Below are 57671 nucleotides of genomic sequence, written 5' to 3'. Positions count from 1 at the left end.
AAGGTATCACTGTTTTTGACAGTACAGGCATCTCTCTTCAAGATCTATTGACAGCGAGCTATGTTCTAGAACAGGCAGAAGAAAAACAAATTGGGATGTCGACAAAGCTGTAACTGATCGATAGCCTTTTAAATCAGCAGATCTTAGAAAGTATTCTTTACCAAAAGACTACGTATCAAAAAAATAAGATCATACTTACAGAGGAGTTAATCGGATGAATATTAAAACATTTGCTGTAGAACATTGGATGAATTTATACGAGCAAGAGGCCGTTTATAATATCGCGGAAACATGTGTTGAATCTTTCACTGTAAATGAGTTGATTGGAATCGACGGCTCAAATCCGGCAGATTTTTTCAATGAAGTCGGAAAGAAAAAATTAACATACGGACATATTGAAGGATCTCCAGAGTTTAAAAGCTTAGTATCTGGCCTGTATGAGACAGTTGAAGCTGATAATGTACTTGTCATGAATGGAGCAATTGGTGCAAACTTCTTAGTGCTCTATTCTCTTATTGAGCCAGGAGATCATGTAATTGCTGTACACCCAACATACCAGCAGTTATATGATGTGCCTGCTTCATTTGGCGCGAATGTAGATCTGCTGCCATTGAGACCAGAAAATAACTTCCTGCCGGATCTAAACGAATTAAAGTCTCTGATTAACGAAAAAACAAAATTGATTATTATCAACAATCCGAATAATCCTTCAGGTGCTATTATTGAGAGAGAAATGCTTGAAGAAATTGTAGAAATTGCACGCTCAAGTGATGCTTACTTGCTGTGCGACGAAGTATACAGAAACCTATTACAGGAAGATAACCTTGTTGTGCCATCTGTTGCTGATTTATATGAAAAAGGAATCAGTACATCAAGTATGTCAAAAGTATTTTCATTAGCCGGATTGCGCCTTGGCTGGATTGCAGGTCCAAGTGATGTGATCGCTGAATGCATAAAACACCCTGATTACACAACAATCAGCTGTGGTGTGCTTGACGATATGTTAGCCGTTCATGCTCTTAAAAACTACGACAAAGTCCTAGGGAGGAGCCGCAAAATTATCAAAGATAATCTGGCTATTTTAGATGAGTGGGTTCAAAACGAACCTTCAATCTCCTACGTAAAGCCACGTGCAGGCACAACATCTATGCTGAAATACGATTACCCTGTTTCATCAGAAGAATTTTGCGTTGACCTATTTAAAACGAATGGCACATTCTTAACGCCAGGTTCTTGCTTTGATATGGAAGGTTACGTTCGTATCGGTTACGCATGTTCAACAGATGTATTAAAAGCAGGTCTTGAGAAATTCTCTGAATATTTGCGTACCCTTAAAGTAAATAGCTGATTAACAACCATTAAGATAGATATTTGGAATATCTGATCGTACAAAAAACCGAACTGCCAATAATGGTTAGTTCGGTTTTTTTTTGTAAAGTTAAAAGATATTTAAAAACCTCATCTTGTCAGATTATCTCACATCATTAATTTCAATAGTTACCATAAATAAGTTAAAATTTTCAGTTAATTATTTTCGTGTTATTCTACACCTGCAACAGAGGAAAGGTAGAGGTGTAAAAAGCTTAAGGGGGGAGATTTTATGAGCAACAACTGGAGTTCCTTAGTTGAGAACATGAGTGATTATTTAGCACCTAGCATGGCCAAAGATCATCCAAACTTACCTGTGGTAAAAGAAGAAGGTTGTTATTACTACGGGCTGGATGGGAAAACCTATTTAGATTTTACTTCCGGGATTGCAGTAGCTAATACAGGACATCGCCATCCTAAAATCGTACAAAGTATCAAGGATGCAGCAGATCAATTAACTCATGGCCCTTCGGGAGTCATTATGTATGAATCTATTTTAAAGCTGGCCAAATCTCTAGGTGAAATTCTGCCAGGAGATTTAAATTGTTTTTTCTTTGCCAATAGTGGCGCTGAAGCAATTGAGGGAGCTTTAAAATTGGCTAAATATGCAACAAAGAGACCTTATGCTATTTCTTTTACGGGGTGCTTTCATGGCCGTTCTTTAGGTGCTTTAAGCGTATCAACATCAAAAAGTAAATATAGAAAATATATAAATCCGTCTCACCTGACTTATCATCTGCCTTACGCTAATATGCAGGCATGCCCCGAAGGTAAAGACCCAGAAACTTTCTGCATTAACGAATTAGAAAAACATTTTGAAGAATTATTTAAACACCAAGTGACACCTGAAGAAGTAGCCTGCGTCATATTAGAACCTGTATTGGGAGAAGGCGGCTACATCATCCCTCCTAAAGGGTGGCTGAAAAAGATCCGCGAAATATGCGATCAGCATGGTATACTGCTTATTTTTGATGAAGTACAAACTGGCTTTGGACGCACAGGAGAGTGGTTTGCTGCTCAGACATTTGAAGTCACCCCAGACATTATGGCTATCGCTAAAGGAATAGCTTCTGGTCTACCTTTAAGTGCCACAGTAGCTTCAAAAGAACTGATGAGCAAATGGCCTGCTGGAAGTCATGGAACAACGTTCGGTGGAAATCCAATTGCCTGTTCGGTAGCGTTGACCACTCTTGAAATAATGAAAGAAGAAAGATTACTAGATAATGCAAAAGTGGTTGGTCAATATGCTGCTGAAAAACTAAAACAAATGAAAAAAAATCACCCGGTCATTGGAGAGATACGCTCGGTAGGCTTAATGATTGGAATTGAAATGATAAACCCAAAAACAAAAAAACCCGATGGAAGCGCCGTCATGAAGATTTTAGATTATTCCCTTGAGCAGGGAGTTCTCTTTTACTTATGCGGTAACGAAGGAGAAGTGATTAGAATGATCCCTCCTCTGACCGTCACAAAAGAACAGATTGACGATGGGCTTTCAAAATTAGAAAAGGCATTGCACCAATTTGAGAAAGAATTTTAAGTAGAAGCCGTTTCGAGTATTCACCGCTATTCTATGTACGACTCTTTTTTTCATATTTAATGATATCATTATTTGATGAAAGACTAATTTATTGAAAAAAAGCACTGCGGCGCTATGTCCTCAGTGCTTTTCATTTCTCTTATGATACTTGCTGTTCTACCTTCACTCGTTTAATGAAGAAAGCAATAATCAATCCAATGACGGTCATGATCACGGCAAAGATAAATGCATGCTGGACACCATTTGTAAAGGCGAGCAGCTGATTCACCGGATTTGCGGGATCAGATACATTTTCCATAAAGCTGCGAGCTCCTGATGAAAGGATCGAGATACCGATCGCAGTACCAATGGCTCCTGACACTTGCTGCAAGGTATTCATAATCGCTGTACCATGCGGATATAGCTCTGGCGGAAGCTGATTTAATCCATTGGTTTGAGCAGGCATCATGATCATCGCGATTCCGATCATTAAGGTAATATGAAGAGTTACAATGAATCCAATCGACGTATTCACACTTAGATTCGTAAAGCCAAACATCGTCGCTGCGACAATGACAAGACCTGGAATGACAAGCCATTTTGGACCAAATTTATCAAATAGACCACCCATGATTGGAGATAGCAGTCCGTTGATAATTCCACCTGGCAATAGCATTAAACCTGCTGTAAATGTAGAAAGCGCCAAGGACGTTTGCAGATACAATGGCAAAATCATCATAGCAGACAGCATTACCATCATACACACTAAAATCAGAAGTAACCCAATGACAAACATCGGATATTTAAACGGGCTTAAGTTCAGCATTGGTTCTTTCATGTTTAGCTGTCTTAAAGAGAACACGAGAATCCCTATGACACCAACTACAATTGCAACGATGACATGCATACTGCTCCAGCCGCCGCCTTCACCGGCACTGCTAAATCCATATACAATTCCTCCGAAACCAATGGTTGAAAGCACAATCGATAGAATGTCGATTTTCGGTCTTGTTGGTTCTGTAATATTTTGCATAAAGATAAAACCAAAAACAAGTGCAGCCATTAATAAAGGAAGTGAAATCCAGAAAATCCAATGCCAAGTCAACGATTTCAAAATAAGACCAGAGACTGTCGGGCCGACAGCTGGTGCAAACATAATCACAAGACCAATAATCCCCATTGATCGGCCTCGTTTATGAGGCGGGATGATGACCAAAATCGTATTAAACATCAATGGCAGAAGCAATGCTGTACCGACTGCCTGCACGACACGTGCTACCATTAAAATACTAAAGACCGGTGCAACCGCCGCAATAAATGTTCCGATGATCGAAAAGACGAGCGACGTAATGAAAAGCTGCCTTGTCGTAAACCATTGAAGAATGAGTCCTGAAATCGGCACGAGAATACCAAGTGTTAATAAATATCCTGTTGTCAGCCACTGAGCAGTCGTCGCTTCAATTCCAAAGTCTAACGTTAAACTTCTCAGCGCCATGTTTAATGCCGTTTCACTGAACAGGCCAATAAATCCAGCTGTGATAAAAGAAATAATAATGGGCAGCGTTCGAATTTCAGAAGCTGCTGCTTGCTGTTTGTTCATATTAAGTTGGCTCCTTTTCTTTTTCAATTTAGATGAACCTTAGGAAGTCAGGGTGGTCAGAAATGAGCCACTTTCATGTCTATTGAAAGACGGATAAAATCTGTTTTTCTGCAGCAAATCGAGCAATTTTGTCGATCGAATAGCCAGATTCATGTATATAAAACATGAGCTCAGGCGTCATTGGAGAAGACATACATAACGTTGTCAGTTCTATATCCTGTATATTCGCTTCTCCCTTTTCTCTCGCTTCTTCAAGCAATTCACGAATGATTTGTCTGAGTGATTGACTGTAATGACTATCATACACTTTACTTGTCTGCTCTAAATTCCCAGAGATTGTGAGCATCCGAATCCAGTCTAAATGGTGACCGACGATCAGATGAATTTCTTCGAGAACATAGCGTAAACGTTCACGAACCGGCTGATCACTTATTTTGCTCAAGTAAAGATGCAAAGCTGGGATCAGCTGTTCAAATCTCTCCCCAAGGATAGAAAGGCATAGATCACTTTTATTGGCGTAGCGGCGGTATAGAGTGCCCTGTCCAACACCAGCTGTTTTCGCAATTTTATGCATGCTGACATTTTCTACACCAAATTCTTGAAACAAGGAGAATGCGATCTCTTCAATTTCCTCACCAATATCCTTTTCCACCATACACACCTTCTTTACCTTCATCCACATGACACTCATCTCTATGTGTTAAATCAAAACACTTTAGGTTTTTCTTAGGACAATTGTCCCGATATTATCTTACGGACAACTGTCCGCATTGTCAATCATTATTTTTTACTTATGATCCTTCTTTCAATTCTATTAAATGATGCACACAGTTTATCATTATTTAGACCGATTTTCCCTTTTGAAAGAATCATGTATGATCAATTAAGAAAGCGCTTCCATAAAAGGAGAGGAGAATGCGAATATGTACCGTATGAAACGAATGTTGATGCTGGTTGTCACTGGATTAGTCTTGAGTTTGTCCACATTTACTGTGGGTGCCTCGGCACAAACGGGTGGATCGTTTTATGAAACTTTTAATAACTATAATACGGGGTTATGGCAAAAAGCCGATGGATACTCGAATGGAAACATGTTTAACTGTACGTGGCGTGCAAATAATGTGTCTATGACCTCAGCAGGTGAAATGCGTTTATCGCTCACAAGTCCCTCCTATAACAAGTTTGACTGCGGAGAAAACCGCTCCGTTCAAACGTACGGCTATGGGCTATATGAAGTCAACATGAAGCCAGCTAAAAATGTTGGGATCGTCTCTTCTTTCTTCACTTATACGGGACCGACTGATGGCACGCCTTGGGATGAGATTGACATTGAATTTCTAGGAAAAGATACGACAAAGGTACAGTTTAACTACTATACCAATGGTGTAGGAAATCATGAAAAGATTGTCAACCTTGGTTTCGATGCAGCGAACTCTTATCACACGTATGCATTTGACTGGCAGCCAAACTCCATCAAATGGTATGTCGATGGACAATTAAAGCATACCGCCACCACACAAATTCCTCAAACACCAGGGAAAATTATGATGAACCTGTGGAATGGTGCAGGTGTCGATGAATGGCTCGGCTCCTACAACGGTGTTACCCCGCTCCACGCACATTATAACTGGGTTCGTTACACAAAAAGATAACTCTATCAAAAAAACCTGTGACTTGTCACAGGTTTTTCTTCGTTTAATTTGAACTAGTTTTCAGCTGATGAGCGAGTTTTTTCTCATGATTGTGGATAATATCTTCATAACTTTCTATTTTGAAATCCAATCGTTTAATGGTCTCTTCGATTTCCTTTTGTTTTTGGACAAGTCTTTCTCGTTCATTGACCAAAATGTTTTTTCGCGAAGATAACGTATGATCATCATCCTCAAAAAATAAGGCTGTATATTCTCTAAGCGCATCAATCGAGAGCCCAGCATTTCTCATACACTTGATAAATTCAATCCATTGAAGATCATCCTCTGTATAATCACGAATCCCATGATCGTCACGTTTGATTTCCTTAATCAAACCAATATTTTCGTAATACCTAAGTGTCGCAGTGGATAAAGCGAGCTGTTTTGCTGCTTGTGCTATTTTCATTGTGCCCTCCCTCTTTCTCTTACATTCCGATCTCCCTTTCCTCATCATCTCCATTTTGAAAAAGAAAGCAAGATGCTTTTGGCTCAATTCTCGATTCAAGAATGTTGAATTCGTTATTACAGAAGGTTTTCTGTTGACTTATAGTTCACTTTAAGAAGTACAGTATAGAAGAAAGAATCGAATCTTATTTTTGAAAGGATGATCAAGAATGTGTCAGACGCACCAATCAAATGTTTTAAGTGTTTCACACGCAAAAGCGAATTTTGAACGGACGACCATTGAACGAAGAGCGCTTCGTCCACATGATATTTTAATTGATATTCAATTTAGCGGGATCTGTCATTCAGATATCCACAGCGCTTTTGATGAATGGGGCGGCGGTATTTTCCCAATGGTTCCTGGTCATGAGATTACTGGGGTCGTTGCAGCTGTAGGGGATGATGTGACGAAGTTTCAGATCGGTGACCGTGTAGGTGTTGGCTGCTTTGTGGATTCCTGCGGCACCTGTGAATATTGTCAAAATGGAGACGAGCAGTATTGCACAAAAGGGGTCGTCCAAACATATAACAGCCGTGACTATGACGGGGAACCGACTTATGGCGGCTACAGTCAAAAAATTGTCGTGACTGAACGATTTGTCGTCAGCATTCCTGATCAACTGCCTCTTGATGCCGCAAGCCCTCTTCTCTGTGCTGGCATTACAACTTATTCTCCATTAAAGCACTGGAAGGCAGGCCCTGGCAAAAAGGTTGCTATCGTCGGAATGGGTGGACTCGGCCATGTCGCCATTCAATTCGCGAGTGCTCTGGGCGCTGATGTGACGGTATTGAGCCGCTCTTTAAATAAAAAAGAAGAAGCACTATCATTTGGCGCAAAAGACTATTTTGCTACAAGTGATCCTGAAACGTTTCAGACACTAGCCGGTCAGTATGACCTCATTCTCAATACGGTTTCTGCCAACATTAATGTGGATGCCTATCTGTCCTTACTCCGTGTAGATGGAACCTTGGTAAACGTCGGTGCACCGCCTAAGCCGGATCAATTCCACGTCTTTTCATTAATTTCCGGCCGTCGCAGCATTGCTGGTTCACTCGTTGGCGGCATCCAAGAAACACAAGAAATGCTCGATTTCGCAGCGGCTCACAACATCGCACCACAAATTGAAGTGATTAACGCGAATCAAGTTGATGAAGCGTATGAACGTGTGCTGAAAAGTGATGTGCGTTACCGGTTTGTGATTGATATTGCTACGTTGTGATTGCTATTTGTTTTAAGAGACTAGCCTGATTGGCTGGTCTTTTGTTATGTTTCAACCTTTTCCTTTTACACAGGTGTATGCAATGGACATTTCACAGCAAAAATCCTCTGAAATTCGCACAAAAAATATTGACATAAAAATAAAAAACATGTTATTATTAAAAATTTGGTTATTACACCTTCATTTGTGATACCCTTATAGTAGATACAATTTATGGAGGTGGATGAAATGTTTCAAATTGGTGATAACATTGTTTATCCAATGCACGGAACAGGCATAATTGAAGCCATAGAAGAAAAGAAATTTTCTGCCGAGACAGAAGAGTATTATGTCATTAAGATGTCCGTCAGCCAGATGAAAGTGATGATTCCAACAAAGAAAATGTCAGGGTCAAATATAAGAGCAGTTACGAATATACTTGCCATCAAGAACATTATCCACATTTTTCAGAATGGAACCTCAGATACATTATTGTCCTGGAAAGAAAGGTATAAAATCAATACAAACAAAATCAAAACAGGCGATATCCAAGAAGGCGCTGAAGTTGTACGTGACCTCTTGCGAATGAAAAAAGAAAAACCACTCAATTCAAGCGAAAAGAAAATGCTGGATGATGCTTATGAGTATTTGATTAGTGAACTGGAAGTCATCGAAGGAATTACCGAAAAACAGATTAAGAGCTTTTCTTAAAAATTTATACCACTTTTTTACTCCCACCTTCTCCCTCATTTGTTGAACATTCTCTACGAATAGCTCCACGCCCTGTCACTTTGAAAAGAAAAAGAAATTATTTAGGAAAATTCCGCATATTGTCAATCCAGTATGTTATACTAAACTAACCTTTGAAGCATGAAATTTTTACGAATACCTTGTACCATCTCCCTACTTGTACGTTGAGTAGGGTTTTTTCATGCAAAAAAACAGGCTCTCCGTAGAGAACCTGTTTTAAAAGAATGAAGATTAAGCAATTTTTTGAACGTTAGCAGCTTGAGCTCCACGAGAACCTTGCTCTACGTCAAATGATACTTTTTGACCTTCGTCTAAAGATTTGAATCCGTCGCCTTGGATAGCTGAGAAATGTACGAATACATCGTCGCCTTCTTCACGTTCGATAAATCCAAAACCTTTTTCTGCGTTAAACCATTTTACTGTACCTTGTTCCATGATTGTTGCCTCCTCGTGCGTTTACCACACAATGTATTATACTATCCTTGCCCAAAGTACCCTCAAGACGAAAAGTCAATCTTCATACTATCCTTTACGCCGAACAAAAATAATTACTTTTCATTATAGCATGAATCGGTAATAATTGCAATTTGTTGATTAGAAGAAACATAAGTACATCATTAGACAGGGGGATGATGGTAAAAGGTATAGACATGTTAATCATAAAGCTTGAATTCTATAATAAGTTGTACCTTACTAAAGACTTTCCAACTCAAGTCTATTTAACCAATTATCGACTAATGAGTTAAATACATCGGGTTGTTCAATTTGTAGGTTGTGACCAGCCATATCAAGCACCGCAAAAGTGGCTCTTGGATAATCTTCGATGAGCCGCCATGCATCGTGGTATCCGACTACATTGTCCTGGCGCCCTGTGATAATGAGCGTTGGATACTTAAGATCAGTTGAAATATCGAAGGTAAAACCATATCCATTTTGATGAATGTTGTTGATGAAATCATGATTTGTTTGTTTAGAAGGAAGTAAAATTTCATCTCGAAACCTCTCCCATTCCGTTTTTCCTTGCACAACTATCATAGAGCAAAATTCATCTACCTCCTCTGAAGACAATTGTGATATGAAGCTGCTGTCACTTTTTAAAACCGCCGCCTCTGGTACGACTCTTTCATTGAATTCTGGTATAGTCATGGGCGCCACAAGCAGTAATCCACGAACGGTTTCCTGACGTGAACGAACGATACCTCTGGCGATGTACCCTCCATATGAATAACCACAAACAATAAACTGTTCATCAGGGATAATCTCGTCCAAAAGACACAATATCGCTTCTAGCACATCATCAGAGTTCTGAATAGACGGATGTGGCTTTGAACGTCCCATACCTGGTAAATCTATGTATATTCTCTTCCAACCGCTTCGTTTTTCGAATACCGGTTCCAATGCGTGTAACATTACCTGATGGTCAAGAGTCCAACCATGCAATATCACGATCGGATACCCTTCTCCAATGACTTTATGGTAAATTGACATGTTTTTATTTCCCCTTTCCTACTCTTCAATATTTTATCACAATTTTAGAAAAATTCTTTTTTCACTAAACTTGTTATCATCGTAAACTATCATATATAACTGTTCAAACTAATTAGAAAGCACAAAAAAACCAAAGGTCTACAACCTTTGGTTTCTTAGATGCGGCCGAGAGGACTTGAACCTCCACGGGTTATTCACCCACTAGGCCCTCAACCTAGCGCGTCTGCCATTCCGCCACGACCGCGTGTATGATGTGCTCATATATTCATAAGTGCACTGTTTGAAAAAACAATGCGGGTGAAGGGACTTGAACCCCCACGTCATAAAGACACTAGATCCTAAGTCTAGCGCGTCTGCCAATTCCGCCACACCCGCGTGACAATGGTGAGCCATGAAGGACTCGAACCTTCGACCCTCTGATTAAAAGTCAGATGCTCTACCAACTGAGCTAATGGCTCATCTGCTATGCAGAAAAACATATATAAAAAATGGCTGGGCTAGCTGGATTCGAACCAACGCATGACGGAGTCAAAGTCCGTTGCCTTACCGCTTGGCTATAGCCCAACGAATCAAAAAACAAAACATGACCCGTACGGGATTCGAACCCGTGTTACCGCCGTGAAAGGGCGGTGTCTTAACCGCTTGACCAACGGGCCATACAATAATGGCGGAGAAGGAGGGATTTGAACCCTCGCGCCGCTCGCGCGACCTACACCCTTAGCAGGGGCGCCTCTTCAGCCACTTGAGTACTTCTCCATTATGGCTCCGCAGGTAGGACTCGAACCTACGACCGATCGGTTAACAGCCGATAGCTCTACCACTGAGCTACTGCGGAATAATAAGACATGTTTCATTATATCTATGCCAGAAAAATGTGTCAAGAATTTTTAAGTGTTTCATTCCTGTCTCATTAGCGACGGCTTTTATAATTTAACATATACTAATATAACAGTCAAGCCTTTCTTCCTTCCTTTTTGTTTTCTGTTTAGACATGACAGAAAGACCCCGACCTCTAACTGAAAGACCAAGGCCTTCTTGCTGCTGTGATCCCTATGAGTTTATGACAGCTTATACTTCCGCATCCACTTGTAAAAGGTGCTTCTTGGCACCCCTGCTGACTTCGCTGCTTCTGACACATGACCTTTTGTTTTGTGCAGTGCTTCTATCACCGTTTGCTTTTGAATGCGTTCCCTTAGCGTGAGTTCTTTTGGATTCTCGGTATATTCTGGTAGATGCAACTTCTGCTTTTTCTGATCCATCGCCTCTAAAACCGCCGCATATTGCGATTCACCAATCCTTCCTCCTTTAGGAAATAGTACCCTTATATGTTCAAACAGATTAAAAAGCTCTCGTATGTTTCCTGGCCAGTGGTACGCTTCTAGCTTACGAAAAAAAGATTCAGGAAATGTCGCATTCCATTGGTGTTTCCTTTGGTAATAACGATATAAATCAACAATGTCTTCTTTTCTTTCTCTAAGCGGCGGAATGTTGATTGGATAGACATGAAGACGGTAATACAAATCTTCACGTATTTTTCCTTCCTTCAGCAGTACGTTCATATTACGGTGTGTCGCTGTTATGATTCTAATATCCAAAGGGATTTCGTGTGTCCCGCCGAGCGGTACGACTTTTCTTTCTTCAATGACCCTAAGAAGCGCCACTTGCATCGCATAAGGGATTTCGCCAATTTCGTCTAAAAAGAGAGTTCCTTTCTGCGCCTGTTCAAATTTCCCCTTTGCTCCATGACGTTTTGCCCCTGTAAAAGCTCCTTCAGCATAACCAAATAGTTCGCTTTCTAACAGGCTTTCTGGTATGGCTCCACAATTAACGGCAATAAACGGTCCTTTATGTCTTTCACTAGCTAAGTGAATCGCTCGAGCGGCCAGTTCTTTCCCTGTACCTGTTTCTCCCCAAATATATACATTTACATCTGTTTGTGCCGCTCGTTTCAATTCGCTGAGCGTCTGCTGAAATACTGTACTTGTTCCAGATTCCCCGGGAAATTGAGCAAAAGAAACGGTGATATTGCTCTTCTCTGCTTCTTCAAGAGAAAAAGACATCCCAAGCAGCTCTCCGTCTTGTTCTGACTGAATGAGACGCTTGTCTCGTGTAACAAATGTATCAGCCATGAGCAGTTCAACATCCATTCCGTACCAGTCTGAAAACCGATCTCTAATCGGTTTGCTTGCCGAAACAATCTGCTTTTTCTCATTACAGACAACATACGGCTCGTCCGCTTCTACCTGCTGGAGACAATGACTGACCAGCTCCATCTCTTTCCTTTTTTGCTGGACCTGAATTTCTCTCTCTATGGCATATGCAACTGTTGAAGCCATGCCAAGCATAAAAGGATGCCTTTGATTCGCCATACAGGAGATATCAATGACTCCTATGATCGTGCCGTCTGCGTCACGAATAGGGGCCGCTGAACAACTCCAATGGTGGGAAGCGACTGAAAAATGCTCAGTTCCGTTGATCGCTACAGCTTCCCCAATGACCAGTGCCGTTCCAATAGCGTTCGTCCCCACATCGGCTTCGGTCCAGCGCGCGCCCTCCATAAAATTTATTTTTTTCGCTTCTACCAGTGTCCTTTGGCTTCCTGTCAGACTTAGCACATAGCCATCTGCATCGATGAGTAAGGCCATCATGTCCGATTCTTTTAATTGCTGACTAATTTTATTTAAGTAAGGAAGAGCGGCATTTAGGAATAGTGAGTACTTCTTTTTTTGTATACTGAATAATTCCTTTTCTAACAACGACTGTCCTTTATCTAAATACGGGTTCACATTTGCCTGTTTACATCTGTGCCATGACTCCATCACTCTCTTATCCAGACGAGACCTATCAAGTAAACCTTCACGAACAAAACGTTTCCAAGTATTTAAATAACAAGGCGTCGGATTCATTCCATCCTCTCCTCTGGGGGCTTTTTATCCATTATAGATAATTATAAAAGCGCTTTCAATTATTGACTGACCCAGGAATTCATTCGGATAAAATGTTTCTCTATTAGCAGTGCACCGCTCGTCCAGTTGTTTGCAGCAAGGCTTCGTGTATCGCCTCAGAGAGTGTCGGATGTGCCGCAATAAACTGCTCTAATGTATCAGCTGTCAACTCTGTATGCATCATCACTGCCGCTTGTCCAATTAGTTCTGTGGCATTTGGCCCGATAATGGATACACCTAAAATTTCTTGATATTCCGGTTCGACAATGACCTTCACTTGACCAGCTGGCTGATTTAAAATGAGTGCTTTTCCATTTGCAGAAAATGCGAATTTCCCTAGCCGAATCTCCCCATATTGTTTTCTAGCACTCTCTTCATTTAAACCGACACTCGCGATTTCTGGAGACGTGTAGATGCACCTTGGAATCACTTGTTCATTGACCTTTACATCTTCACCTGATGCATGTGATGCCGCAATCGTTCCTTCATGAAAAGCAGCATGAGCAAGCTGAACACCGCCTGTCACATCACCGCACGCATAGATATGCGGGAGATTGGTTTGCATATGCTCATTGACGCAGATGCCGTTTCTGTCAAATTCTATGCCGACCTGCTCAAGATTCAGCTCTCCCAGCCTCGGCTTTCTGCCAATGGCGACTAAACAATGATTGGCCTTGATGTCACAGCGCTCTCCATGTTCCTTCTCAACCACCACTTTTTTTGAGATGGCATCAAGCTGTTTGACTGCTGCTGATGTCAAAATCTCCACACCAGCTTTTTGAAGCTGATCGTGAAGACAGTTAGCGGTATCGTGATCTTCTTCAGGTAAAATGTGTGCTGCCTGTTCAACCATGACAACCTTTGATCCCATTCTGCTAAAGATGCTTGCAAACTCACAGCCGATCACTCCTCCGCCAATGATACAAAGCGAATCTGGTATTGAAGGGAGCGTCATCGCATCCTTACTATCAATGATCCACTCTCTATCAAATGGGGCGAAAGGTAAAGCAGCAGGTTCTGATCCTGAAGCAATAATGATTTGTCTTGCTTGAATGATGTCTGATTTCCCTTCACTTTCTATCAATAGCTCATGTGCCGAAAGAAATGATGCTTTCCCATTTAACACGGTGATTTTGTTTTTATTCATCAAATAACGAACGCCATCAGTCAGCTGCTTGACGACTGACCGCTTCCGCTTTTGAACAGCTTCCCAATGAATGATAGGCTCCTTTTCTGAAAGCTCAATTCCAAAATGTTCTGCTGATTTCACATGCTCGTACATATCGGCGCTTTGCAAAAGAGCTTTCGTTGGAATACAGCCTTCATTCAGGCAGGTACCTCCTAACAGGCCTTGGTCGATTAGTACAACCTCTCTGTCAAAACGGGCGGCTGTTATTGCCGCCACATATCCTGCTGGCCCGCCTCCTATAATGACTAGCGTCATGGTCATTTCACCTTCTTCCTATAAAAGAATGGATACTGGTTTTTCTAAATAGGCTTTAACAGTTGATAAAAATTGTGATGCCGGCGCCCCGTCCAGCACGCGATGGTCAAATGTCAGACTGAGTGGCAGGATCGTCCCTTTACATAATTCATTCCCCTGATAAACAGGCATGTGATCCGCTTTTCCAACGCCAAGAATACCTGCTTCCGGCGGATTCAAAATCGGGGTAAAATGTTCCACACCATAGGCACCTAGGTTAGTGATTGTAAAGGTAGAGCCTTCAATTTCATCGTGGAGAAGTTTGCCTTCACGTGCTTTTTTGCCATACGATTTGATACTCTTCGCCAGTTCAATAAGTGAAAGCTTTTCCGCATGCCGAATAACAGGTACTGCCAGCCCGTGATCTAAAGCAGCAGCGATTCCAAGATGTACATGCTCAAAAGTTTCGACTCTATCATGTTGATATTGACTGTTCATTGCAGGGTGCTCTAGCAGGGAAAGAATCACTGCTTTGGCTACAAAATCGGTTATGGTTAATTTAGTGCCGTGTTGTGCTGCGGCCGTTTCGTTCAGCTGAGACTGCAATTCTGTAAGTTTCGTTACATCCGCTTTCATCGTAATTGTTAATTGTGCGCTTGTTTGCAGGCTTTCCATCATTCGTGAGGCAATGGTTTTCCGCATCATGCTGACTGGCTGATGCTTTGGTTCATTGTGTTGTTTCTCTTTTTCATCAGGAAGTGCCCGAAGCACATCCGCTTTCGTGATTCTCCCATCTGGTCCTGTTCCCACAAGTGTATGAATGTCCAGATTTGCGCTTTGAGCAATTTTACGTGCAACAGGGGATATTTTCTTTCTCTCTTTCTTTGGTTTTGGCTGCATGTTTTTTTCTTTCTTTTCCTCCACCTGTTCGTTTCCTTCACCGATATAGCAGATGACCGTGCCAGGCGGTACACCTTCCCCCTCAGACACTTTTATATCCAATATCGTCCCTTCAGCAGGTGATTCGATCTCCATTTCTATTTTTTCAGAGTTGATGCTTGCTATGCTTTCTCCTTTATTCACGGTCTCTCCGATCTCTTTATTCCAGACAGATACCGTTCCTTCTTTCATTGACATGCCCAATTTCGGCATCACAACCTCGACAGCCATCTCCCTCTCTCCTTTCTTTAGTTCAAGATCTTGTCATGACTTTTTCCAACCATCTCTAAGACAGTGTTCACAACCTTATCAGGTGTCGGCAAATAGATATCTTCAAGCGGTGGTGAAAATGGGACCGGTGTATGAGGAGCCGTCACTTTTTTGATTGGTGCGTCGAGTAAATCGAATCCTTTATCCGCAACCAGAGAAGAAATATCTGCGGCAATTCCGCATCTTGGATTTGCTTCATCCACAATGACAAGCCGATTTGTTTTCTCTACTGAAGTCAGAATGGCCTCTTCATCGAGCGGCGACAAGCTTCTAGGATCAATCACCTCTGCTTCAATTCCTTGCGCAGCTAATTGCTCTGCTGCTTCGAGTGCTGTATGAACTTGTTTGCCTACTGCAAAAATGGTCACATCTGATCCTTCTCTTTTCACATCTGCTTTACCAAGCGGCAACGTGTAATATCGCTCCGGAACATCTCCTGTGATATTGTAAAGCGTTTTGTCTTCAAAAAAGATGACAGGGTCCTGATCCTCGATGGCTGCCAGCAGCAATCCTTTGGCATCGTATGGTGAAGAAGGCACCACCACTTTCAATCCAGGGATGCTTGTAAATAACGCATACAAGCTTTGCGAATGCTGAGCAGCTGCTCTAAAACCCGCTCCATGTGTCGTTCTGATTGTGATTGGCACCTCTGCTTTTCCGCCAAACATGTATCGAAATTTAGCCCCTTGATTCAGCACTTGGTCCAGACAGGTCCCGATAAAATCATTAAACATGAGCTCCGCAATTGGCCTTAGCCCTGTGGAAGCAGCTGCCATGGCCGCACCTACATAGCCAGCTTCACTAATCGGTGTGTCAAGGACTCGCTCACGTCCAAACTCCTGAACGATTCCTTTCGTTACACCGAGCACGCCGCCCCATGCTTCATCATCTTGTAAGTGATCTACATGAGCGCCTCCAGCAACATCTTCCCCCATTAAAATGACATCCTCGTCTCTTCTCATGGCAAGCTTAATCGCTTCATTCAATGCACTAGACATGCTGATTTCTCTTGTCATTTTCCTCTCCTCCTTCTGATTTATTGATACGAAACATACACGTCGGTCAATAATTCGGTCTGATCTGGATATTCACTTTCTTCACTGAATTGAACGGCTTCATCTATCGCTTCAGTTACTGCCGCTTCAATATTTGATAGCTCTCCATTCGTCAGCAGCTGCTGCTTGATCAATTCATTTTTAAAAAGAGTGATCGCATCCCTCTCTTCTTGATGTTCTGTTTTTTCTTGATTGGTTTTGTAACGCTGGGCGTCTCCTTCGAAATGGCCATAATTCCGATATGTCATGCATTCAATCAATGTCGGACCTTCTCCATTTTTCGCTCGTTCAATTGCTTGTTCTGCGGCTTGATAAACGGCCATCACATCTTTTCCATCTACCTGAATCCCGGGAATGTCATAACCGGCGGCTCGATCTACGATTGATTTGCAGCTTGAAGCATAGGAAAATGGTGTCGCTTCTCCGTACCCATTGTTTTCTGCGATGAAAATGACGGGCAGTTTCCAGATGGCCGCGAGATTGATTCCTTCGTGGAAAGTCCCTTGATTGTTTGCACCATCTCCAAAAAAGCAAACGCTTACATTTTCTGTCTTTTTATATTTGGCTGTGAGGGCTGCCCCGCACGCAAGAGGAAAGCCGCCTCCAACAATTCCGTTGGCACCAAGCATTCCTTTATCAAAATCTGCAATGTGCATGGATCCGCCTTTGCCTTTACAAAGACCTGTGGCTTTTCCATAGATTTCTGCCATCATTCCTTTTAGATCACAGCCCTTCGCTATACAATGGCCGTGGCCGCGGTGGGTACTTGTAATGCTGTCTTTTTCATTCAGATGTGCACAGACTCCTACGGCAACAGCTTCTTCGCCAGCATAAAGATGGACAAACCCCGGCAAGATTCCTTTTGTAAAAAGCGCGTGTACTCGATCTTCAAATTGGCGGATTTCCTGCATTTTTTGATACATCCATACGGCTTTTTCTTTAGACAATGCCATTTCCATTTGGTAAAACCTCCTATCCTTTTTTGCTTGCACTTCTATACAAGCAAAAATCGTGCCAACATGAAGATACATGAACACTTTGGCTTTGACCGAATCACACCGATGAAAAAAGAGACAAAATGAGACATGCGTCTCTTTTTGTCTCCATATGTCCACACATCTAATGGAACAAAAAAAGCATCCCCATAGAGGAATGCTTATCACAATGAATCGGTTGTACGCTGCCACTTTAATTTCCCTTTGCAGACGCCGCATACATAACGAGAGGTATCAAACCGTCTTTTCCTGATAAAAGACCGGCCGCATCCTGTGCAAATGTATTCATGGCGTTTCCCCGCACGCCGCTTCTTTTGTACAGTCTTAAGCGGTGTACAAAAACGCGGGGCTTCTACTTGTTTTAATAACGCTTTAAAATCACGGTCGCGATGCTGATAGCCCTTTCCCTCAAGATGCAGATGATAATGACACAGCTCATGCTTGATGATCCCGATTAATTCTTCTCGTCCATGCTCCTCTAGGTATCGGCGGTTCAGTTCGATATTGTGTGTACCAAGTAAATATCGCCCGCCTGTCGTTTTTAACCGGTCATTAAAAACAGCCTGATGGCGGAATGTCTTGCCAAAGAACTGCTGGGAAATGTGCTCTGTTAACTGCTGTAACTCTCTCTCGTTCAATCAAAATCGTTCCTTTCTATAAAAACCTCGAACGGGACAATTTCCCCTATGCATACATTGAAGATACACCCACTGTTTCGATCAAAGGAGGAATGGGCGATGCCCAACTGGCTGAAAAATCAGATGCAGAAGGCATTTTTTGAGAAAAATCATTATCAAATCAAATTGCTGAATCAATGCTGGTACTTTTATAGAAAAAAACATTCAGTCACATCAAGGCACACCCCATCCTAAGGTGCGCCTCGTTTTTTGTTTACTCTGGTTTCAGCATGGAGAGGGCAACGCGGCCTTTTGCCTGGTCAACCGAGTCCACCCAGACGGTCACAATGTCACCAACCGATACAACGTCAAGCGGATGCTTCACAAAACGATTGCTTAGTTTGGAAATATGCACAAGCCCATCCTGCTTTACGCCAATATCAACGAATGCGCCGAAGTCTACGACGTTTCTTACCGTTCCTTGCAGCTCCATTCCTTGCTTCAAGTCTTCCAATTTCAATACATCTGTTTTGAGCAGCGGTTTTGGTACTTCATCCCGCGGATCACGCTCAGGTCTTGTGAGCTGATCGATGATATCTTGAAGTGTAATTGTTCCAATATCTAGCTGTTCTGCTGCTTCGTCCAGTTTCACTTCAGCAATTTTCTCTTTTAACTGCTCTGTGCCAAGATCGTCTGGCGTCATGTTGATCATGCGTAAAAACTGTTTTGTTTCTTTATAGCTCTCTGGGTGAATGCCTGTACGGTCAAGCGGATCTTGTCCGTCTGTAATACGCAAGAAACCGATACACTGCTCATATGTTTTAGCACCGAGCCTTGGAATATCCTTCAATTCTTTTCTGCTTGTGAATCTCCCAATCTCTTCGCGCCTTTTGATGATATTCCCAGCGACGGCTTTTGAAAGGCCTGACACATATTGCAGCAGCGCCTGTGAGGCTGTATTGACGTTTACACCAACTTGGTTGACGACTGTTTCTACCACAAAGGTTAACGAGCTGTTTAATTGCTTCTGGCTGACGTCATGCTGGTATTGGCCCACACCAACAGACTTCGGATCAATTTTCACGAGCTCTGCTAAAGGATCTTGTAATCTTCTAGCGATTGAAATGGCGCTTCGTTCTTCAACTTGCAGATCTGGAAACTCTTCTCGCGCAAGTGCAGATGCGGAGTATACACTTGCTCCTGCTTCATTCACGATCAAATAGGACACCGGCTGATCCAGCTCTTGAATCAAGTCTGCAATGAATTGTTCTGTCTCTCTTGAGGCTGTTCCGTTTCCAATCGCAATGACTTCAATGTTTGATGATTGAATGATCTCTTTCACTTTTTGTTTCGCTTCCGCTTTTTTCTGTACAGGCGGATGCGGGTAAATGACGCCAATATGATGAACTTTTCCCGTATCATCCACGACGGCTAATTTGCAGCCTGTCCGAAATGCGGGGTCGACTCCAAGTACACGCTTCCCTTTCATCGGCGGCTGAAGCAGCAGTTTTCTTAAGTTTTCAGCAAAAATATGAATCGCTTGTTCCTCTGCTTTTTCTGTCAGCTCTTTTCGTATTTCTCGTTCGATGGAAGGCTGAATGAGACGTTTATATGCATCATCGATTGCTGCTTCAATAAACGGTCTCGCCGTCGTCTGTTTGCCTTTTAGAACTTGTTTGTCGAGATAGAAGCGAATATTTTCAGCAGGTGGTTCGATGGCTGCCTTTAAAATGCCCTCTTTCTCCCCGCGGTTGACCGCTAGTACACGGTGCGGGACAATCTTTTTGATTGGCTCTTGATAATCGTAATACATTTCATAGACGTTTTTCTCATCGCTTTCGACATCTTTTCCTGATGTGACCAGACTGCCCTTTTGGTACGTTTCACTGCGAATCCATTTTCGCATATCAGGATCATCTGCCAGTTGTTCAGCAATGATGTGCTGCGCACCCTCAAGTGCCTCTTCTACATTCGTCACTTCTTTTTCTTCATTCATAAAAGCAGCTGCCTTCTTCTCGATCTGATCGCTTGGCAGCGTGAGTAAATATTCCGCCAGCGGCTCCAGCCCTTTTGCTTTGGCTACATTCGCTTTTGTTTTGCGCTTTTGTTTGAATGGCCGGTATAAATCTTCGACCTCTTGCAGTTTATGAGCTTGTTCAATTTTCTGTTTTAATTCATCGGTTAGTTTGTCTTGTTCAGCAATTAAGCGAATGACTTCTTCTTTTCGATTCGTGACATTTTGGATATATGTATAGCGCTCTGAAATGGTTTGAATTTGCACCTCATCCAGTGAGCCTGTCTGCTCTTTCCGATAACGGGCAATAAACGGGACGGTGTTGCCATCCTCTAAAAGCTTGATCACACTTTCAATTTGTTTCGTTGAAAGCTTTAATTCTGTCGCAATTTGTTTCAATAAAAAGTCAGATGTCTTCATACTTTGCATCCTCTCACTGTGTCTTCTCTTTTAGTGTATCAAAAAAACCGGCAAAACAGAAAAAAGGTCAGCTATTTTACGTGAGCTGACCAAGTACATAGGTGAGATCGTCCTTTTTGTCTTGTGTGTATGTTTCAAGCTGTTTGGCGATGTCTTCAACTGAATGTCCATGCTTTAAACACATGCGCATGTTTGGCACATTCAGTCCGTCTGAATACATAATGAATATCGATCCTTTTTCGTAGGAATAGGTGTATGTTTTATATTTTCTAGGTTTCCCTGATAAGTATCCTGATGTCGGAAGTGGATAAATATAGTCGCCAGAAGGTGCATTCAAGATAAAACGAATATTACCAACCGAACAATAGGTAAATTGCTGCTGGGAAAAATTCACCTTTAAGATCGCAGCTGTGGCACCGCGTTTATTTTTCATGGCCTGATTGCATCTGTCGATGAGGGTCGCTACATCCTCATGTCCATATTCTTCGACAATTTCGCTGACTAAAGAAGATGATTCATTGGCGTACTGACCGCTGCCTAATCCGTCTGCTACAGCACAAATTAGTTCTTCATCATCTGCTTTAATAAAAAAACTGTCCCCGCAGCATGGTTTTCCTTCTTTATTCGATTGATAGATAATGGCGTTTACATGCTCATGCTGTTCAATCTGTTTCATTACCCTAGCTCCATAGACGCATCTTCTGATAATGCATCTCGCAGTTTTTTCACTGCCTTCCGCTGCAGTCTCGATACATGCATTTGGGATATGCCAAGTAAATCGCCTGTCTCTTTCTGACTCTTATTTTGCAAGTAAGTCAGATTGATAATCTCTTTTTCTCTATCCGACAGCACATGAAGCACACTCTCAAGCATCATTTTTTGGTTCACACGTTCGTAGCCTTCTTCCTGTGAGCCGACAACGTCTAAAATCGTCACAGTACTTCCTTCAGAATCAGCCTCTACACCTTGGTCAACAGACAGTGCTTGATAGCTTTTGCCCATCTCCATAGTTTCAAGTACTTCTTCTTCTGTTACATCCAGATATTCTGCAATTTCTTGGACTTTAGGTGATTTCTGTGTCTCTGTTGTCAAATGATCGACTGCCATTTTGATTCTTGGTCCAAGCTCTTTGATCCGCCTTGGTACATGGACACTCCATGTCTTATCTCGTAAAAAGCGTTTGATTTCCCCGATGATGGTTGGAATAGCAAAGGCTTCAAATGATTTACCGACGAGCGGGTCGTATCGTTTAATGGCGCCAAGTAAACCAATCATTCCAACTTGTCTGAGGTCCTCATGAAAGCTTTTTCCTTTAGAATATTTTTTCGCCAGCATATCAACCAAGTTTGTATAGCATTCGACCAGCGTGAGCTGCGCCTGCTCATCTTGATTGGTTTGATAGCTTTGGATGAGGCGGTCTACTTCATCTTTAGTTAGTTTCATAGTTTTGGATGGTTGTGTCATGGTCAACTCGCTCCCTGTTTAAAAACTTTGTCATCGCCACGGTAACTCCGGAGTTTGCTTGCACCTCGACTTCATCCATCAATGTTTGCATTAAGTATAAACCAAGACCTCCTTCTGCCAATTGATCCACCGTATGAGCAGATGTGTACGGTCCCAAGTCTTCCTGTTTTTGCTTAAAGTCAAAGCTACCGCCTTTGTCAGCGACAATGATTTCTAGACGATCCGCGTAGACAAGAAAGCGAACAGCTACCTCTCCATCTTCGCCGTCTTCACCTTTGTAGGCATGCTGAACTGCATTTGTACAGGCCTCACTGACGGCAATTTTTAAGTCTTCAATCTCTTCATAGGCATAGCCCATCCGGCTCGCTACACCTGAAAGAGTCAAACGAATGATGCCTACATATTCTGGTTTTGCCGGTATTTTCATCTCGATTAGATCTACTGATTCGTTCATTGTACCCCACCCTCTGACTTTGCAGAAATGTCAATGATGTCCTTTAATCCAGTGATTTCAAACAACCTTACAAGCCGTTCTGACAAGTTCTCAAGCTTTAATGTTCCACCTGCTTTTTGAGCCGCTTTAAACAGCCCAACGAATACACCTAAACCTGTACTATCCATATACGTAACATCCTTTAGACAGATTTCAAGATGCTCTCCCGCCTCTGCTTTAGGCATGAGCGTTTCTCTTAGCTGAGGAGCGGAGTACACATCGATTTCTCCGCTGACACTGATTTTCGTTTTTTGATCTATTTGATGCTCTTTTACAGACATATTCATTATGCATTCACCTCGAAATTCTTGTTTCCTAAAGTTTTATATACCCGCATGTTCATTTTCTAAACCTTTCTTTTGAGAACAAGTAAAGTAAAGTCATCGTGCAGCTGAAAATCCTGCAGTTTGAGTAAGCTGGCGTAGATGGCATCCACCATTTCTTGAGCTGAGTAGGATAGGTGCTCTGATATGAGTGCTTTGATGTCCTCCCGCTCTAGGAAACCGTCCTCTGACTTGGATTCTGTGACCCCATCAGAGAATAAGATCACCATGTCTCCTATGTCTAAATGCTTCTCATACTGTCTGTAATCAAAGTCTGGTGCAATCCCGAGGACAAGCCCTTTCGCTTCTAAATCGTAAAATTTGTCCTCTTTTTTGCAATAGAAAAAGCCCGGCTCATGACCAGCCGATGCATATTTAAACTCATGCGTTTCTTTATTATAGCTGCCATAGAACATTGTGATAAACATACTTGGATCTACGTTTTGCTCGACAACACGATTCAGGGTTTTCAGCACCTTTGTTGGGCCGCTCCCTGACTCTGGTAAGGAATCCATCGCATATTTAATCATCGACATACAGAGCGCAGCCGGGATTCCCTTTCCAATGACATCTGCGATCGCGATATTGATTGTATCGTGATCCGTTACAAAGTGGTAATAATCTCCACTCATCTGTTTTGCCGGTACACTAATCGCACCAATATCAAAGGTATCTCCTTCTGGAATTTTCGTTTCCAGAAGGGTTTGCTGAACATTTGCAGCAATTTCGATTTCAGATTTTATTTCTTGCTGGATGCCTCTGAGTGTTAAATGTTCTTGGTAAGCAAGTCCGTACCCAATCATGACTTCAATTAAGAAGTCTAGTGAATGAAAAACATCTTCCGGCAAATCAGGGTAAAGCTCCTGAATCACTTTTCGGTGAACACTCACTATTTCTTCAGGAGGTATTTGATGCTCAATGGTTTTACGGCTAAATTTTTGAGCTTGATAAAGCGATGTTTCAGTTAAATCACTGATATAACGACTGAGCAGCTGATGGTACCGCTGCTCCATTACCTCCTTAAAATCCATGGTTTCCCTCCTAGCGAAGCCACTTAACAGCTTGTATCTCCGTTCCTTGTTCTGGTGCAGAGTCTAATTTAAATTCATCCATCAGTCTTCTGACACCCGGAAGACCTGCTCCGAGTCCGCCTGATGTTGAAAATCCGTCTTCCATTACTTTACGTATATCCATGATACCCGGGCCCTCATCGGCTGCGATGACTTTGAGTCCACGCTTTCCGCGCTCCATCACTTCGTCTATACAAATCTGACCTTTACCAGCGTATAAATAGATGTTTCGAGCTAATTCTGAAATGGCCGTCGTAATTCTTGCTTGGTCAACTGTTCCAAATCCAAGTTCTTTTGCAACATTGCGCCCCAATTGTCTTGCTGCGACTATGTCCCATTCCGTCAATATTCTTACACAGGATTGGTCTTTCATATCTATTCCCCCAATTCCCGCTTCAGTGTCTCAAGCCCTTGTTCAAGATCTAGTGCTGTCTGAATTTCTTCAAGCGATATTCCAAGTTCAATCAGCGTCACAGCGACTGCTGGCTGTATTCCTGTTAATACAACTTTTGCCCCCATGAGCTTGGACATCGTGATGACATCGCCTAATACCTTTGCAATAAAGGAATCAATCATGTCGACGGATGTGAGGTCAATGACAACACCGTTTGCTCCTGTTTCATGAATTTTATTCAGCAAGTCTTCTTGAAAGTGGAGAGCTGTCTGATCATCAAGCTCCCACTGTATTGAAATCAGAAGACAGTTATATAGTTTTAAGATTGGAATCTTCGGGTGATTTCTCACTAGGTTATCCCTCCAATGAAACAATTTTTCGATTTGTCATTTCCAAAGCAGTTTGAATTCCTTTTTGAAGGGTATTCTTTGTTGTAACTTGAGATAAATCAATTCCAAGGTTCACAATGGTTTGGGCTATTTCTGGGCGAATACCGACAAGCAAACACTTCGCACCTACTAATCTCACAGCCTCAGACGCTTGAATGATATGGTGGGCTACCATTGTATCAACAACAGGGACACCCGTAATATCAATTAAGACGACCTGTGAGCGATGTTTGACGACACCATTGAGCAGGTTCTCCATAATTTTTTTCGCACGATCTGTATCAATTGTTCCAACAAGCGGCATGACGGTGATGTGCTCAAATACAGGGATCAGCGGGGCAGAAAGTTCCTGCAGCGCAATTTTTTGAAGGCTAACTGTTTTCTCCCATGAGATGGAATACTGGTTTAAGATCTCGTTATGAATTGGTGTGATGAATTGGTCGATTTGCCAGATGAGGTCATGACTTTCTTCTGTTGTATCTTTGTCATCGTTCATTTTTTGATATAAATGTGTACGGATTTCAGTTAGACCATTTGCCAGTAACTTAAGTGATATACCCATTTGAACAATGTTTAAAGCAAGAGTTTGCACTTTTTCTTCAAAATCCTCATTATACCCCTCTGAAAGAGATGTAATGATTAGTTGAACATATTCCGAACAGATGGTTTCATACATTTTGTCGTTCAGCATCATGTCCGTTTCTTTTTCTCCGAGTCGTCTAAAAATGTCCGTCCACTCTTTTTGTAATTCCTCTTGATGCTCCCTTGCGAAAGCTAACACGATATGATTCGACATGTTTTACCCCCTACGTACATAAACAGCACTTCTTTTAGTCTTTCTTCATTATAACGTTAATAAAAATTGAACACAAAAAAAAGTTGCTCTCAAGAGAGCAACCAAATCTCACCATATTAAAAATCAATAAGAGCCAAACTAACTTGTAAGGCTTCATCAACCTTCTCCATCATCTCATCATCAAGATGTGTGATTTTATCTGTCAATCTTTGTTTATCGATTGTACGAATCTGCTCCAAGAGAATGACAGAATCTCGTTCAAAGCCGTAGCGCTTTGCATCAATTTCGACGTGAGTCGGTAATTTCGCTTTTTGTATTTGGGCTGTTATGGCTGCAACGATAGCAGTCGGGCTGAAGCGATTTCCAATGTCATTTTGAATCACCAATACTGGGCGAACCCCGCCCTGCTCGGAGCCAACAACAGGAGATAAATCAGCAAAGTAAACATCACCGCGTTTAACAATCAAATGTTTAACCCCCGCTGACTAATCGCTCAACTGTATTCTCAGCCTCAAATTCTGCGTATTGTGCCTCTGAAGAGATATTCAGATTAATTTTCGCCATCTCCATGTAGCCGCGTCTCATCGATTCACGATTTTGTCGAATATTACGTTCACGAATATACGTTTTTGTCGCTCGGTAGATCAATTCATTTCTTGTTACCTTATCCTGCTCTGCTACTCGTTCGATTTCAGACATCAAAGCCTCCGGTAGTCGAATCTTCATTTCGTTTGTTGCGCTGGATTCAGACAAAAAACATACACCTCCACAAAACTTACGGATACCGTTTCGATCCATTCCAAGACTAATCATACCATTATTCAATGCGCAAGCAAAGCTGTTTTTTCATGATTTCTTATTAGAACATGAAGCGGCTGTTCACCCGTAAATCAAAGATGATAATGGAGTTCCTCTTTCACATTATACGCTTTTTTCCGAAAATCATACGGTATTTCCAAAATCTCTAAAAAAGGGAGAATGTTTACCCCTTCTTTGTAGAATAAAAAGGAACGATGTCAGTTTGACGATCGTTCCTGTGAAAGCTGTTTAGAAAAAGCTTGGCCCGCCTTGAAGCAGCGGATTCCACACATGCACCCTTTTGCCGTCCTCGATATATACTCTTGGGACGCGGTGTCCAATGGAGCATGTGACTTCATAGTTAATGGTTTCAAGCCTTTTTGCAATTTCATCGACTGATACCATTTCTTCACCTTGTCCACCAATCAAAACGACTGGCTCCCCTACTGGAAGGTTCTCTTTCAGTTCAACCATGAATTGATCCATACATACCCTTCCTGCAATCTTCCGGCGCTTTCCGCCAACAAGTACTTCCGTGCCTGCCAGCTTCCGGATCCACCCGTCTGCATAGCCGACTGGTACCGTACCGATCCACGTATCTTGATTAGCTGTATACGTCGCCCCATAGCTGACACTCTCACCCTTTTGAATGAGCTTTACATGGGCAAGCTTTGTATGAAGCGACATGGCTTCTTCCAGCTTGAAAGGAAGTTCATCTTTGATTTCCTCTGACGGCGACAGCCCGTACATACTGATGCCGAAGCGAACCATATTAAATAAAACTTCTTTAAACCTTAATCCTGCTGCACTATTGGCACAATGAACAAGCAGTTTTTCCGTATGAAGCGGCTGAAGCAAGGTTTGAAAGGTGTCGACCTGCCGATCAAAATAGTTCTCATCCTTTTCATCCGCGGTCGCAAAGTGAGTAAATACTCCTTCCAGCTGTAAATAAGAATGCTCGCTGACAAGCTTCTTTACTTCATTCACTTGCTCTAACGTTTTCACACCTAAACGGTTCATTCCGCTGTCTATTTTCAAATGAAAACGAATGGGTTGTCCCATCTGCCCTTTCACCATATCGACGACTTCCCTCAGCCACCTGGTGGAGTAAGCGGTCATAATTACATTGTATCGAACAGCGGTTTTGACATACTCCGGCGGTACTGCGCCGAGTATAAGAATCGGTGCTTTGATACCTTTATTTCTTAAAGAAATGGCCTCATCTAAAAAGGCTACAGCTAACAAGTCTGCACCTGCTTTGAGGGCAGCTCTTGCCACTTCTATATCTCCATGTCCATATGCATTGGCTTTCACAACAGCCATCAGTTGAACATTTTGACCGATATGATCTTTCATATGTGAAACATTGTGCTTGATTGCTGTTAAATTAATTTCTGCCCATGTGTCTCTATAAAAGGCATTTGTGTCCATCAGTCACACTTCCCTATTGAATGATTCAATCCCCTCATATGATACTAAAAATCAAGAATAATGTGAAACAAATCAAAGAAAATCAGCCCTTGCACAGGGCTGATGCTTCAATTATTAGGCTTTCGGCCTGAGAACCTCATTTATTTAGCTGACTGGCCTTCTACACTCTTTGCGACCATCAACAGCTCTTCCTTCGATAGATCACTTGAGGAAATTAAGTAGTCAACTCCGTCAGAAGTCCATGAGAGAGATTGATCTGTCAGAACCCCTACTGTCATACCAAGATCGACCGGCTCGCCGTTCATCGTGACAGGCGTAGATGCTTCCGCTACTCTCGCTTTTTCCTGGATGAGTGTGAAGGATTTCTTGCCGCCGTACGTAATCACATAACGCTTCCCAGCATCTGTTGTCATTTCTTTCTCTTCCATCTTCTTCACGCCTTCTGGCATATCAACTGGTGTTTTCACCGCAAAGCTGTCAGATGGGTCTGCACTTGTGGCAACATCCATTTGAGAGAGTGTCATGTTTTTCTTCTCATCAAATGCATCTTTGTCAAAGGATTTATTGAATTCAAAGTGAGAGAATTCCACTTTCACCATTGGCTTTTTGTCGCTATCCAGCACTTTTACACTGGCAGGCGCCATTGTTTTCTTATGAAAGGTAATCTCTTGGGTAGGCAGCATTTGATTGTGCTGATAATTGGTCTTCGTTTCGAACACATACTTAGACTCTTTCGCTTTGAACTGAGCTGCACTGTCATTCTTAATGTCCTTCACGAGTGATTCGAATAAATAGACTTGACTGCTATTATTCGGCCAATCGCTATGGAAACGGAAGCTCTTGTTCAATGAAGGTGTCAGCACAAACACACCATTGCCGTTTCTTAAAATGACTTGACTCTGATCCTTTTTCGGATTTTCTAAATAGACACGGTAAAGCTCCGGCTTTTTGTACCAAATTTCTACCTGGTACTCCTGCGGGTCATTTCCTGTCTCAATGGTCATTTTTGCTTTGGCTTTGTATGATGTCATTTCCTCTGCCTTTTTGTTTAAATCTCCAACGATATCCTGCTGAGATTTTTGACCGCATGCGGAGAGAATCAGTACAAAAAGGATTCCCGTTACAAGCAAAACAAAGCTTTTTCTCACCCTTTTCAACCCCTTCGTTAATTGTGTTAAAAGGAAGAAACCGCTTGTTTGACTTTAACAGTACGCCTCAAGAGTTAACTGCGTACCGCGAACCATCAAAGCCTGTTAGCAACTCGCCCTTCCTTATCGCACTACCCAATATATGAAGGGGGGACAAACAATATGCAGACTAGCTTGACAACCTTTCAATTAAAACTTGTGCAGCAGCATATTCCTTTGTATGAGTAATGGACACATGAACCTGATCTCCCTCCGCTTTCTCGCTTTTGATGAAGGGTTTTCCATTATCGTCTTTTTGAATGTCTATGTCATGAAAGCTTAAATACTGACCGATTCCGGTTCCGTATGCTTTAGCGAAAGCTTCCTTTGCCGCAAAACGTCCTGCCAAAAATTCCAGCTGTCTTTTTTCACTGAGTGTACGAAAGACATCCTGTTCACTTAAAGTCAAAATGCGTTCTGGTAAACGGGGCTGTCTGCTGAGCACTCGCGATAGTCTGTCGATCTCTACAATATCAATGCCTATTCCTTTGATCATGAGGTACCTCCTATGATACTCGTACTAATTTGAGTGTTCTCTTCATAAACGTGTTACTATAAACTTACCATTATCTAGTCAAAAGGGGTTTGTTATGTTTATTCGAACGGAGAGCTTTCAACAATTTATTAAATCGTATCCAATCGTAACAGCGATCCTCGCTTTACAAATCGGCCTGTGGCTTATATTTGCGATTCCTATCCCTATTATACAGCTTGGACAGGATCATCTCGTCGGTTTCAACTATGGTGTAGCGGCTGGGGAATGGTGGCGGCTCGTCACACCTATTTTTCTCCACGGAAGTCTCACGCATATTTTATTTAATTCTATGTCCCTTTTCTTATTCGCCCCAGCGCTTGAACATTTGCTAGGGAAGGTTCGATTTCTAATCATTTATCTTGGTGCAGGGTTCATTGGCAATCTCGGGACCTATTGGGTGGAGCCTTTAGAGTATGTACACGTTGGCGCTTCTGGTGCGATTTTTGGTTTATTTGGGGTGTATCTATACCTTGTCCTATTTAAACCGCACATGATGGACCGCGGCAATTCACAAGTGATTTTAACGATTCTGGCTGTTTCTGTCATCATGACCTTCGTCAATTCGAACATCAATATCATGGCTCACTTGTTTGGATTGATCGGCGGTATGATTCTAGCACCTATTACCCTGTTCTTCCATTCGAAAAAAAGACGCTATTAATCTCATAAAAAATGTCGATCACTCCTTGAGCTGGAGCTGATCGACATTTTTCGTTTAAGACGATTGATTTTTTTCATACGAATACCAATCAAATACACGTGCAGCATCTTCTTCCTCAAGGTGATGCACACCAAAGGAATCAAGCAACGCGGAGGATTTCACAAAGGTGTGAATACTTGCGACCCGGCCTTTCTTTTGGAAAAAGGATTGCGTCATCGTATAGTTTTGCATTCGTTTTCTCAAGACAATGCCAGTGGTCTTGCCAATGCCTCTTGATGTCAGTTGAATCAATGAATCTTTGATTGTATATCCTGATTGTTTATAAGCTAAATAGCCAAAGAATAGAGCAAGTGGTAACGGGATGAGTCCCAAATACCCCCATGGAGGAAAGCGCACCGACAGGATGACACCTACAAGTAACGGCACAAAGCCATACGAGATCAGGTAGCGTTTGAGTGAACGCTTTGGCACTTTTTTCAGCTCTGTTTCTGGTGCTACATGATAATGATCCGTGAATTGGGACAGCAATTCATTTATTTTTTTCTTCCGAATGAGCGGAAATAAGACGGAAGAGGTTTCTTTCTCTGTAATCGAACCTCCTGCACTAACAAGCATCACTGTCGCAAAGCCAAAAGGCTCACGGATAATATTCTCTTTGATTTTCACTGCTTGAATTCTCGCAAGTGGAATGGTCATTTGATGTCTCTCGATGAGTCCTCTTGTAATGATGATGTCATTCCCTTTTCGCTTTGCAGCAAAATTCGCATACTGAAGCGCTGTTACCCCAACACTCAGGATCCACGCGATCAATACGGCAAGAAATATCAAAATCGCATAAATTTCAACGCTCGCATGACTTAAAAAAGAGAACTTCTTGAAGAACCCGTCCAAAGGGAGAATTTCATCTATTTGCGTGTAGATGGCAAGACACCCAGATATAATGACCCCGATACCGCTTGAAGTGGTCGCAGCCAAAAGCAATTCTGGCACACCCATACGATAGGAGACATTGATTTCTTCCTGCACAGGTTTCTGGGCAGCCAAATGGCCATGCAGATCTCCTGCTTCATCCGTCATTCCTTCTTCCTGCAAGCTTTTCTTCCGGTTGAAAATCGACTGCTTTAATTGTTCCGCTTCTGCTTTTGTAATCGCGGTCAGGCTCACTTCTGGACCATCCGTACCGCCTGCCGTTTCGATTTGAACCCGCACTAAACCGAAAATCCGTTGGAAAATACCTTCACTTGTATTGACTGTTTGAATTCGTTCTAACGAGATATATTTTTTCTTTTTCGTGATTACACCCGATTCCACACGAAATTCATCGTCTTCCATCCGGTAGGTGAATCGTCTCCATTCTAAAATGGTATATACGGCTTTCCATAAAAGAAGCACACCAAGAATGATAAATGCATAAAAGCGAATGCTCGAATTCGAGTTCACAAAAATCAACACGAAAAAAGGGATAATGAAGTTTTTAATCATGGATACAGCATCTGATATAAAATCTATGAACATCGAGATAGGATGTACACGTTTTGGTTCAGACATCATCTTCCGTCACCCTTGCTAAACGAGATATGTAATCACGAAGCTCATCTGCCTCTTCTAATTCTAGCGCCGGTATATCATGAACTGTGGCAGCAGTCGAAATTTGAACAGAGGCCAAACGATAGCGCCTTAAAAGCGGTCCTTGTGATGTATCAACATGCTGAACACGAACCATCGGCACAATGACACGTGTGACGCGAAAGAGTCCATGCTGTATTTCAATTTCATTTTCAAATACTTCGTAGCGCCAGATGTGATGGCGGATTTTTGGTATGAGCCAAATGCCAAAAATGACCTGTAAGACCCATAAACCAGAAAGGATCGCTCCAATCCAATATGGCCATTGTAAATAGTAGCTAGCAACAAATACCCCAATGATGATGAGTAAGAAAATCAATGAGATAATTCCATTTTGAAGACGCCATACCTTTAAACCATTTAGACTAATTTGACGTTGCGGCTGTTTTCTCACATTCTTCCCCCATTCTCTTACTTTTCTATCAATATATTACGTAACAAAGCCTAAAAAGTTTCAATTTTAGCCTGTTAAAAAAAGCGAACCCTGCAAAGGATTCGCTCTTGTATATTAGTTGTTATAAGATTTCTTTTGACGACGATCGTTAGAAGAACGATTGCGGTCATTTGAAGAACGCTTTTTATCACCATAAGATGAACGGCTGTTCTTGCCTTTTCCACGGTAGCCTCCGCCACCGCCGCCGTCTCTGCGTTTAGAAGAGCTGCGGTTGTTACGATGACGTTTTGAAATCATTGGTGCTTCATCTGTCAAACGAACAGGCGTTGCATCCGGCTCTTTTGTCATCATTTTGATAGCAGCTGCAACCACTGTTACAGAATCATGATCTTCCAGCAATTCAGCAGCAGCTGTCATGTAGAAGTTCAAGTTGTTTTCACTGATGATCGTGCGTAGACGGTCAACTGTTACTTGCTGTTGTCCTTCAATTGCCTCATCAAGTGTAGGTTCTTTCATACGATCCATTTTACGTTTAGTCGTTTGCTCAATCGCACGAAGCATATCTTTTTCACGTGGTGTGATGAATGTCATCGCCATACCTGTACGTCCAGCACGTCCAGTACGTCCAATACGGTGTACGTAGCTTTCTGGATCTTGCGGCACGTCGAAGTTATACACGTGTGTGACGCCTGAGATATCAAGTCCACGTGCTGCAACGTCTGTTGCGACAAGCACATCGATTGAACCTTCTTTGAATTTACGAAGCGCAACCATACGTTTTGCTTGAGTCAGGTCACCATGAATTCCTTCAGCTGTATAACCTCTTAGGTTAAGTGCTTCAGTCAATTCGTCAACACGGCGTTTCGTACGGCCGAAGACAATTGAAAGCTCAGGTGATTGAATGTCAAGAAGACGAGTCAATGTATCAAACTTCTTACGTTCGTGAATATCCAAATAGAACTGTTGGATGTTAGAGACAGTCATTTCTTTCGCTTTTACTTTTACGTGTTCTGGGTTTGTCATGAAACGCTCTGCAATGCGCTTAATTGGTGCAGGCATTGTCGCAGAGAATAAAAGTGTTTGGTGTTCACTTGGTACATTTGAAAGGATCGCTTCAATGTCTTCGATGAAACCCATGTTTAGCATTTCGTCTGCTTCATCTAGCACGACTGTTTCAACATTTTGAAGACGCATTGTACGACGGTTAATGTGATCGAGTAAACGTCCTGGAGTCCCTACGATGATATGAGGATTTTTCTTGAGCGAACGGATTTGACGGCCGATATCTTGTCCACCGTAAATAGGAAGTACGCGTGCACGCTTGTCTTGGCCGATTTTATATAGCTCTTCAGATACTTGAATCGCTAATTCTCTTGTTGGCGCAATGATAATCGCTTGGATATTTGGAGACGCTGGGTCGATTTTTTCAACCAGAGGAATACCAAATGCTGCAGTTTTTCCTGTACCTGTTTGTGCTTGTCCGATGACATCTTTATTTTGAAGACCGAGAGGAATCGTTTCTGCTTGAATCGGTGTTGCTTCTTCAAATCCCATGCGGTTAATAGCCTTCATGAGACTTTCGCTTAATTGAAAATCTTGAAACGTTATAGTCAATTTATTCAAACTCCTTCTAATTGCTGTTTCAGTAATCTCGTGAATGATCATTAAAAACTGCCCTTTTCTGAAAGGACAGGTCCATTATATACAAAGCCCGAATTACCCTACCTTATATCTTACCATTACACTATTTGTTTTTCAACAAGACAGAAATGGATATATCTACTGCTCTACAATGACAGATTCACCTTCACTTTGATCTCCGTCCATCCATTTCCACTTTTCAAACAGTTGAATTTTTCCGTTATCCAGCTGCTTAGGAGTGGAATCGCAAGATCCGCTTCTCATGCTGCCGTCCTTACTTACATGGTGGTATCTAAAATGAAGTGTTCCATCCTCATTCACAGTTCCTACAAGTACGCCAGATACAATACTGCCGCCTTGATATGTGCCCGTTAATATATTCCCGTCCTGACGATATTGAAATATGGTTCCTGCTGATACTTCTCCGTTACTCGAATTAGACTGCGGGATAAAGGTTTTTCCGTCATATTGAAACAACCGAATCAACCACCTTTTCTTTCCTATTGTACCATAGGCCTGTCACTCATTCGACAAAAATGATGCAAATTTTAACAAGTGGGATTCAATTTATATTAGTTTAGCCACATTTTAGCTTTTCTATATATTAAATTGCTTTTTTTAGAAAATGTTCTACTTTCTCAAACAATTGCTGGGCACACGGCTCATGACAAACATGATGTTTACAATCCGGCAAATAAAACATTTCTTTCTGGCGAGACGGGACTTTATGATAAATAAATTCTGCACTTGAAGCAGGCACAATCCCGTCGCTTTCACCTTGAACAATTAACACAGGCAGATGAAGCTTCTCAAGCGAATTCTTCGTTTGCTTTACCAGCTTCATAAATTCTATCGCAGCTGACAGCGGCGTGCTTGTGAGCTTATGGCGATATCGATCATATAAAGGGTTTGTATCAACGATCCCTGACAGGGACTCCTTTACCATCTGCCGTGTGTCTTGCATCATTTGTTTTGGGTTCACATATTTGGCCGCAGCACTTAAAAGGACAAGGCGGGCAACTGGGTACTTCGCCGCTAAGTAAGAAGCAATCATTCCGCCCATAGAAAAGCCGACCAAATACACGGTGTCACAAGTCCGGTAAAGGGATAGAAGTTCGAGTTCAGCTGTCGCTATCCATTCTTGATAAAGAATGCCTTTTAACTGCAGCTCATCCCCATGCCCCGGAAGCGTGACAGACTGCACATTCCAATCTGCCGCCTGTTTTAAATATTGCGCCAGCGGTTCTACTTCATAAGGGGCACCAGTAAAACCGTGAATACATAAACAGCCAATCATTCTGTCACCTTCTCACTTTTATAGTGCAGTAATGACTTCTTCCAATCTCATACCGCGTGAGGCTTTGACAAGCACAACATCGTCAGGCCCTGCCACTTCAGCTAGTTTTTTCTTCAGGTCCTCTTTGTCCATAAAGGAGAATACGTGCTCAGCCCCGAATGATTTTTTCGCTCCTTCAGCAATGAATGCACCTAGGCGGCCATACGTCATGACATGATCAATAAATTCTGGCTTGATGTAACGGCCAAGTTCATAATGATACGTTTCTTCTTCGCTGCCCATTTCGAGCATATCTCCAAGTACAAGAATACGATTGGCAAAGCCGTCCATATCCCCCACAAGATCAATGGCGGCTTTCATAGAAGTAGGACTTGCATTATACGCATCATTGATGACAGTGATTCCCTTGTCTGTTTTAAACAGCTCAAGACGCATCCCTGTCAACTTCGTTTGCATCAGTCCTTGGGCAATTTGTCTTTCATTCAGCCCAAAATGCTGACCTATTGCAATAGTAGCAAGTGCATTCTTCACATTATGTTTCCCTAATACAGGAATGAGAAAACCCTGGGCATACCCTTCTACTTGAAATTCTGTTCCTTCTGCAAGCTGGTTGATGTGCGTTACCTTGATATCACAGTCCTCTGCTTCTCCAAAGGTTTTTACACGCTGAGAAAGTGAACTTGCTCTTTCTCGAAGCAAGGGCTCATCACCTAGGTAATAAAAGATGCCGTCTTCTTTTAAGCCTTTTACGATCTCATATTTTGCATCTGCAATGGCTTCTCTTGATCCTAAATCTTGCATATGAGATTCCCCGATATTTGTGATGACTGCTGCATCCGGCTCAGCGAGGTCTGATAAAAATTCGATTTCGCCTTTTGCACTCATACCCATCTCCAAAACCGCAATATCGGTTCCTTCTGGCATTGCAAGAATGGTGAGCGGAAGACCGATATGATTATTAAAGTTACCGTCTGTTTTATGAACTTGATACGCTGTTTGCAAGACGGAATGAATCATGTCTTTTGTTGTGGTTTTCCCATTACTTCCTGTAATACCGACAACACGAGGGTTTTCTTCTTTTAAGTATGATTTCGCCAGCTGTTGAAGCGCAGCTAATGTATCCTCTACAAGAATAACAGGAACGCCTTCTGGCGGATTGGCTTCTTTTTGATTCCAAAGAACAGCTGATGCTCCAAGCTCTACTGCTTTTGAAGCAAATGTGTGACCGTTAAAATGTTCTCCAATAAGCGGGATAAACAGTGCGCCGTCTGATACTTTTCGTGTATCTGTTGTCACTCCGTGAATCTGCTCTTCGCCAAAAGCTTGATTAGATAGGGTTCCACCAGCCATTTGGGTGATTTGTTTCACTGTACGTTTGATCATGATTTTTCGCCTCTCTTTCTCATTTCACGTTTGAAGGAAAAGAGACACTACCTAAGGATAGTGTCTGCTTGCTGCTCACATTAAAAAGTTGTTTTAATGGTTTGTTTTTCTTGATGGCGTTCAATTGCAAGTGACACCAGCTTTTCAATCAACTCTGGATACTCTACACCAGTGTGCTTCCAAAGTAATGGGAACATACTAAAAGGTGTGAATCCAGGCATTGTATTCACTTCATTGATCAACACTTCACCTTTTTCTGTAAGGAAGAAGTCTGCACGTACGAGACCAGATCCATCAAGGGCCTTAAATGCCTTAATCGCCATGTCATGAATCGTCTTATATTCATCCTCTGACACACTAGCAGGAATGATCAAATCTGTATCGCCATCTTCATATTTTGCTTTGTAATCATAAAAATCTGTTTTAGGTGCAATCTCACCAACGACAGAGCATTTTGGCTCATCATTGCCTAATACACCAATCTCAATTTCTCTTCCAACAACGCCTTCTTCTACGACCACACGACGATCATATTGGAAAGCGAGGTCGAATGCAGTCTGCAGCTCTTCTTTGCTGCGGCATTTGCTAATTCCAACACTTGATCCCATGTTGGCAGGCTTCACAAAGCATGGATAGCCAAGTACTTGTTCCACCTGTTCCAAGCTTTCTGGTGTCGCTTTCTCAAAGTCTTTTTTATTGAAGGAAAGGTGCTTTGCTTGTGCAAGTCCTGCTTGTGCAAAAACATCTTTCATCATGACTTTATCCATACCCGCAGCAGACGCGAGAACGCCGTTGCCGACATACGGGATATTTAACAGTTCAAGTAATCCTTGCATTGTGCCATCTTCTCCATTTGGTCCGTGCAGCAATGGGAAGACAACATCAATTTTCTCATCAGCCGTTGCAGGCTGTGGAAACATGCTTTCATTTAAAGAAGTTGGTAAAAACGTCTTTGCGTTCTGTTCAAATTGAAGCATTTTGACGTTTGATACTGGTTCAGTGAGTTTTTCTCCTCTTAACCATTCACCCTCTTCTGTAATATAAATTGGATGTATATCGAACTTCTCAGTGTTAAGTGCTTTTGTAACTGCAAGGGCTGTTTGCAGTGATACATTATGTTCGGCTGACTTTCCGCCGTAAATCAATCCTAAACTTATTTTCAATGGATACTCCCCCCACTAAAATTCATCTTTACTATCTTATCACTTTCAAGCAAAAATGCTCTAATTAATTTTTGTTGTTACGTAATTGAAATGATTTGTAAAGGTTGTAAGCGCCTCCCGAGCATTTGTATGTCATTCGCCTTTATTTTATATTAAAATGACATTGAAAAGGAGTTGTGACAAATTGAAAAAAATCACAAGTACTGAACAATTCAATGAAATAATTCAATCAGACAAAGAAGTCATCGTTAAATTCTTTGCAACATGGTGTCCTGACTGCACAAGAATGGACATGTTCATTCCAGACATCCTAGAAGCTTATGCTCACCATGAATGGTTTGAAATAAATAAAGATGATTTCCCTGAATTAGCGGAAACGTATCAGGTAATGGGTATTCCAAGCTTGTTAATTTTCAAAAATGGTGAAAAAACAGGGCATTTACACAGTGCAAACGCAAAATCGCCTGAAGAAGTGACAGAGTTTCTTCAAGAGCACGTTTCTTAATTGAAGGACATCAGCAAACTTTTGCTGGTGTCTTTTTTCTTTTTTAATCTCTTCATAAGACGAGCTTCGCAGCCAAAACGTTTCAAATTGATGTTTTCCCTTACGACAAGTCATGACAAAATTATTTCCTGGGAAAGAATGCAGCGTCGATACAGCTTGGAATATGTCGGTTACGTGAATTTTCTGAATTGAATCTTTACTTCTGACATTTGTCTTTGTATAATGGAGTTGCTAATTGAAAATGATTATCAATTTCATCTATGTGAAATCCTATAGACGGTCATTCTAATAAAGGAGCGATGAGTCACATGTCTAAGAAGAAGATCAAAACCTATCAGCAATTGATTGAAGAGAACAAAAAGGCGATCATGCGCGATCCTCAAATGATGGAAAGTATATACGAAACCATCGACAAAAAACACCAGAAGCAGCTTGCAGCTGCTGGGCGTGAATCATAACTACAAGAGGAGCAGTCATCACTGGCTGCTCTTTTGTCTGCTTCAATAAAATAAAAAAGCCGATAAAATCTGTTATTCGATTTTATCGGCTTTTGTTTTAATGTGATTTCGCTACACGGTCCTGCTTCATTCCTAAATAAATGAGCATATATGTGAGATAACCCATTGTCATCGTTAAACCACCGAAGAAAAATTGAGAAAAGACTGGTTCCTCAAATGTTGTAACGGCAGCAAGAATGATCCAGCTCGCATATAAATAAACCATGAACCATTTCATGTTTCTTTTAAGTGTATACAGAAAGAAAAGACCGGCTAACGAAAAGATCCCCAGCGCTAGTCTGAAATAAACAAGATGATCAAACTGGAAGGCAAAAGACACAAACGAAAACGACAGCAGCAACAAAATTGGTAAAGCCGTAATGAAATTTTTCACGATAGTGCCACCTCCATGACTCCTTCTTATTATAAGACAAAATCGGCCGGTTATCGTGAAATACAGACTCGTTTTCACAAAGATGTCACGAATTTTTCTTGTTATTTGACACAATTTTTACACATTTACATCACGTTTCCAAAAAAGAATCCAAGCCGATCCAACAAAGAAAACAAAATGCGCCCCCACTATAAATAGAGAAAACAAAAGGCTCATCCCATGAAAAGGCGGCGGTCCTTGAAAGCTGTACTGAGTAAAGTCCGTATTCGCAAAAAGAAGGATTTTCCCCCACTGATTTTCTAAGAGCGACATGATCGGTACAAGTGATTTCGCCGCATATAAAACAAAAAACGAGGTCACAAGTGCAACAAGACTGTTTCTAAACAAACTGGAACACATAAAAGCAAAGCTTGCCATCATGACCACTTCCACCCACTGAGATCCAATGATGGCAAACGTATGCTGAAATAATTGCCCCGTTCTTTCATCAAAATCAGTACCGAAGAAAATAAGACCAAATAGAAAAGCTAACACATAATAAAAAACAAACAAATAAATGACTGTCAGCAGAAGTGTGATGTATTTTGACAGAAAAATGTGCAGTCTTGTTTTTGGCCTGATCAATAAAAACTTGATCGTCCTTTTCTGAAACTCTGTTGAGATCAAGGTCGCGCCAATAACGACAGCAAGCACCTGTAAAATAAACACGACATTCGTGGAATAAGCAAAATAGTTTGCGACTGTGTCTTGTCCACCAAAGCTTGATATGACTCGTTTCAAGGTGAGAGCCATTGCTAGTTGAAATACAACGATCAACCCAAGAGCAATGAATGTGATTTTTTTCCTCATAATTTTCTTATGCTCATTTTTGATGAGGTTCAGCATCTGTCTTCCCGCCTTCCGTCCATTTCATAAACGCCTCTTCAATTGATTGCTTTTGAGGCGTCATTTCAAGTACATCAAACCCCGCCAGCACAAGCTGTTTGTTTAGCTCTGGCACACGTTCTTTGTTCAGTTGAAGCAGTACACGCGCTCCATCTCGTTCATATGTATACTCCTGTGCGTCAAGCCATGAAACCGCCTTTTCTACTGGCTGAATATTCATCAGCACCTGCTCTTTCCCTTCCATATCAAGGAGATGAGTGCTAGCTTTGATCTGACCCTTTTGAATGATGATCATGCGGTCACATAGCTCCTCTACCTCATGCAATAAATGCGTCGCAAATAACACCGACGTTCCTTCTTCTTGTACGAGCATTTGCAAGTGCTCCCGGAATTCCTTCATTCCTGCTGGGTCTAGTCCATTTGTCGGTTCGTCTAAAATGAGCAGATTCGGCCGATGCAAAATAGCTTGTGCAATCCCAAGCCTTTGTTTCATCCCTAGCGAATACGTCTTGACCTTCTGATGAATGGCATCCTCCAGACGAACTCTTTCCACTACTTCCTGAATGCGTTCCTCCGTCACCCCGTCGTGCATCGCTGCATACATTTCAAGGTTTTCAAAGCCTGTTAAATACGAATAAAATTCTGGGTTTTCTATGATTGCACCAACAGATGACATCGCCTGGAGAAAGTCCTCATCTTGTGAATATCCATTGATCATGATGCGGCCATTGTTTTTTTTCATCAAGCCAACGATCAATCGAATCAAGGTTGTTTTTCCAGACCCGTTGGGGCCAAGTAATCCGACAATTTCTCCCCGCCCAATGTCTATAGAAATATCCTGCAAGATCATTTTCCGGCCAATTTGTTTGTCGACTTTCTCTACTTTTAAAACAGCAGACTGCAAAGTGGTTCCTCCTTCTGATGTAAAGCCTATGGCGGCAGTTACGACCGCTCATCCTGTAAAAAGTATATCACGCGAGACAAATCAATCCATGAAAAAAAGGGCTGATCCACTCAGCCCTTCTTGCTTATTACAGTGATAAGTTAGGTGTCGGCGCTTCTTTTTCATGTTTCTTTTCGGTTTCAGAAACAATCACCGCACATGCTGCGTCACCTGTAATATTCACTACGGTTCTTGCCATATCTAATAAGCGGTCTATGCCAAGGATCAGCGCTATTCCCTCAACAGGAAGGTTCACGGAATTTAAAACCATCGCCAGCATGATGAGCCCTACCCCTGGCACGCCTGCTGTACCGATACTTGCTAATACAGCCGTTAACACAACAGTCAGCATTTGAACAAACGTCAGTTCAACCCCATATACTTGAGCGATAAAAATGGTCGCAACACCTTGCATAATGGCTGTGCCATCCATATTAATGGTTGCACCCAGCGGCTGCACAAAGCTTGAAATCGGCTCTGGTACCTTTAAACGCTTTTGCGCTGTTTCCATTGATACCGGCAGCACTGCGTTACTGCTTGATGTACTAAATGCAACAACCATCGCCGGAGAAAATCCTTTAAAGAATTCCATCGGATTTCGTTTAGCTAAGATCGCAACGGTTGATCCATATGTCAGGAAAAAATGCAGGATGAGCGCAATTAACACGACCGAGAAGTAAAGTCCCATCGCTTTCATGGCATCCAGCCCCTGACTGCCGATTGCGGTTGCAATCAAACCGAATGTCCCGTACGGTGCAAATTTCATCACAACACCGACAAGATACATCATTAATTCATTTCCTTGTTCAAACAGCTTTAGCAAGCCTTCTGTTTTTTTACCGAGCATGGCGATGCCAAGACCTAAAAATACACAGAAGACGATAATTTGAAGCATATCTCCTTCAACTAACGATTGGACTGGATTGGTTGGAATAATGTTGAGTAGTGTTTCTGCCATTGATGGGGCTTCCTCTGCGGAATAATCAGCTGCTTTTGTATCAAAATTGCCGAAAGCCCCCGGCTTGATTAATACAGCTAATGAAATGCCAATGATGATGGCAAAAGTCGTAGTGAGCAGGAAGTAAGTAATGGTTTTTGCGCCGATTCTGCCTAGCTTTTTCGGATCGCCAAGGCCTGCTACGCCGAGCGTGATCGAAAAGAATACAATGGGCACAACGAGCATTTTAATCAGGTTTAAGAAGATTTGACCTAGAGGTGTAAATAAATAAGGATTTAACACTTTGAATACATTTGGAGCAAAAAGGTTAAGCAGCAATCCTGTGATGGCACCTACAAACAAGGCAATAATAATTTTCGTCGCCAGCTTCAATAAAATCTCCCCTTCCTCGTCAAAAAGCCCACGAGAGAGTCTTCTCGTGGGCCTGCGTGTCCATACGTGTACCACTGTCTACTCTCTTCACGCTGATGAGGTTAGCTGACGGGTTAGGACGAAGAGATGTCCTTTTTTCTCAGATAAGAAAAATTCACCCCAAAAACTTGGGTCCCCCATTCCTTTAGAAGGATTAAGCGTGTGGTAATATGATATTTTCATACCATTTATACCTTATTTTTAGAAAATTGTAAACAGGTTCATATGAACTTTTTAATTACTTTCTTCCCTATTTGTGACCTCAAGAATATCTAAAATAAACACAAAGATTGGGATACCGATAATAAGTCCCCAAATGCCAATATAGTGTTCAGAGAAGATCAGCACAATAAACGTGAAGAAAATAGGGAGTTCTGTTTTAGCTGACATGAGCTTCGGATTTAAGAAATAAGCTTCAATGGCATGGATAATCACGATCACCAGCACAATATAGAGGACATACATTCCGCCTCCAAGTGTATACGCAATGATGCTGAGTGGAATAAGAGAGATAACCACACCCGCTACTGGGATTAAGCCTAGCAAAAAGACCATGACCGCTAAGCCAAATAACTGCGGGAAACCCATAATGCCTAGCGCAATTGTCGTTAGCACACAATTAACGGTTGCAATAATAAACTGTGCTTCGAGTACTTTTCCAAACGTTCGGGAAAATTTACGTCCAAAGAAGGCAATTTCATGATAGAACACGGAGATTTTACTCGTTTTGAACTTGTTCATAAATTGAATGAGGCGTTCCTTTTCGAACAGGAAGAACATGCTTAATATTAAGGACATAATGACCTGGATACTGAACGTGCTGAAATCAGTTAAGTATGTATAGAGGAAATTAAACCCTTTCTCAAAGAAAGCTGATATTTTGAAATCACCAAATACGTTCGTGATGACGTCAAAGAAGGGTAAATCTTGTGGATGATCTGCGATTTTCTTTCCTAAATGGAATAGCTGCTCCACCTGTTTGGCGATGATTGGTACAAAAACGAAACCGCCAAATGTCAAACCACCAGCCAGAAGAATATACAAAATAGTAATGACCGATTTCTGTCCTATTTTCAGGAAGCGATTTAAAAAGCCTCTAATGACCTCTTCTAACCGATTCATCAAAAAGGTGAAAATGAAGGTCAGAAGAATTAAATTCATCATTCCTCTTAATAGATATAATGCTGTGGCTAATACTACAAATACTAAAAACCGCTTAACACCGGGTTTTTCGAACAATTTTAAAAATGCCGCCATTACGTTACACACCTGCCAGGACTAAAGTCTATTTTTCATCTTATCTGATATACATTATATCGGATCTTTCTGTAAATTATATAATAAAAGGTCAACGAGGTCCTACGATTCGTAGTCATTTTATTGATTTTTCTTTTTTACACAAGAAAAAACCGAACCTATGTAGAACATAAGGTTTCGGTTTTTGGTTGTTTTTATACTAAACAGCCTGCTTCATATTCCGCATTTCCTGAAGTGCTGTTTTGCTCTTCGATTCGTCAAATTCACCTTCACTCTTCGCGACAACAATTGTTGCGATTCCATTACCAATGAGGTTTGTGATGGCTCTTCCTTCGCTCATGAAGCGGTCAACCCCAAGCAGCAGTGCAAGCCCTTCAAGCGGAATGACCTGAAGTGCTGCAAGTGTAGAGGCAAGCACGATAAATCCGCTTCCTGTCACCCCAGCAGCTCCCTTTGATGTTAGCATCAGAACAAGGATAATCGTGATCTGCTGACCGATGGACAGGTCAACACCAAACACTTGCGCCAAGAAGACGACGGCCATCGATAAATAGATTGAAGTTCCGTCTAGATTAAAGGAATAACCTGTTGGAATAACAAGACCAACAACAGACTTAGAGCAGCCGTAGCGTTCCATTTTATCCATCATTCTTGGTAGCACAGATTCTGAAGAGCTTGTGCCAAGAACAATCAAAATTTCATCCTTGATAAATCGCAGATAGCTGAACAGACTAAAACCATACATTCTACAAATGATGTTCAGCACAACAAAAATGAATATGAACATCGTCATATAAACGGAGAGCATCAGACTCGCGAGCGGTTTAATCGATGCCAGCCCAAAGTGTCCGATCGTATAGGCCATTGCCCCAAATGCACCGAGCGGCGCAGCACGCATGATATATCCAATGATTTTAAAGAAAACGAGTGACAGCTTATCAAGCCATTCGATGATGCCTTTCCCCTTCTCGCCAAGTGCAGCGAGCGCAACACCGAATAAAATAGAGAAGAATAAGACCTGTAAAATATCACCCTTTGCGAAAGCATCAACCATGTTAGATGGCACGATGTGTGTGACAAATTCCATCCAGTCGATGCCCTGTCCCCCATTTTGGGTATATTGTGAGACATCCCCTTTTTCAAGCTTGCTATAGTCAAGACCTGCACCTGGCTTCATGATATTCACAACAAAAAGACCGATGACCAGAGCAAGTGTCGTGACGACTTCAAAATAAATAAATGCTTTTCCCCCTACTTTTCCAACCTTTTTCATATCCCCCATCTTGGCAATACCAAGAACAATGGTTAAGAAAATAATTGGTGCAATGACCATTTTAACGGCATTGATAAAGGTATCACCAAGCGGCTTCATTTCTTTTCCGACGTTTGGCCACACCATCCCGACAATGATCCCGATGATGACAGCTGCAATCACCTGAAATGTCAGGTTTTTCAAAAGCCTTTTCATAAAAAATCAACTCCCTCACCCTTTGATGTAAACGCTTAACTATTATCTGTAGGTAAATGATAGCGATTTCATCAAAGACTGTGAAGCTTATGGACATATCGTACATTTTGGTCTTTTTGGTCTCTTAGTCAGAATGTACGATATATTTATTCACGGGCCGCCCTACCCCGCCATATTGCATATCTAATTTCAGCTCGCCTTCTTTTACGAGGAAGTCTAAATACCGGCGTGCCGTGACACGGGCAATGCCAAGTGCATTGGCAACTTCCTCTGCAGACTGTGCGCCTTCCTGCAAGCCCATATACGCTTTAATTTCGTTCATCGTATGCACATTCAGCCCTTTAGGAAGCCAAGTATCTTCCTGCTTAACAGCAGGCTTTCGTATGATATCATCGAGCATCTCCTGAGAAAATTCCACGGCGGTTCGAATTTTTGATTTAAACGCCTTATAGCTTTCAAGAGATTCTTTCATTCGTTCAAATTTGAAAGGTTTAATAATATAATCCCGCGCACCATTTTGAAGCATGATGCCGATGGTCTCTTTGTCCTTCGCTGCTGAAATCACAATCACATCCACCTGCATCTTCTGTTTTCTGATGTCTTGCAGCGTTTTGACGCCATCCTTTTTTGGCATATACACATCAAGTACCACGAGATCTGGACGAATCTCTTTAATCAGCTGGATGCCCTGCTCCCCATTTCCAGCGACAGCTGCTACTTGAAAGCCAGGAACATTCATAATGAATTCTTTATTCACTTCTTGCACCATTGGGTCATCTTCAATTAACAGCACCTTAATCTGAGTCATCTGTCTCTCTCCTCTATGGTCATTGGGAATTCGATTGAGAAGGTGGTACCAATGCCGATGCTTGATGTGACTTCTACATTTCCCATCCCTTTGTCGATAATCGTTTTTACAATATACAGGCCATAGCCTGTTCCGCCCTCTTTGCCGTGTGTGAAGCCTTTATCGAAAAGATAAGGAATTAGTTCCTCTTCGATTCCGGATCCATTGTCTTCAATTAAAATCGCGAGGACATCCTCCGTTTGATCGATGCTAATGGAAATGACTTTTGTGTCTCTTTCTACAGTATCATACGAAGCAAAGGCGTTCTCAATGAGATTTCCGAGCAGCTTTGTCATATCATGCTGATCAAGCCGCTCAGGGAAATGACGGAGACTGCTATGTTCATCTACTTCAACCTTGATGCCAAGCTCCTTGCCCCGTCTGATTTTACTCATCAATAATCCTGCGACCGCATCATGCTGAATGACGCGATGAAGAAAGTCCGTCACATGTTCCTGCTCCTCTGTCGTTTGAAAGGCTAGATCGAGCGCCTGATCGGCTTTACCAAGCTGAATCAGCCCGGCAATCGTATGAAGCTTATTCATATGCTCATGGTTTTGCACCCGCAAACCGTCCACAAAGTTTTTAACCCCTGTGAGCTCTTCTGCCAATTTTGCCGCTTCCGTCCGGTCCTGAAAAATGGCGACCGCTCCGATGATCTTCTTTTTCATCACAATCGGAATCCGGCTGCTCATGATCCGCTTTCCGCTCATATGAATTTCTTCATTGTAGACGGGTTCTGCGCGATCGATGATCTCAGGAAGTCGTGTATCAGAGAGCACACCCCAAATATTCTGGCCCACGACATCACCTGTCACGCCAAAAATCTGCTTCGCTTTCTCATTAAAAATGGTGATCATGTGCTGATTATCAATGGCGATGACCCCTTCATTAATAGAGTGAAAGGTTGCAGTACGTTCCTCTAGCATTCTAACAATCTCATGCGGCTCCAGCTTAAACATTTGCTGTTTAATATGGCGGGCGAGCAAAAATGAACCTACAAGCCCAAAGCTGAGCGTCAGCAGGAGAATCATGAGGATATCCCGCTTCATTTCTCCTAATATATCTGCCATACTTGGCAGGGTTCTTCCTACAAGCACAACCCCTGTTTGATTAAATTGATCATCCTTCACCGGATAAAAAGCTCTGATGGCTGTTCCAAGCTCTCCCTCTGCTTCTGAGAAATAAATATGCTCTGCAAAAGCCGGCTCTTCATCTGTTCCTTCTGAGCGCTGGCCAATCCTTGTTTTTACTGGATGCGTTAATCTCACATGATCCATATCCATCACGACAATGTAGTCAGCGTCTTGAATAATCCGAATTTCTTCCATTGCATGCTGTAATCGATCACGTTCCTTTGTCTGATCAGCTAACGCCTGCTTCACCTCATTCATTTCTGCCACGGTTCTCGCCGTGTTCATGAGTCTTTTTCGAAGCTCCCGTTCCTCTGTTTGCTGAATTCCCCCGACAAGGACAATGCCTCCGATTAAAAGGGCGAAAATGACAACGAAATATGTGAGGATGGTAAGCTTCCATCTAATAGATAATTGTTGTAATTTCAATCGATTTCTCATCATTTTTCCACCTGTATCTTTACGAATTCTTCCTCTGTCAAGTATGCTTGACATAAGGGGGATCTGACGCATGAAGAATTTACTCGCTTATACGCTATTACTCATGATCGGTTTTGTAACCGCTTTATACTTTGGCTTTTATCATATGATGCCAAAATCAGCGACAACCTTTGATGATGAACAGACCGGACTGAAGGACCAGCTTGTGTTCAAATTCAGTCATGTCGTGGCAGACAATACACCTAAAGGACTTGCTGCAAAGAAATTTGCTGAGCTTGTGCACGAAAAATCGGATGGAAAGATCAGCATTCAAATTTTCTCCAACGGGAGCCTTTATTCTGATATTGAAGAAATTAATGCACTCAAAGAGAATCAAGTTCAATTTATCGCTCCGTCTACCTCGAAGCTCGGCATGCTGTCCCCTGAGTGGCTGGCACTTGATCTTCCCTTTGCTTTTTCAAATTACAACGCGGTTCAAGAAGGCCTGCACGGCGCAATTGGACAAAGGTTGTTTGGCACGCTGCAAAAAGATGGATTAAAGGGAATGGCTTATTGGACAAATGGCTTTAAGCAAATTACCTCAAATAAAGGGCCCATCAAACAGCCGGCTGATTTAAAAAACCAGTCTCTCCGCATAATGCAAAGCGACATGATTGAGAAACAATTTAAACTTCTTGGTGCAAAGCCCTATCAGGAATCATTTAATTCAACGTTTCAGCTATTAGAAACCAAAAAAGTAGACGGTGAAGAAAATACCATTTCAAATATTTATTCAAAAAAATTCTATCATATACAAGACTATATGACGATCAGCAATCACGGGTATTTAGGCTATGTGGTCTTAACAGATCAATCCTTCTTTGACCGCCAGACACCCGAAACGAAACGAATTTTACTTGAAGCCATGGAAGAAACAACAGCTTGGAATGAAAAGCATGCAGAACAGATGAACAAAGATCAGCTGGAGGACATTAAACGTGAATCGCCGATTGCCATTCATGAATTGACGCCAGCTGAAAGACAAAAATGGATGAAAGCCCTTGATCCTTTGTATGACGAAGCCGAAAATACGATTGGCTCCACCCTCATCAAACAGATCCGCGAACTTCGTGCACGTTATGAACACTCACCTATTCATGCTTTTCAGGAAGAGGATGAGAGCAAATAAAAAAATCCCTTTGATAAGGGATTTTTTTATGCGCCGGACTCACTCTGTTCTTGCTCGGTGAGCTCTTCTAATCTTGTTAAAATTCTTCGCTTTCGGTATTGCATCATGCCTGTTTCGGCAATTCCTTTTAATTGTGAGCGGTTCGAAACGGCACCAAACAAAATCCCAGCGATGGGCACAAGCTGAAACAGCTTCTTCCAGCCAAACGAATCTCGGTAATTATAGACAACCTCACGCCACCCTTGGATTTGGGAAATCATGTTTTCATGCTTCCCTTCAGATGCATGATAGCTTTTCAGCTCTTTTAGAATCGATTTCTTTCCAACGACATCCGCAGAGTTCAACTGCAAGCATTTAATGATGAAGACCCGCTCCTCTTTGTTTTTAGGATCATAGCCATAGGTGACCGCAATATCCTGTAATGTTTTCAGAGAGAGACCGAGTACCGCAGGAATATCAGCGGCTAGTGTAAACATTCCGCCAACACCAGTTGTCGCCCCTTGTACCGTCGCGAGATTTGTTCTGTTTTTCCCCATATGCTCACTAATGGCATCCATCATTTCGATCGGGGCCTTTCCAATATCCTCTATGCGCTGAATGGATTCATCGGCACACTTCTTTTGAAATTGATGAATGATGCCTTTTTCCGATGTCAAATAGGCACCGCCGGATTGAATGTAATGGCCCATTTCGTCTAGCAGTACACCGATTTTTTTCTGAATAAAAGCAGGCGTCAGCTTGTCCAGCATTTGAAATGGAAGACGGCTGAGTTTCTCCCAAAACCATACCTTTTGCTGGTCTTTCTCCCACTTTTCAATCTCCTTTAATTGTGCTTTTAGCCATTCTCTTTCCTCCATGTCATATGCCTCCTTAGATGCCGCTGAAGTATTTGTCTGTTATTATACACAATCCTTGTCCATCATACGTATAGAACATTGAAGCGGTTCCGAAAGGTTTTAATCTTTTTCAAAACGGTTATTGCTTAATAAACAAACAAAAGAGGAGTGATCAACATGTTAGGATTTCTAATTTCATTGGTTGTGGCGATTGTCATCGGTCTCATTGGGAGTGCACTCGCTGGAGGCAGTGTACCAGGAGGATGGATCGGTTCAATGATTGCCGGACTTGTAGGCGCTTGGATTGGTCATGGATTACTTGGAACGTGGGGTCCTAGTCTGGCAGGCTTTGCGATCATTCCAGCGATCTTAGGAGCAGCAATCTTTGTCATTATTTTAAGCCTGATCTTCCGCAGCGTTGGATCAAGGGTATCTTAAAAAAACGAATAGTAGAGGAAGCAGTAGGGACACCGTCTAAGGGGCGGTGTTTTTTATGTTGGCGCGTTGACAAGGTATCTATTTTTTTCACTTACATATGATAAACAAACCTATTAGTTCAGATAGTTGACTTTTCATGAAGATGGGCATATGATGATTAAAAATTGCATGAAGGAAACTTTTTGTGCCCAAGCAAAACTTTGTAGAATCTAGGTGATGACATATGACAAACAAATACATCGAGGCACAAGCACACATGTCAGCGGCAGCTGAGCGTGCACTTGAAGGAAAGGTCAAAGGATTTAGAAGGCTTCTTCCTTTTCTAGGCCCTGCTTTTATCGCTGCCATTGCATATATTGATCCAGGGAATTTTGCCACCAACATTGCCGCTGGCTCCAAATATGGATACCTCCTCTTATGGGTCATTCTCATATCAAATCTCATGGCTTTGCTCATCCAATCCTTGTCCGCAAAGCTTGGAATAGCGACAGGTAAAAACTTACCTGAAATCGCACGTGAAGAGTTTCCAAAACCTGTATCCATCGGTTTATGGATTCAGGGCGAACTCGTCATTATTGCCACAGATTTAGCTGAGTTTATTGGAGCGGCACTTGGTTTATACTTGCTCTTTCGGATTCCTTTGCTTGAAGCATCTATCATTGCAGCCATTGGATCATTTGCGATTTTAGAATTGCAAAGACGGGGATATCGCGCATTAGAAGCTGGCATTACCGGCATGCTGTTCGTTGTCGTGATCGCTTTCGCTGTGCAAACCTTTGTCGCCAAGCCTGATATGGCAAGTGTCGCAGGCGGGCTTTTCATTCCAAAATTTGATGGCACAGATAGTGTACTGCTTGCAGCTGGAATTTTAGGTGCCACTGTGATGCCGCACGCGATCTATTTACATTCAGCATTAACCCAAAGAAGAGTCGTCGGCAGAACAGAAAAGGAGAAAAAACAGATTTTTCGCTTTGAGTTTTTCGATATCCTCATTGCGATGTTAGTTGCTGGAGCCATCAATGCCAGTATGTTGATTGTGGCAGCCGCTCTATTTTATAAAAATGGTCTCTTTGTTGAAGATCTGGATGTTGCGTTCCAGCATTTTAGCACACTTGCAGGTCCTGTATCAGCTATATTATTTGGTGTAGGCCTGCTTGTAGCCGGACTATCCAGCTCTTCTGTCGGTACATTGTCAGGCGATATCATTATGCAGGGTTTTATTCAATACCGCATTCCACTGTATGTCCGCCGGCTGATTACCATGATTCCCCCTATTGTGATCATTGCATCTGGGGTGAATCCGACATCAGCACTTGTGATGAGTCAGGTGGTCTTATCATTTGGTATTGCCTTTGCTTTAATTCCGCTCATTTTATTTACAAGTAAAAAACGAATTATGGGCGAATTGACGAATGCCCGCTGGGTGACAGGAATATCTTGGGTGATAGCAGCTCTTGTTGTCGCACTCAATCTCTTTTTAATTGTAGATACGTTTATGTAAAAGACAGTCGTGATGCTGTCTTTTTCTTTTCATATGGTTATGGTAAAATTCCCCTGAGAGGATGTGTGCACATGTTTTTTTATCAAGATCAAGAGATATCCATGCGGCTGCTTGAGCCAAGAGACGCAAGAAGTCTATATTTGCTCATCCAGCGGTCAAGAGAGCATTTACGTGAATGGATGCTTTGGGTGGATTCAACACAGACAGAGGAAGACAGCATGGCGTTCATTCAAGGCGCAATGCAGCAAGCCTTGCAGAACAACGGTTTTCAAGCGGGCATCTGGTCACATGGAGAGCTTGTCGGGATTATTGGCACCCACCAAATTCATTGGATCAACAGGACTGTTTCAATTGGCTATTGGCTCGGAGAAGGCTATCAAGGAAAAGGCATCATGACAAAAGCATGCAAAGCAGTCATTCAATATTTATTTGAAGAATGTGGACTGCACCGCATTGAAATCAGGGCTGCTGTCGATAACCAGAAGAGCAGACGCATCGCAGAACGATTATCCTTTTCGCTTGAAGGCATTTTGAGACAATGTGAATGGCTGGGCGATCGCTTTACGGATCATTGTGTATACGCGCTCTTGCAGCCTGAATATATGAAAGAAAAAACGCATTATATGAATCAATCCACTTAATTGTGTCGATTGCATGAATTATTTTACAAAGTGAAGCTTTGTGGTATCCGTTGCGATCAGCATCTGATAAAATAGAAGGAAAAATCGAGGTATGAAGTATGTCTCTTATTATTTTATTTTACTTATGGATCGTCCCTTTATTATTTGGCATTTTCTTCTCATTCTTAACAAAGAAAGCCACCTACAAACGCCGCTTTGTCCCATCATATAGCATGGCAGGACTCAGCATTGTTTTTCTCATTCTGGCACTTGTCTTTTCAGCCAGCCATTTTCTATTCATTTGTGGTATGTTCCTATTTGCCACAACCCTTGTCGGCACAAGCATCCCTTTATTTTTAGCCTTTACAAAAACACCATCATAAACAAAAACCACCTTTTTGCAATGGAAAGGTGGTTTCTTTTTTATTGATTTGGCATTCTGTAAGTCACGGTGGCATCTTGATTGGCTTCAATTGTTTTCACAATGTCTTGTAGGATCTCTGACGCTCGATCATTTGAGTCATACTTTCCGAGAGTCTTTACCCAAGTATCGCCTCCTGCGATCATTCCTTCAATCTTTTTGCCGGTTACTGAGACTTCGTGGACATGAACGAAACTTTGCTGGTTTTGTGCGAAAATCCATAGCATGGTTATAACTCCTTTTATTGTTTGATTGAATGTCGTTAGCCCTTTTCAATACAGCTAAAAAATGTGCTATGTTACACTTCCCCTATTCTTTTGTTAATAACTCTTTTCGAATAGCATGTGTCTCAATATCTGCAAACCTTACGGGTATTGGTAATCTACTGTTTTTATCAATAAGTTTCATAATAATTTTTGTAGTTGTATCTAAATCAATCCAATTCCCACATGAAATAAAAATAGGCTTAACATTCACTCTGGTTCTGAGAGCTCTTCCATATATTTCGTTATTTATAATAATATCTGTGTATGCATTTGTTTTATTTTGGGGCATGGTAAAATCTATACCATTAATTTTCAAATAACTTTTTGCGACTCCAATGGTAGGTTTATTTAAGAAGAAAGACGCCTGTGTAGCAATGCCCATGTGTCTATAATGTAAATAACCATTTCCATCAAACATATAGACGTCTACTTGTTTCGTCAGTTTTTTTACTGCATCTTTAATTAATGGCATTTCACGAAAAGCAAGAAAACCTGCTATATAAGGAATCCTTATTTCTCCATGGCTATGCACTTTTTCTATGATTTTTTTTTCTATCAAATCATAAACGACGATACAACAAACACCGCTCGTTTTTCCATGCATATCAAAATAAGCTACATCTACACCTGCAATAAACCTTATGTTCTCAAGTTGAAAATTATTTTTCAATTGCACTTTAGGCAAGAGCGCTTTTTGTTCACTTTTAAATTTTTCTAATAAATCATTTATTTCATCATTATTCATAAGATCCACACGATTAGCTGTTGAATTTTTCGGCATATTTCAAATCGGATTCATTAGGTTCTGCCTTTTTCTCTACAATATTTCCACTTTCATCATACTTTATATAAGTCATCTCTCGACCAGCAACACATTCAGATTCATACTTTTTATTTCCATTTTCAAAAAACTCAACTTGATAGCCGTCGGCTGCATTTTTACTCATATGACCTATTTTCTTAACATTTCCATTTGAATAGAATTCAACATACTTACCTTGTTTAACCCCTTGTTCAACATAGAAATAACTCTCAATATTCCCATTTTCATATATATCATATGCTAATCCCGTAAACAGCTCTTCTTTACCATCCTCGGTAATTTCCACTATTGCTAGTTCGTAAGGGCCTCCATATTCTAAACATTCTTCAAACTCAGTGCCATTCTCTAAAATAAAATCTTTTTGCAATATATCATTTAACATTTTTAGGAACCTCCGTGATAATTTTAGATCCATCTGTAAGATAAGCACAATGAGGACACCTTGGAAACATCATTCCAGCCGGTTTCACTCTACTCTGACCTGTCCTAACAACATTCAAAATAAAATTATCCAAACTAGCACCTGGATTAGCCTTTAAGGCCTTATTCAAGGCGATCACTTCTGCATGTGACCCCGCACCTTTTGTAAATGTATATGAATCTATAACCTCTTTTGGCATTCTATCATATTTGGCATTTATTAAGGGATGGAAATCTGGTAACTTTCCATCATAATCATTTATTGCATACGAATATTTTCCAGTCTGCTTATCATAAACTCCAGCAAAGGCAGGACCCATTTTCTTCTTGCTAATGCCAGTTTCTTTTAATTTATTTAGTTCTTTCACCGTTTCTCCGCGTAAATTAATTCTTTCATTTAATTCTTTTGAATCGATCTTTCCATATTTATTTCTCAAATAATCAATTCGACTTTTCGTGTTCTCTTTAACCCCCACCTTCCCATGAAACCCTTTCACCCCGAACGGCAAAAGCATCCCCAGAGCCGCGTTCATACTTGCTTCCTGCTGTTCTTTTGAGATCTTGTTTCCAAACATGTCTCGGCCTGTGATTGCTTCGCTGAAGCCGTTGGTGGCGGTTAGGCCATATAATCCTTTTTGAGATGTTTTCAGGGCGTCAAAGGATTTTTGTGATGTCTTGTAAATGTCGACTGCCCTGACCGCGGCTGATGTGGCTTGGGTCGTTTTATAGACAGCCTTTCCGCCTTTAAAAATGCGGCCTGCCCAGCCGACGATTGGGATGTAGCCTGCTGCTGCCATGCCGCCTGCCGCGACACGCTGTCCAGCGGTGAGTTCCTCGCCCGTGATTGGATCAACGCCTGTTGCGGCACGTTTTGCATCGTTCACACCTGTCAGTTCATTCACGATGTTTCCACCATAATCGAGCGCTTTTTCATACCAAGGGCGGTTGGCGAGTGCTTCTTGTTCCTTTGCGACCTTGCGGGCTTCTTCTTGTTCTTTTTTGATTTTGAGATATTCAGAAGTTTGCTTTTCAATATCGCTTTTTGCCTTGTAGATTTCGCTATTTTGATACGCTTTCTTATCAAAATTCATAGGCGAAATTGCTTTTCCGTCATTTGTCGCATTCATCATTTCAGCGTACAATGCCATTGTAGCTTGCTGTTCCGTCTCTGACAAAGCATATTCATCTTTTAAATTTTGATCAAGCTCTCTTAGATCTTTGACCGTCTTTTTTCGTTCATCTTCCGCATCTTCTATTTTTTCATCAAAGGTTTGGCTATCAAATACCTCTAGGGAAATGAGGTCATCAATGTCTTGAAAAATGGTTTTGAGTGCCTTTTTTTGATCCTTCACAATGCTTTTGGCATTCTTGATGCCCATATGTACTGCGTTGTCTAAAAAGTGTTCTTCTACAAAGGTGTCGCCGCCAAAGTTTGTATCATCAAGTGTCCCAGAAACACCTTCATGAAAGGCTTTTTGCTTATCAATGAAATTGATAAACATATCAACATTACCCGCTAGTTCTTTATAAAAGCTTTTAATGTTATCGGCACCTTTTCCAGTAAAATCATCACCGAGGTTGGCAACACCTTGTAATGCCTTTTTTAAATCTACCATTTGTTCACGGAGTTCCTGATAGTGTTTTGCTCTTGTGTCCATGGCACTTGTTAGTGCTTTTGCATCAAGTATCTTCCCCAGAAGAAGTCACTCCCTCCATTATTGATCATAAAGTCTATTTTACCTTTCTCAGCGAATTGGAAAAATAGGCTTTAAGTTACAAAAATAATGTCCATATATTTTTAGAGGAAATAAAACAAGTGATAATTGAAATGTTTTTCCTTTCATCACAAAAAAGTCAGTCCTCTTTTGAGAGGACCGACTACATTTTGTTTAGAAAAAGCGTTTTAAACTTTTCTTGAGTGGAGGGATATCCAGCTCGCCTTTTTCAAAGAATTTTTTCAGTAAGTACTTACTAAAACCGGCTGCTTGTGTGTACGTAATTTTTCCAGGTAACGGCGGTTCATTGGTGACAGCAACATCAATAATGACAGGTTTATCTGATTGAAGAGCTGTATCAAAGGCTGGAGCTAGTTCTTCATGTGATGACACGGAGATTCCTTTGCCGCCACATGCTTCTGCAAACTTAGCAAAATCAATATCTTCTAGCTCTATACCATAATTGATGTTTCCTTTTACTTGTTGTTCATATTCAATCATTCCAAGATTGTTGTTGTTTAAAATCACCACAACGATTGGCAGTTTATATTTGACCGCTGTCACAAAGTCTTGCATAACCATTGTGAAGCCACCATCGCCACAGACAGCAATCGCTTGGCGATTCGGTTCATTTAACTTAGCAGAGATAGCACCAGGCAAACCACAGCCCATTGTGGCAAGCCAGCTGGAGATGATGAAATCCTGCTGTTTCATTTCAAAATGGCGTGCCATCCATACGGTCACATTCCCTACATCAACAGAAAGAATGGCGTCGTCTTCTACTGCTTCTTCTAATCTAGCAATGACTTGCTGAGGTTTAAGCGGTGATGTAGCAACGGATTTTTCCTTATCCATTTCTTCTCGCCATTTCATCATATGCTCAGTACAAGCTTCAAGGAAACCACGCTGCTCTTTATATTCAATGTAGGAGGTCAGTTCATGCAAACCACTCTTGCTGTCACTCACGATTCCTACGTCTACCGGATATCTTTTACCGATTTGATCTGGCTTAATATCCAGTTGAATGGCAGGTGTGTTCTCTGGTAAGTAGTCTCTATATGGAAAGGAAGTTCCAAGCATAATTAAGAGATCACACTCTTCCATCGCTTCATATGCTGGCTTCGTTCCGATTTGACCTAGGTTTCCTAAAAAATATGGGTGCCTGTCTGGCACAACACCTTTTGCAGGAAGTGTGATGACAATAGGCGCAGCAGCCTTTTCTGCAAATGAAAGAAGCTCTTCTTTTGCATTTCGTAATCCTTTACCTGCTAAGATGACTGGCTTCTTCGCATTGTTAATTAGCTGTGCTGCCTTTAGCAGTTGATCTTTCTTTGGCCGTACTTCTCCCTCAACATAAAGAGGAGATGTATAAACAGGCTTGCGCTTAATTTTTTGAGAAAATAAGTCATCCGATACGGTGAGAACTGCCACACCTTTGTGAGTATAAGCTGCTTTAATGGCTTGATTCAATAAATCAGGCAGAGCTTCTGCTGTTTGTACCTGCTGATTAAAGACAGCAACGTCGTCAAACATCCGCTCTAATTTGATTTCTTGAAAGGCGTCTCTCCCTACTTCAGTTGACGCAACCTGCCCTGCAATTGCTAAAACGGGTGCGCCATCTGCTTTTGCATCGTATAGTCCATTTAATAAGTGGACAGCACCCGGTCCAGCGATGGATAAGCAGACACCGAGCTTACCTGTTAGTTTGGCATCAGCCGCCGCTGAAAGTGCCGCCACTTCTTCATGTCTCGTTTGTATAAATTGTATTTGGCTTGATTCGTGCCTAAGCTCTTCAATCAATTCGTTTATGCTGTCGCCGGGCATTCCATAGATATGTTTTACGCCCCACTCTTCCAGTAGCGCTGTTACTTCTTTTCCTGCGGTTCTTTGCGGCATGTGAGAAAACTCCTTTTTTCTTACTCCATACCACCGCACCCTTTTG

General features: G+C 41.8%; 61 protein-coding genes, 7 tRNA genes and 1 riboswitch (1 of these 69 cut by a window edge). Of the genes, 15 read left to right on the top strand and 53 right to left on the bottom strand.

Translation table 11 applies throughout. The features are described from left to right. The 3 genes from AC20OE_RS16640 to AC20OE_RS16630 all read left to right on the top strand — a co-directional run. A protein-coding gene (locus tag AC20OE_RS16640; protein ID WP_487269026.1) for an ornithine cyclodeaminase family protein crosses the window boundary here: on the top strand, positions 1–113 show its 3' end. 943 nt of this gene lie to the left of the window's left edge; 113 of the gene's 1056 nt are visible here — the last part of the coding sequence; the start codon falls outside the window, past its left edge; its stop codon occupies positions 111–113. Positions 114–214: 101 nt separating this feature from the next. Next, positions 215–1348 (top strand): aminotransferase, encoded by a 1134-nt coding sequence (locus AC20OE_RS16635; RefSeq protein ID WP_487269025.1) that lies wholly within the window; start codon positions 215–217, stop codon positions 1346–1348. A 252-nt stretch (positions 1349–1600) separates the two neighbouring features. Continuing rightward, entirely contained in the window at positions 1601–2908 is a 1308-nt protein-coding gene (locus AC20OE_RS16630; protein ID WP_059376083.1) for an aspartate aminotransferase family protein, read from the top strand. Between the two features lie 139 nt (positions 2909–3047). Here AC20OE_RS16630 and AC20OE_RS16625 read toward each other — a convergent pair whose 3' ends face one another. Continuing rightward, on the bottom strand, positions 3048–4487 hold the full coding sequence (locus AC20OE_RS16625; protein WP_058837394.1) for a DHA2 family efflux MFS transporter permease subunit: 1440 nt from the start codon (positions 4485–4487) through the stop codon (positions 3048–3050). A gap of 79 nt (positions 4488–4566) precedes the next feature. After that, positions 4567–5163: a TetR/AcrR family transcriptional regulator gene (locus AC20OE_RS16620; RefSeq protein ID WP_410559537.1), complete on the bottom strand. Its 597-nt coding sequence runs from the start codon at positions 5161–5163 to the stop codon at positions 4567–4569. 247 nt (positions 5164–5410) lie between these two features. Between AC20OE_RS16620 and bglS the strand changes: the two genes are divergently transcribed. Further along, positions 5411–6139, top strand: a complete 729-nt coding sequence (gene bglS / locus AC20OE_RS16615; RefSeq protein ID WP_440602284.1) for a beta-glucanase — start codon at positions 5411–5413, stop codon at positions 6137–6139. A 43-nt stretch (positions 6140–6182) separates the two neighbouring features. Here bglS and AC20OE_RS16610 read toward each other — a convergent pair whose 3' ends face one another. Continuing rightward, on the bottom strand, positions 6183–6584 hold the full coding sequence (locus tag AC20OE_RS16610) for a MerR family transcriptional regulator (protein WP_366204454.1): 402 nt from the start codon (positions 6582–6584) through the stop codon (positions 6183–6185). 208 nt (positions 6585–6792) lie between these two features. Between AC20OE_RS16610 and AC20OE_RS16605 the strand changes: the two genes are divergently transcribed. Together AC20OE_RS16605 and AC20OE_RS16600 are read left to right on the top strand one after the other, a co-directional pair. After that, a complete protein-coding gene (locus tag AC20OE_RS16605) occupies positions 6793–7842 on the top strand; it encodes an NAD(P)-dependent alcohol dehydrogenase (protein WP_487269024.1) in 1050 nt (349 codons plus the stop codon). A 228-nt stretch (positions 7843–8070) separates the two neighbouring features. Next, entirely contained in the window at positions 8071–8532 is a 462-nt protein-coding gene (locus tag AC20OE_RS16600) for a CarD family transcriptional regulator (protein ID WP_064498163.1), read from the top strand. Between the two features lie 270 nt (positions 8533–8802). On the opposite strand, the gene cspC is transcribed toward AC20OE_RS16600, so the two are convergent. From cspC to AC20OE_RS16525, 15 genes are all read right to left on the bottom strand, one after another. Then, the gene (gene cspC, locus AC20OE_RS16595) at positions 8803–9006 is read right to left on the bottom strand and encodes a cold shock protein CspC (RefSeq protein WP_008346765.1); all 204 of its coding nucleotides are present in this window, start codon (positions 9004–9006) and stop codon (positions 8803–8805) included. A gap of 258 nt (positions 9007–9264) precedes the next feature. Further along, entirely contained in the window at positions 9265–10059 is a 795-nt protein-coding gene (locus AC20OE_RS16590; RefSeq protein WP_039176737.1) for an alpha/beta fold hydrolase, read from the bottom strand. 160 nt (positions 10060–10219) lie between these two features. Further along, positions 10220–10303 (bottom strand) — tRNA-Leu (locus tag AC20OE_RS16585). 48 nt (positions 10304–10351) lie between these two features. Continuing rightward, positions 10352–10434 (bottom strand) — tRNA-Leu (locus AC20OE_RS16580). Positions 10435–10441: 7 nt separating this feature from the next. Beyond that, a tRNA-Lys gene (locus AC20OE_RS16575) sits at positions 10442–10517 on the bottom strand. 31 nt (positions 10518–10548) lie between these two features. Then, positions 10549–10623 (bottom strand) — tRNA-Gln (locus AC20OE_RS16570). 20 nt (positions 10624–10643) lie between these two features. Next, a tRNA-Glu gene (locus AC20OE_RS16565) sits at positions 10644–10715 on the bottom strand. A 9-nt stretch (positions 10716–10724) separates the two neighbouring features. Further along, positions 10725–10815 (bottom strand) — tRNA-Ser (locus AC20OE_RS16560). Between the two features lie 4 nt (positions 10816–10819). Then, positions 10820–10894, bottom strand: a tRNA-Asn gene (locus tag AC20OE_RS16555). Positions 10895–11117: 223 nt separating this feature from the next. Continuing rightward, positions 11118–12965 (bottom strand): sigma-54-dependent Fis family transcriptional regulator, encoded by a 1848-nt coding sequence (locus AC20OE_RS16550; RefSeq protein WP_144495834.1) that lies wholly within the window; start codon positions 12963–12965, stop codon positions 11118–11120. Between the two features lie 103 nt (positions 12966–13068). Next, complete coding sequence (gene lpdA, locus AC20OE_RS16545; protein WP_487269023.1) at positions 13069–14448, bottom strand: dihydrolipoyl dehydrogenase; 1380 nt, start codon at positions 14446–14448, stop codon at positions 13069–13071. A gap of 18 nt (positions 14449–14466) precedes the next feature. After that, a complete protein-coding gene (locus tag AC20OE_RS16540) occupies positions 14467–15597 on the bottom strand; it encodes a dihydrolipoamide acetyltransferase family protein (RefSeq protein ID WP_487269022.1) in 1131 nt (376 codons plus the stop codon). Between the two features lie 17 nt (positions 15598–15614). Beyond that, complete coding sequence (locus AC20OE_RS16535; protein ID WP_008346887.1) at positions 15615–16652, bottom strand: alpha-ketoacid dehydrogenase subunit beta; 1038 nt, start codon at positions 16650–16652, stop codon at positions 15615–15617. A 20-nt stretch (positions 16653–16672) separates the two neighbouring features. Beyond that, a complete protein-coding gene (locus AC20OE_RS16530; RefSeq protein ID WP_268464244.1) occupies positions 16673–17650 on the bottom strand; it encodes a thiamine pyrophosphate-dependent dehydrogenase E1 component subunit alpha in 978 nt (325 codons plus the stop codon). A 200-nt stretch (positions 17651–17850) separates the two neighbouring features. After that, on the bottom strand, positions 17851–18324 hold the full coding sequence (locus AC20OE_RS16525; RefSeq protein ID WP_144490937.1) for a SprT family protein: 474 nt from the start codon (positions 18322–18324) through the stop codon (positions 17851–17853). Between the two features lie 99 nt (positions 18325–18423). On the opposite strand from AC20OE_RS16525, the gene cmpA reads away from it, so the two are divergent. Next, positions 18424–18558 (top strand): cortex morphogenetic protein CmpA, encoded by a 135-nt coding sequence (cmpA, locus tag AC20OE_RS16520; RefSeq protein ID WP_095286213.1) that lies wholly within the window; start codon positions 18424–18426, stop codon positions 18556–18558. A gap of 19 nt (positions 18559–18577) precedes the next feature. On the opposite strand, the gene AC20OE_RS16515 is transcribed toward cmpA, so the two are convergent. From AC20OE_RS16515 to acpS, 14 genes are all read right to left on the bottom strand, one after another. Further along, on the bottom strand, positions 18578–20737 hold the full coding sequence (locus AC20OE_RS16515; RefSeq protein WP_039176721.1) for a Tex family protein: 2160 nt from the start codon (positions 20735–20737) through the stop codon (positions 18578–18580). Positions 20738–20813: 76 nt separating this feature from the next. Next, positions 20814–21413: a PP2C family serine/threonine-protein phosphatase gene (locus AC20OE_RS16510; protein ID WP_039176718.1), complete on the bottom strand. Its 600-nt coding sequence runs from the start codon at positions 21411–21413 to the stop codon at positions 20814–20816. Next, a complete protein-coding gene (gene sigB, locus AC20OE_RS16505; protein WP_024427378.1) occupies positions 21413–22201 on the bottom strand; it encodes an RNA polymerase sigma factor SigB in 789 nt (262 codons plus the stop codon). The genes AC20OE_RS16510 and sigB overlap by 1 nt, the downstream gene beginning before the upstream one ends. Further along, positions 22167–22655, bottom strand: coding sequence for an anti-sigma B factor RsbW (gene rsbW, locus AC20OE_RS16500; protein WP_039176716.1), 489 nt, complete (start codon positions 22653–22655; stop codon positions 22167–22169). Before rsbW ends, sigB begins: the two co-directional genes overlap by 35 nt. Next, a complete protein-coding gene (locus AC20OE_RS16495) occupies positions 22652–22981 on the bottom strand; it encodes an anti-sigma factor antagonist (RefSeq protein WP_017358393.1) in 330 nt (109 codons plus the stop codon). Before AC20OE_RS16495 ends, rsbW begins: the two co-directional genes overlap by 4 nt. A 59-nt stretch (positions 22982–23040) precedes the next feature. Then, positions 23041–24048 carry a PP2C family protein-serine/threonine phosphatase gene (locus tag AC20OE_RS16490; RefSeq protein WP_039176714.1) on the bottom strand — a complete coding sequence of 336 codons (1008 nt, stop codon included), beginning with the start codon at positions 24046–24048 and terminating at the stop codon, positions 23041–23043. Positions 24049–24058: 10 nt separating this feature from the next. After that, complete coding sequence (locus AC20OE_RS16485) at positions 24059–24460, bottom strand: anti-sigma regulatory factor (RefSeq protein WP_024425390.1); 402 nt, start codon at positions 24458–24460, stop codon at positions 24059–24061. A gap of 2 nt (positions 24461–24462) precedes the next feature. Further along, positions 24463–24831 (bottom strand): RsbT antagonist protein RsbS, encoded by a 369-nt coding sequence (gene rsbS / locus AC20OE_RS16480; RefSeq protein ID WP_003214235.1) that lies wholly within the window; start codon positions 24829–24831, stop codon positions 24463–24465. 4 nt (positions 24832–24835) lie between these two features. Continuing rightward, complete coding sequence (locus AC20OE_RS16475; RefSeq protein ID WP_039176712.1) at positions 24836–25666, bottom strand: RsbT co-antagonist protein RsbRA; 831 nt, start codon at positions 25664–25666, stop codon at positions 24836–24838. 116 nt (positions 25667–25782) lie between these two features. Next, complete coding sequence (gene ndoA, locus AC20OE_RS16470) at positions 25783–26133, bottom strand: type II toxin-antitoxin system endoribonuclease NdoA (RefSeq protein ID WP_024425388.1); 351 nt, start codon at positions 26131–26133, stop codon at positions 25783–25785. A 4-nt stretch (positions 26134–26137) separates the two neighbouring features. Continuing rightward, positions 26138–26419: a hypothetical protein gene (locus tag AC20OE_RS16465; protein ID WP_003214273.1), complete on the bottom strand. Its 282-nt coding sequence runs from the start codon at positions 26417–26419 to the stop codon at positions 26138–26140. Between the two features lie 294 nt (positions 26420–26713). Continuing rightward, positions 26714–27895 carry an alanine racemase gene (gene alr, locus AC20OE_RS16460; protein ID WP_058837377.1) on the bottom strand — a complete coding sequence of 394 codons (1182 nt, stop codon included), beginning with the start codon at positions 27893–27895 and terminating at the stop codon, positions 26714–26716. A gap of 140 nt (positions 27896–28035) precedes the next feature. Then, on the bottom strand, positions 28036–29052 hold the full coding sequence (locus tag AC20OE_RS16455; protein WP_087975235.1) for an outer membrane lipoprotein-sorting protein: 1017 nt from the start codon (positions 29050–29052) through the stop codon (positions 28036–28038). 160 nt (positions 29053–29212) lie between these two features. Beyond that, entirely contained in the window at positions 29213–29578 is a 366-nt protein-coding gene (gene acpS, locus AC20OE_RS16450) for a holo-ACP synthase (RefSeq protein ID WP_059376208.1), read from the bottom strand. Between the two features lie 94 nt (positions 29579–29672). Between acpS and AC20OE_RS16445 the strand changes: the two genes are divergently transcribed. Continuing rightward, complete coding sequence (locus AC20OE_RS16445) at positions 29673–30278, top strand: rhomboid family intramembrane serine protease (RefSeq protein ID WP_126681956.1); 606 nt, start codon at positions 29673–29675, stop codon at positions 30276–30278. 54 nt (positions 30279–30332) lie between these two features. Here AC20OE_RS16445 and AC20OE_RS16440 read toward each other — a convergent pair whose 3' ends face one another. From AC20OE_RS16440 to AC20OE_RS16410, 7 genes are all read right to left on the bottom strand, one after another. Then, entirely contained in the window at positions 30333–31829 is a 1497-nt protein-coding gene (locus tag AC20OE_RS16440; protein ID WP_487269021.1) for a PH domain-containing protein, read from the bottom strand. Further along, positions 31819–32298 carry a PH domain-containing protein gene (locus tag AC20OE_RS16435; protein WP_458209710.1) on the bottom strand — a complete coding sequence of 160 codons (480 nt, stop codon included), beginning with the start codon at positions 32296–32298 and terminating at the stop codon, positions 31819–31821. Before AC20OE_RS16435 ends, AC20OE_RS16440 begins: the two co-directional genes overlap by 11 nt. Before the next feature lie 114 nt (positions 32299–32412). Then, a complete protein-coding gene (cshA, locus tag AC20OE_RS16430) occupies positions 32413–33912 on the bottom strand; it encodes a degradosome RNA helicase CshA (protein WP_024427371.1) in 1500 nt (499 codons plus the stop codon). A 165-nt stretch (positions 33913–34077) separates the two neighbouring features. After that, the gene (locus AC20OE_RS16425; protein ID WP_039176701.1) at positions 34078–34416 is read right to left on the bottom strand and encodes an avidin-fold protein; all 339 of its coding nucleotides are present in this window, start codon (positions 34414–34416) and stop codon (positions 34078–34080) included. Between the two features lie 127 nt (positions 34417–34543). Beyond that, positions 34544–35236, bottom strand: coding sequence for an alpha/beta hydrolase (locus AC20OE_RS16420; protein WP_058837372.1), 693 nt, complete (start codon positions 35234–35236; stop codon positions 34544–34546). Between the two features lie 18 nt (positions 35237–35254). Further along, the gene (locus AC20OE_RS16415) at positions 35255–36619 is read right to left on the bottom strand and encodes a UDP-N-acetylmuramoyl-tripeptide--D-alanyl-D-alanine ligase (RefSeq protein WP_487269020.1); all 1365 of its coding nucleotides are present in this window, start codon (positions 36617–36619) and stop codon (positions 35255–35257) included. Positions 36620–36699: 80 nt separating this feature from the next. Next, positions 36700–37782 carry a D-alanine--D-alanine ligase gene (locus AC20OE_RS16410; protein ID WP_330546189.1) on the bottom strand — a complete coding sequence of 361 codons (1083 nt, stop codon included), beginning with the start codon at positions 37780–37782 and terminating at the stop codon, positions 36700–36702. A gap of 184 nt (positions 37783–37966) precedes the next feature. Between AC20OE_RS16410 and AC20OE_RS16405 the strand changes: the two genes are divergently transcribed. Then, positions 37967–38287, top strand: coding sequence for a thioredoxin family protein (locus tag AC20OE_RS16405; protein ID WP_012008983.1), 321 nt, complete (start codon positions 37967–37969; stop codon positions 38285–38287). 308 nt (positions 38288–38595) lie between these two features. Further along, complete coding sequence (gene fbpB / locus AC20OE_RS16400; RefSeq protein ID WP_065215285.1) at positions 38596–38745, top strand: Fur-regulated basic protein FbpB; 150 nt, start codon at positions 38596–38598, stop codon at positions 38743–38745. A 97-nt stretch (positions 38746–38842) separates the two neighbouring features. On the opposite strand, the gene AC20OE_RS16395 is transcribed toward fbpB, so the two are convergent. From AC20OE_RS16395 to AC20OE_RS16360, 8 genes are all read right to left on the bottom strand, one after another. Beyond that, positions 38843–39178 (bottom strand): hypothetical protein, encoded by a 336-nt coding sequence (locus AC20OE_RS16395; RefSeq protein ID WP_008359528.1) that lies wholly within the window; start codon positions 39176–39178, stop codon positions 38843–38845. Between the two features lie 117 nt (positions 39179–39295). Further along, a complete protein-coding gene (locus AC20OE_RS16390; protein ID WP_366204446.1) occupies positions 39296–40063 on the bottom strand; it encodes an ABC transporter permease in 768 nt (255 codons plus the stop codon). Beyond that, a complete protein-coding gene (locus AC20OE_RS16385; RefSeq protein WP_366204445.1) occupies positions 40041–40967 on the bottom strand; it encodes an ABC transporter ATP-binding protein in 927 nt (308 codons plus the stop codon). The genes AC20OE_RS16390 and AC20OE_RS16385 overlap by 23 nt, the downstream gene beginning before the upstream one ends. Positions 40968–41094: 127 nt before the next feature. Then, on the bottom strand, positions 41095–42336 hold the full coding sequence (locus tag AC20OE_RS16380; RefSeq protein WP_047201995.1) for a dicarboxylate/amino acid:cation symporter: 1242 nt from the start codon (positions 42334–42336) through the stop codon (positions 41095–41097). A gap of 76 nt (positions 42337–42412) precedes the next feature. Beyond that, positions 42413–42546, bottom strand: a riboswitch (cyclic di-AMP (ydaO/yuaA leader). A gap of 63 nt (positions 42547–42609) precedes the next feature. Further along, a complete protein-coding gene (locus AC20OE_RS16375; RefSeq protein ID WP_039176691.1) occupies positions 42610–43632 on the bottom strand; it encodes an AI-2E family transporter in 1023 nt (340 codons plus the stop codon). Positions 43633–43831: 199 nt separating this feature from the next. Continuing rightward, the gene (dctP, locus tag AC20OE_RS16370; protein WP_039176689.1) at positions 43832–45100 is read right to left on the bottom strand and encodes a C4-dicarboxylate transporter DctP; all 1269 of its coding nucleotides are present in this window, start codon (positions 45098–45100) and stop codon (positions 43832–43834) included. Between the two features lie 124 nt (positions 45101–45224). Beyond that, positions 45225–45908 carry a response regulator gene (locus tag AC20OE_RS16365; protein WP_487269019.1) on the bottom strand — a complete coding sequence of 228 codons (684 nt, stop codon included), beginning with the start codon at positions 45906–45908 and terminating at the stop codon, positions 45225–45227. Further along, positions 45905–47524 carry an ATP-binding protein gene (locus AC20OE_RS16360; RefSeq protein WP_487269018.1) on the bottom strand — a complete coding sequence of 540 codons (1620 nt, stop codon included), beginning with the start codon at positions 47522–47524 and terminating at the stop codon, positions 45905–45907. Before AC20OE_RS16360 ends, AC20OE_RS16365 begins: the two co-directional genes overlap by 4 nt. A gap of 67 nt (positions 47525–47591) precedes the next feature. Here AC20OE_RS16360 and AC20OE_RS16355 point away from each other — a divergent pair, with 67 nt between their 5' ends. Beyond that, the gene (locus AC20OE_RS16355) at positions 47592–48689 is read left to right on the top strand and encodes a TRAP transporter substrate-binding protein (RefSeq protein ID WP_487269017.1); all 1098 of its coding nucleotides are present in this window, start codon (positions 47592–47594) and stop codon (positions 48687–48689) included. Between the two features lie 26 nt (positions 48690–48715). On the opposite strand, the gene AC20OE_RS16350 is transcribed toward AC20OE_RS16355, so the two are convergent. Beyond that, positions 48716–49546, bottom strand: coding sequence for an EcsC family protein (locus AC20OE_RS16350; RefSeq protein WP_041089179.1), 831 nt, complete (start codon positions 49544–49546; stop codon positions 48716–48718). A gap of 156 nt (positions 49547–49702) precedes the next feature. Between AC20OE_RS16350 and AC20OE_RS16345 the strand changes: the two genes are divergently transcribed. The 4 genes from AC20OE_RS16345 (at position 49703) to AC20OE_RS16330 (ending at position 52467) form a co-directional block, all read left to right on the top strand. After that, complete coding sequence (locus AC20OE_RS16345; protein WP_039176683.1) at positions 49703–49963, top strand: GlsB/YeaQ/YmgE family stress response membrane protein; 261 nt, start codon at positions 49703–49705, stop codon at positions 49961–49963. 223 nt (positions 49964–50186) lie between these two features. After that, entirely contained in the window at positions 50187–51464 is a 1278-nt protein-coding gene (locus AC20OE_RS16340; protein ID WP_039176681.1) for an Nramp family divalent metal transporter, read from the top strand. Between the two features lie 71 nt (positions 51465–51535). After that, positions 51536–52105, top strand: a complete 570-nt coding sequence (locus AC20OE_RS16335) for a GNAT family N-acetyltransferase (RefSeq protein ID WP_064498177.1) — start codon at positions 51536–51538, stop codon at positions 52103–52105. 98 nt (positions 52106–52203) lie between these two features. Next, positions 52204–52467: a hypothetical protein gene (locus AC20OE_RS16330; RefSeq protein ID WP_058837367.1), complete on the top strand. Its 264-nt coding sequence runs from the start codon at positions 52204–52206 to the stop codon at positions 52465–52467. 40 nt (positions 52468–52507) lie between these two features. Here AC20OE_RS16330 and AC20OE_RS16325 read toward each other — a convergent pair whose 3' ends face one another. From AC20OE_RS16325 to AC20OE_RS16305, 5 genes are all read right to left on the bottom strand, one after another. Further along, a complete protein-coding gene (locus tag AC20OE_RS16325) occupies positions 52508–52732 on the bottom strand; it encodes a hypothetical protein (RefSeq protein ID WP_059376056.1) in 225 nt (74 codons plus the stop codon). Between the two features lie 82 nt (positions 52733–52814). Beyond that, positions 52815–53516 carry an endonuclease V gene (locus AC20OE_RS16320; protein ID WP_059376074.1) on the bottom strand — a complete coding sequence of 234 codons (702 nt, stop codon included), beginning with the start codon at positions 53514–53516 and terminating at the stop codon, positions 52815–52817. A gap of 13 nt (positions 53517–53529) precedes the next feature. Continuing rightward, complete coding sequence (locus tag AC20OE_RS16315) at positions 53530–53976, bottom strand: toxin-antitoxin system YwqK family antitoxin (protein ID WP_041089172.1); 447 nt, start codon at positions 53974–53976, stop codon at positions 53530–53532. Next, positions 53966–55672: a T7SS effector LXG polymorphic toxin gene (locus AC20OE_RS16310; protein WP_487269016.1), complete on the bottom strand. Its 1707-nt coding sequence runs from the start codon at positions 55670–55672 to the stop codon at positions 53966–53968. The genes AC20OE_RS16315 and AC20OE_RS16310 overlap by 11 nt, the downstream gene beginning before the upstream one ends. Before the next feature lie 231 nt (positions 55673–55903). Continuing rightward, a complete protein-coding gene (locus tag AC20OE_RS16305; protein ID WP_059376054.1) occupies positions 55904–57625 on the bottom strand; it encodes a pyruvate oxidase in 1722 nt (573 codons plus the stop codon). Positions 57626–57671: the final 46 nt, after the last annotated feature.

The organism is Bacillus sp. SRI_025 (genome assembly GCF_057592095.1).
This window is presented reverse-complemented; position numbering and strand designations above follow the sequence as displayed.

Excerpts from the sequence above, each read along its gene's own strand:
- AC20OE_RS16635 (WP_487269025.1), top strand. The coding sequence starts at position 215 with ATGAATATTAAAACATTTGCTGTAGAACATTGGATGAATTTATACGAG.
- AC20OE_RS16630 (WP_059376083.1), top strand. The coding sequence starts at position 1,601 with ATGAGCAACAACTGGAGTTCCTTAGTTGAGAACATGAGTGATTATTTA.
- AC20OE_RS16625 (WP_058837394.1), bottom strand. The coding sequence starts at position 4,487 with ATGAACAAACAGCAAGCAGCAGCTTCTGAAATTCGAACGCTGCCCATT.
- AC20OE_RS16620 (WP_410559537.1), bottom strand. The coding sequence starts at position 5,163 with ATGAAGGTAAAGAAGGTGTGTATGGTGGAAAAGGATATTGGTGAGGAA.
- bglS (WP_440602284.1), top strand. The coding sequence starts at position 5,411 with ATGTACCGTATGAAACGAATGTTGATGCTGGTTGTCACTGGATTAGTC.
- AC20OE_RS16610 (WP_366204454.1), bottom strand. The coding sequence starts at position 6,584 with ATGAAAATAGCACAAGCAGCAAAACAGCTCGCTTTATCCACTGCGACA.
- AC20OE_RS16605 (WP_487269024.1), top strand. The coding sequence starts at position 6,793 with ATGTGTCAGACGCACCAATCAAATGTTTTAAGTGTTTCACACGCAAAA.
- AC20OE_RS16600 (WP_064498163.1), top strand. The coding sequence starts at position 8,071 with ATGTTTCAAATTGGTGATAACATTGTTTATCCAATGCACGGAACAGGC.
- cspC (WP_008346765.1), bottom strand. The coding sequence starts at position 9,006 with ATGGAACAAGGTACAGTAAAATGGTTTAACGCAGAAAAAGGTTTTGGA.
- AC20OE_RS16590 (WP_039176737.1), bottom strand. The coding sequence starts at position 10,059 with ATGTCAATTTACCATAAAGTCATTGGAGAAGGGTATCCGATCGTGATA.
- AC20OE_RS16550 (WP_144495834.1), bottom strand. The coding sequence starts at position 12,965 with ATGAATCCGACGCCTTGTTATTTAAATACTTGGAAACGTTTTGTTCGT.
- lpdA (WP_487269023.1), bottom strand. The coding sequence starts at position 14,448 with ATGACGCTAGTCATTATAGGAGGCGGGCCAGCAGGATATGTGGCGGCA.
- AC20OE_RS16540 (WP_487269022.1), bottom strand. The coding sequence starts at position 15,597 with ATGGCTGTCGAGGTTGTGATGCCGAAATTGGGCATGTCAATGAAAGAA.
- AC20OE_RS16535 (WP_008346887.1), bottom strand. The coding sequence starts at position 16,652 with ATGACAAGAGAAATCAGCATGTCTAGTGCATTGAATGAAGCGATTAAG.
- AC20OE_RS16530 (WP_268464244.1), bottom strand. The coding sequence starts at position 17,650 with ATGGAAATGGCATTGTCTAAAGAAAAAGCCGTATGGATGTATCAAAAA.
- cmpA (WP_095286213.1), top strand. The coding sequence starts at position 18,424 with ATGCCCAACTGGCTGAAAAATCAGATGCAGAAGGCATTTTTTGAGAAA.
- AC20OE_RS16515 (WP_039176721.1), bottom strand. The coding sequence starts at position 20,737 with ATGAAGACATCTGACTTTTTATTGAAACAAATTGCGACAGAATTAAAG.
- AC20OE_RS16510 (WP_039176718.1), bottom strand. The coding sequence starts at position 21,413 with ATGAAACAGATTGAACAGCATGAGCATGTAAACGCCATTATCTATCAA.
- sigB (WP_024427378.1), bottom strand. The coding sequence starts at position 22,201 with ATGACACAACCATCCAAAACTATGAAACTAACTAAAGATGAAGTAGAC.
- rsbW (WP_039176716.1), bottom strand. The coding sequence starts at position 22,655 with ATGAACGAATCAGTAGATCTAATCGAGATGAAAATACCGGCAAAACCA.
- AC20OE_RS16495 (WP_017358393.1), bottom strand. The coding sequence starts at position 22,981 with ATGAATATGTCTGTAAAAGAGCATCAAATAGATCAAAAAACGAAAATC.
- AC20OE_RS16490 (WP_039176714.1), bottom strand. The coding sequence starts at position 24,048 with ATGGATTTTAAGGAGGTAATGGAGCAGCGGTACCATCAGCTGCTCAGT.
- AC20OE_RS16485 (WP_024425390.1), bottom strand. The coding sequence starts at position 24,460 with ATGAAAGACCAATCCTGTGTAAGAATATTGACGGAATGGGACATAGTC.
- AC20OE_RS16475 (WP_039176712.1), bottom strand. The coding sequence starts at position 25,666 with ATGTCGAATCATATCGTGTTAGCTTTCGCAAGGGAGCATCAAGAGGAA.
- alr (WP_058837377.1), bottom strand. The coding sequence starts at position 27,895 with ATGGACACAAATGCCTTTTATAGAGACACATGGGCAGAAATTAATTTA.
- acpS (WP_059376208.1), bottom strand. The coding sequence starts at position 29,578 with ATGATCAAAGGAATAGGCATTGATATTGTAGAGATCGACAGACTATCG.
- AC20OE_RS16445 (WP_126681956.1), top strand. The coding sequence starts at position 29,673 with ATGTTTATTCGAACGGAGAGCTTTCAACAATTTATTAAATCGTATCCA.
- AC20OE_RS16440 (WP_487269021.1), bottom strand. The coding sequence starts at position 31,829 with ATGATGTCTGAACCAAAACGTGTACATCCTATCTCGATGTTCATAGAT.
- AC20OE_RS16420 (WP_058837372.1), bottom strand. The coding sequence starts at position 35,236 with ATGATTGGCTGTTTATGTATTCACGGTTTTACTGGTGCCCCTTATGAA.
- AC20OE_RS16415 (WP_487269020.1), bottom strand. The coding sequence starts at position 36,619 with ATGATCAAACGTACAGTGAAACAAATCACCCAAATGGCTGGTGGAACC.
- fbpB (WP_065215285.1), top strand. The coding sequence starts at position 38,596 with ATGTCTAAGAAGAAGATCAAAACCTATCAGCAATTGATTGAAGAGAAC.
- AC20OE_RS16390 (WP_366204446.1), bottom strand. The coding sequence starts at position 40,063 with ATGCTGAACCTCATCAAAAATGAGCATAAGAAAATTATGAGGAAAAAA.
- AC20OE_RS16375 (WP_039176691.1), bottom strand. The coding sequence starts at position 43,632 with ATGGCGGCATTTTTAAAATTGTTCGAAAAACCCGGTGTTAAGCGGTTT.
- dctP (WP_039176689.1), bottom strand. The coding sequence starts at position 45,100 with ATGAAAAGGCTTTTGAAAAACCTGACATTTCAGGTGATTGCAGCTGTC.
- AC20OE_RS16365 (WP_487269019.1), bottom strand. The coding sequence starts at position 45,908 with ATGACTCAGATTAAGGTGCTGTTAATTGAAGATGACCCAATGGTGCAA.
- AC20OE_RS16360 (WP_487269018.1), bottom strand. The coding sequence starts at position 47,524 with ATGATGAGAAATCGATTGAAATTACAACAATTATCTATTAGATGGAAG.
- AC20OE_RS16355 (WP_487269017.1), top strand. The coding sequence starts at position 47,592 with ATGAAGAATTTACTCGCTTATACGCTATTACTCATGATCGGTTTTGTA.
- AC20OE_RS16350 (WP_041089179.1), bottom strand. The coding sequence starts at position 49,546 with ATGGAGGAAAGAGAATGGCTAAAAGCACAATTAAAGGAGATTGAAAAG.
- AC20OE_RS16345 (WP_039176683.1), top strand. The coding sequence starts at position 49,703 with ATGTTAGGATTTCTAATTTCATTGGTTGTGGCGATTGTCATCGGTCTC.
- AC20OE_RS16340 (WP_039176681.1), top strand. The coding sequence starts at position 50,187 with ATGACAAACAAATACATCGAGGCACAAGCACACATGTCAGCGGCAGCT.
- AC20OE_RS16335 (WP_064498177.1), top strand. The coding sequence starts at position 51,536 with ATGTTTTTTTATCAAGATCAAGAGATATCCATGCGGCTGCTTGAGCCA.
- AC20OE_RS16330 (WP_058837367.1), top strand. The coding sequence starts at position 52,204 with ATGTCTCTTATTATTTTATTTTACTTATGGATCGTCCCTTTATTATTT.
- AC20OE_RS16325 (WP_059376056.1), bottom strand. The coding sequence starts at position 52,732 with ATGCTATGGATTTTCGCACAAAACCAGCAAAGTTTCGTTCATGTCCAC.
- AC20OE_RS16320 (WP_059376074.1), bottom strand. The coding sequence starts at position 53,516 with ATGAATAATGATGAAATAAATGATTTATTAGAAAAATTTAAAAGTGAA.
- AC20OE_RS16315 (WP_041089172.1), bottom strand. The coding sequence starts at position 53,976 with ATGTTAAATGATATATTGCAAAAAGATTTTATTTTAGAGAATGGCACT.
- AC20OE_RS16310 (WP_487269016.1), bottom strand. The coding sequence starts at position 55,672 with ATGGACACAAGAGCAAAACACTATCAGGAACTCCGTGAACAAATGGTA.
- AC20OE_RS16305 (WP_059376054.1), bottom strand. The coding sequence starts at position 57,625 with ATGCCGCAAAGAACCGCAGGAAAAGAAGTAACAGCGCTACTGGAAGAG.